The 57671-nt window shown below is 71.1% G+C and carries 42 protein-coding genes (1 of these 42 running past the window's edge); 30 read left to right on the forward strand and 12 right to left on the reverse strand.

Going from position 1 to position 57671, the window contains the following annotated elements:
* Nucleotides 1-290 precede the first annotated feature (290 nt).
* From ACWCWD_RS16885 to ACWCWD_RS16895, 3 genes are all read left to right on the forward strand, one after another.
* Complete coding sequence (locus ACWCWD_RS16885) at nt 291-1703, forward strand: family 2B encapsulin nanocompartment shell protein (RefSeq protein WP_450773574.1); 1413 nt, start codon at nt 291-293, stop codon at nt 1701-1703.
* Between the two features lie 136 nt (nt 1704-1839).
* Nucleotides 1840-3273 (forward strand): family 2 encapsulin nanocompartment cargo protein terpene cyclase, encoded by a 1434-nt coding sequence (locus tag ACWCWD_RS16890; RefSeq protein WP_450773575.1) that lies wholly within the window; start codon nt 1840-1842, stop codon nt 3271-3273.
* Nucleotides 3274-3288: 15 nt separating this feature from the next.
* Nucleotides 3289-4185, forward strand: coding sequence for a geranyl diphosphate 2-C-methyltransferase (locus ACWCWD_RS16895; protein ID WP_450773576.1), 897 nt, complete (start codon nt 3289-3291; stop codon nt 4183-4185).
* A gap of 150 nt (nt 4186-4335) precedes the next feature.
* Here ACWCWD_RS16895 and ACWCWD_RS16900 read toward each other — a convergent pair whose 3' ends face one another.
* Nucleotides 4336-4620 (reverse strand): DUF7336 domain-containing protein, encoded by a 285-nt coding sequence (locus ACWCWD_RS16900; RefSeq protein WP_450773577.1) that lies wholly within the window; start codon nt 4618-4620, stop codon nt 4336-4338.
* 378 nt (nt 4621-4998) lie between these two features.
* Here ACWCWD_RS16900 and ACWCWD_RS16905 point away from each other — a divergent pair, with 378 nt between their 5' ends.
* The 12 genes from ACWCWD_RS16905 (at nt 4999) to ACWCWD_RS16960 (ending at nt 22151) form a co-directional block, all read left to right on the forward strand.
* Nucleotides 4999-5745 carry a hypothetical protein gene (locus tag ACWCWD_RS16905; protein WP_450773578.1) on the forward strand — a complete coding sequence of 249 codons (747 nt, stop codon included), beginning with the start codon at nt 4999-5001 and terminating at the stop codon, nt 5743-5745.
* 644 nt (nt 5746-6389) lie between these two features.
* The gene (locus ACWCWD_RS16910; protein ID WP_450773579.1) at nt 6390-9056 is read left to right on the forward strand and encodes a M14 family zinc carboxypeptidase; all 2667 of its coding nucleotides are present in this window, start codon (nt 6390-6392) and stop codon (nt 9054-9056) included.
* Nucleotides 9057-9129: 73 nt separating this feature from the next.
* Complete coding sequence (locus ACWCWD_RS16915) at nt 9130-10422, forward strand: threonine synthase (RefSeq protein ID WP_450773580.1); 1293 nt, start codon at nt 9130-9132, stop codon at nt 10420-10422.
* Nucleotides 10419-11243, forward strand: a complete 825-nt coding sequence (locus ACWCWD_RS16920; RefSeq protein ID WP_450773581.1) for an amino acid ABC transporter ATP-binding protein — start codon at nt 10419-10421, stop codon at nt 11241-11243. The genes ACWCWD_RS16915 and ACWCWD_RS16920 overlap by 4 nt, the downstream gene beginning before the upstream one ends.
* On the forward strand, nt 11240-12166 hold the full coding sequence (locus tag ACWCWD_RS16925; protein WP_450773582.1) for a transporter substrate-binding domain-containing protein: 927 nt from the start codon (nt 11240-11242) through the stop codon (nt 12164-12166). The genes ACWCWD_RS16920 and ACWCWD_RS16925 overlap by 4 nt, the downstream gene beginning before the upstream one ends.
* Nucleotides 12167-12168: 2 nt before the next feature.
* Entirely contained in the window at nt 12169-12849 is a 681-nt protein-coding gene (locus ACWCWD_RS16930; RefSeq protein ID WP_450773583.1) for an amino acid ABC transporter permease, read from the forward strand.
* Nucleotides 12849-13505 carry an amino acid ABC transporter permease gene (locus tag ACWCWD_RS16935; RefSeq protein WP_450773584.1) on the forward strand — a complete coding sequence of 219 codons (657 nt, stop codon included), beginning with the start codon at nt 12849-12851 and terminating at the stop codon, nt 13503-13505. Before ACWCWD_RS16930 ends, ACWCWD_RS16935 begins: the two co-directional genes overlap by 1 nt.
* 76 nt (nt 13506-13581) lie before the next feature.
* Nucleotides 13582-14268: a GntR family transcriptional regulator gene (locus tag ACWCWD_RS16940; protein ID WP_450773585.1), complete on the forward strand. Its 687-nt coding sequence runs from the start codon at nt 13582-13584 to the stop codon at nt 14266-14268.
* 773 nt (nt 14269-15041) lie between these two features.
* Nucleotides 15042-15995: a hypothetical protein gene (locus ACWCWD_RS16945; protein ID WP_450773586.1), complete on the forward strand. Its 954-nt coding sequence runs from the start codon at nt 15042-15044 to the stop codon at nt 15993-15995.
* Between the two features lie 276 nt (nt 15996-16271).
* Nucleotides 16272-17243: a sugar phosphate isomerase/epimerase family protein gene (locus ACWCWD_RS16950; RefSeq protein WP_450773587.1), complete on the forward strand. Its 972-nt coding sequence runs from the start codon at nt 16272-16274 to the stop codon at nt 17241-17243.
* Nucleotides 17244-17325: 82 nt separating this feature from the next.
* Nucleotides 17326-20625 carry a PQQ-dependent sugar dehydrogenase gene (locus ACWCWD_RS16955; RefSeq protein ID WP_450773588.1) on the forward strand — a complete coding sequence of 1100 codons (3300 nt, stop codon included), beginning with the start codon at nt 17326-17328 and terminating at the stop codon, nt 20623-20625.
* Between the two features lie 329 nt (nt 20626-20954).
* A complete protein-coding gene (locus ACWCWD_RS16960) occupies nt 20955-22151 on the forward strand; it encodes an ROK family transcriptional regulator (protein WP_450773589.1) in 1197 nt (398 codons plus the stop codon).
* On the opposite strand, the gene ACWCWD_RS16965 is transcribed toward ACWCWD_RS16960, so the two are convergent.
* A complete protein-coding gene (locus ACWCWD_RS16965) occupies nt 22103-22801 on the reverse strand; it encodes a helix-turn-helix domain-containing protein (protein ID WP_450773590.1) in 699 nt (232 codons plus the stop codon). The two genes, ACWCWD_RS16960 and ACWCWD_RS16965, sit on opposite strands and share 49 nt — an antisense overlap.
* A 277-nt stretch (nt 22802-23078) precedes the next feature.
* Here ACWCWD_RS16965 and ACWCWD_RS16970 point away from each other — a divergent pair, with 277 nt between their 5' ends.
* Nucleotides 23079-23801: an alpha/beta fold hydrolase gene (locus tag ACWCWD_RS16970; protein WP_450773591.1), complete on the forward strand. Its 723-nt coding sequence runs from the start codon at nt 23079-23081 to the stop codon at nt 23799-23801.
* A 103-nt stretch (nt 23802-23904) separates the two neighbouring features.
* Here ACWCWD_RS16970 and ACWCWD_RS16975 read toward each other — a convergent pair whose 3' ends face one another.
* From ACWCWD_RS16975 to ACWCWD_RS16995, 5 genes are all read right to left on the reverse strand, one after another.
* Nucleotides 23905-25899, reverse strand: coding sequence for an acyl-CoA dehydrogenase family protein (locus tag ACWCWD_RS16975; protein WP_450773592.1), 1995 nt, complete (start codon nt 25897-25899; stop codon nt 23905-23907).
* A gap of 159 nt (nt 25900-26058) precedes the next feature.
* Nucleotides 26059-27741, reverse strand: a complete 1683-nt coding sequence (locus tag ACWCWD_RS16980; RefSeq protein ID WP_450773593.1) for a hypothetical protein — start codon at nt 27739-27741, stop codon at nt 26059-26061.
* Between the two features lie 147 nt (nt 27742-27888).
* Nucleotides 27889-29172, reverse strand: coding sequence for a hypothetical protein (locus ACWCWD_RS16985; protein ID WP_450773594.1), 1284 nt, complete (start codon nt 29170-29172; stop codon nt 27889-27891).
* Between the two features lie 471 nt (nt 29173-29643).
* Nucleotides 29644-29964 carry a hypothetical protein gene (locus ACWCWD_RS16990; RefSeq protein WP_450773595.1) on the reverse strand — a complete coding sequence of 107 codons (321 nt, stop codon included), beginning with the start codon at nt 29962-29964 and terminating at the stop codon, nt 29644-29646.
* Nucleotides 29964-30281, reverse strand: coding sequence for a hypothetical protein (locus ACWCWD_RS16995; protein ID WP_450773596.1), 318 nt, complete (start codon nt 30279-30281; stop codon nt 29964-29966). The genes ACWCWD_RS16990 and ACWCWD_RS16995 overlap by 1 nt, the downstream gene beginning before the upstream one ends.
* A gap of 222 nt (nt 30282-30503) precedes the next feature.
* Between ACWCWD_RS16995 and ACWCWD_RS17000 the strand changes: the two genes are divergently transcribed.
* From ACWCWD_RS17000 to ACWCWD_RS17010, 3 genes are read left to right on the forward strand one after another with little or no spacing between them, the layout of a single operon-like run.
* Complete coding sequence (locus tag ACWCWD_RS17000) at nt 30504-31394, forward strand: alkaline phosphatase family protein (protein WP_450773597.1); 891 nt, start codon at nt 30504-30506, stop codon at nt 31392-31394.
* A 1-nt stretch (nt 31395) separates the two neighbouring features.
* Nucleotides 31396-32748, forward strand: coding sequence for an MFS transporter (locus ACWCWD_RS17005; RefSeq protein WP_450773598.1), 1353 nt, complete (start codon nt 31396-31398; stop codon nt 32746-32748).
* A complete protein-coding gene (locus ACWCWD_RS17010; protein WP_450773599.1) occupies nt 32745-33764 on the forward strand; it encodes a TolB family protein in 1020 nt (339 codons plus the stop codon). Before ACWCWD_RS17005 ends, ACWCWD_RS17010 begins: the two co-directional genes overlap by 4 nt.
* A gap of 101 nt (nt 33765-33865) precedes the next feature.
* Here ACWCWD_RS17010 and ACWCWD_RS17015 read toward each other — a convergent pair whose 3' ends face one another.
* Complete coding sequence (locus tag ACWCWD_RS17015; protein ID WP_450773600.1) at nt 33866-35737, reverse strand: CocE/NonD family hydrolase; 1872 nt, start codon at nt 35735-35737, stop codon at nt 33866-33868.
* A gap of 455 nt (nt 35738-36192) precedes the next feature.
* On the reverse strand, nt 36193-38031 hold the full coding sequence (locus tag ACWCWD_RS17020; RefSeq protein ID WP_450773601.1) for an adenylyl cyclase: 1839 nt from the start codon (nt 38029-38031) through the stop codon (nt 36193-36195).
* A 495-nt stretch (nt 38032-38526) separates the two neighbouring features.
* On the opposite strand from ACWCWD_RS17020, the gene ACWCWD_RS17025 reads away from it, so the two are divergent.
* The 5 genes from ACWCWD_RS17025 to ACWCWD_RS17045 are packed head-to-tail and all read left to right on the forward strand — an operon-like array spanning nt 38527 to nt 43550.
* Nucleotides 38527-40065: a type I-E CRISPR-associated protein Cse1/CasA gene (locus tag ACWCWD_RS17025; RefSeq protein WP_450773602.1), complete on the forward strand. Its 1539-nt coding sequence runs from the start codon at nt 38527-38529 to the stop codon at nt 40063-40065.
* Nucleotides 40062-40643: a type I-E CRISPR-associated protein Cse2/CasB gene (casB, locus tag ACWCWD_RS17030; RefSeq protein ID WP_450773603.1), complete on the forward strand. Its 582-nt coding sequence runs from the start codon at nt 40062-40064 to the stop codon at nt 40641-40643. The genes ACWCWD_RS17025 and casB overlap by 4 nt, the downstream gene beginning before the upstream one ends.
* A complete protein-coding gene (locus ACWCWD_RS17035) occupies nt 40640-41986 on the forward strand; it encodes a type I-E CRISPR-associated protein Cas7/Cse4/CasC (RefSeq protein ID WP_450773604.1) in 1347 nt (448 codons plus the stop codon). The genes casB and ACWCWD_RS17035 overlap by 4 nt, the downstream gene beginning before the upstream one ends.
* On the forward strand, nt 41983-42831 hold the full coding sequence (gene cas5e / locus ACWCWD_RS17040) for a type I-E CRISPR-associated protein Cas5/CasD (protein WP_450773605.1): 849 nt from the start codon (nt 41983-41985) through the stop codon (nt 42829-42831). Before ACWCWD_RS17035 ends, cas5e begins: the two co-directional genes overlap by 4 nt.
* Entirely contained in the window at nt 42828-43550 is a 723-nt protein-coding gene (locus tag ACWCWD_RS17045; RefSeq protein WP_450773606.1) for a type I-E CRISPR-associated protein Cas6/Cse3/CasE, read from the forward strand. Before cas5e ends, ACWCWD_RS17045 begins: the two co-directional genes overlap by 4 nt.
* Nucleotides 43551-43774: 224 nt before the next feature.
* Here ACWCWD_RS17045 and ACWCWD_RS17050 read toward each other — a convergent pair whose 3' ends face one another.
* Nucleotides 43775-43966 (reverse strand): hypothetical protein, encoded by a 192-nt coding sequence (locus tag ACWCWD_RS17050; protein ID WP_450773607.1) that lies wholly within the window; start codon nt 43964-43966, stop codon nt 43775-43777.
* Between the two features lie 200 nt (nt 43967-44166).
* Between ACWCWD_RS17050 and ACWCWD_RS17055 the strand changes: the two genes are divergently transcribed.
* The 3 genes from ACWCWD_RS17055 (at nt 44167) to ACWCWD_RS17065 (ending at nt 50341) form a co-directional block, all read left to right on the forward strand.
* Nucleotides 44167-47976, forward strand: a complete 3810-nt coding sequence (locus tag ACWCWD_RS17055; RefSeq protein ID WP_450773608.1) for a hypothetical protein — start codon at nt 44167-44169, stop codon at nt 47974-47976.
* Between the two features lie 51 nt (nt 47977-48027).
* Nucleotides 48028-48921 carry a hypothetical protein gene (locus ACWCWD_RS17060; RefSeq protein ID WP_450773609.1) on the forward strand — a complete coding sequence of 298 codons (894 nt, stop codon included), beginning with the start codon at nt 48028-48030 and terminating at the stop codon, nt 48919-48921.
* Between the two features lie 211 nt (nt 48922-49132).
* A complete protein-coding gene (locus tag ACWCWD_RS17065; protein ID WP_450773610.1) occupies nt 49133-50341 on the forward strand; it encodes a metallophosphoesterase in 1209 nt (402 codons plus the stop codon).
* Between the two features lie 32 nt (nt 50342-50373).
* Here ACWCWD_RS17065 and ACWCWD_RS17070 read toward each other — a convergent pair whose 3' ends face one another.
* Nucleotides 50374-50784: a Fur family transcriptional regulator gene (locus ACWCWD_RS17070; protein ID WP_450773611.1), complete on the reverse strand. Its 411-nt coding sequence runs from the start codon at nt 50782-50784 to the stop codon at nt 50374-50376.
* A gap of 381 nt (nt 50785-51165) precedes the next feature.
* Between ACWCWD_RS17070 and katG the strand changes: the two genes are divergently transcribed.
* On the forward strand, nt 51166-53421 hold the full coding sequence (gene katG / locus ACWCWD_RS17075) for a catalase/peroxidase HPI (RefSeq protein ID WP_450773612.1): 2256 nt from the start codon (nt 51166-51168) through the stop codon (nt 53419-53421).
* A gap of 136 nt (nt 53422-53557) precedes the next feature.
* Here katG and ACWCWD_RS17080 read toward each other — a convergent pair whose 3' ends face one another.
* Nucleotides 53558-54034: a DUF6924 domain-containing protein gene (locus ACWCWD_RS17080; protein ID WP_450773613.1), complete on the reverse strand. Its 477-nt coding sequence runs from the start codon at nt 54032-54034 to the stop codon at nt 53558-53560.
* A gap of 378 nt (nt 54035-54412) precedes the next feature.
* Between ACWCWD_RS17080 and ACWCWD_RS17085 the strand changes: the two genes are divergently transcribed.
* A complete protein-coding gene (locus ACWCWD_RS17085; RefSeq protein ID WP_450773614.1) occupies nt 54413-55912 on the forward strand; it encodes an aminotransferase class V-fold PLP-dependent enzyme in 1500 nt (499 codons plus the stop codon).
* Between the two features lie 123 nt (nt 55913-56035).
* On the forward strand, nt 56036-57671 hold the 5' portion of the coding sequence (locus tag ACWCWD_RS17090; RefSeq protein ID WP_450773615.1) for a benzoate-CoA ligase family protein. 131 nt of this gene lie beyond the right edge of the window; only the first 1636 of its 1767 coding nucleotides appear in the window; its start codon is at nt 56036-56038; its stop codon lies beyond the right edge, outside the window.

Raw genomic sequence — 57671 nt, forward strand, 5'->3', positions numbered from 1 at the left:
TAGAAGTAACGCGAGGCCGCAGCCGCGAGGTTGCGGCCTCGCCGTGCGTGTACGGCAGTCGCACCACGGCCCATCGCGGACGAATCGCCTCTGCGCCCGTGCAAACATCCTGCGGCCCGCGATCATCGTATCGAGTTAATGTCGACGGCTTCCCTTGGTCCGGGAGGCGGAGCGGCCGTTAGTGTCCTCGGCGTCTGGACGGGTTTCCGTTCACATAACCCCTTTTCCTCCAGTTGCCCGGTGGCGTCCGTATGTCCGCGTCACCGCCCTGACCACGGAGAGCGTGCACGATGACTGTTGACTCCAGCCCGGACGAGCAACTGGAGCTGCCCCGGCAGTCCAGTCTGGGCACGGCCGCCGCCCGCAACCTCGCCCACACGGCCAAGTCCGCCCCGCAGATGCAGGAGATCACCTCCCGGTGGCTGCTGCGCATGCTCCCCTGGGTGGAGACCCAGGGCGGCGCGTACCGGGTGAACCGTCGTCTGTCCTACACCGTCGGCGACGGGACCATCGAGTTCGTCCAGGACGGCGCCGATGTCCGGGTGATCCCCAGGGAGCTCGGTGAACTGGCGCTGCTGCGGGGCTTCGACGACGTGGAGGTGCTGACCGCTCTCGCCGACCGCTGCGAACAGCGCGACTTCCGTGCCGGTGAGACGCTGGTCGAGCGCGGGGCGCCGGCGGACCGGATCCACCTGATCGCCCACGGCCGCGTCAGCCAGACCTCCGTGGGCAGCTACGGCGACGAGGTGGATCTCGACGTCCTCGCCGACGGCGACCGGTTCGGGGAGGACGCCCTGCTCGACGAGGACGCCCGGTGGGAGCAGACCGCCACCGCCGAGACCTCGGGCACGCTGCTCACCCTGTCGCGCGCCGACTTCGCGCATGTGCTCTCCGGGGCGCCGAGTCTCCGCGCCCACGTCGAGGCGTTCTCGTCGCTCTCGGGCCGGCAGCAGAACCACCGCGGCGAGGCGGAGATCGCGATGTCCGCCGGTCACGTCGGCGAGCAGGAGCTGCCCGGCGCCTTCGTGGACTACGAGTTGAAGCCGCGCGAGTACGAACTCTCGGTCGCCCAGACCATTCTGCGGGTCCACACCAGGGTCGCCGATCTCTACAACGGCCCGATGAATCAGACCAAGGAACAACTCCGGCTGACCATCGAGGCATTGAGAGAGCGTCAGGAACACGAGCTGATCAACAACCGGGAGTTCGGCCTGCTCCACAACGCCGACTTCAAGCAGCGCCTTCAGCCGCACGCCGGCCCGCCGACCCCGGACGACCTGGACGAACTGCTCTGCCGTCGCCGCGGTTCCAAGTTCTTCCTCGCACACCCCCGGACGATCGCGGCGATCGGGCGCGGGTTCAACGCGCGAGGTATCTACCCGGACCACGTCGACCTCGGCGGCCAGCAGGTGCCTGCCTGGCGCGGAGTCCCGATCCTGCCCTGCAACAAGATCCCGGTCACGCCGGAGAAGACCAGCTCGATCCTCTGCATGCGTACCGGTGAGGCGAACCAGGGCGTCATCGGCCTGCACCAGACCGGGCTGCCGGACGAGTACGAGCCGGGCCTGTCGGTGCGCTTCATGGGGCTCGACGAGAAGGCGATCACCTCCTACCTCGTCAGTACGTACTACTCCGCCGCGATCCTCGTGCCGGACGCGGTCGGCGTGCTGGAGAACGTGCAGATCGCCCACTGGCCCAGGTAGGGGCTGTCCCGTAGCGGGCCGCCCGGGAAGAAGAGGGGGCGGCCCGGCGCGACGACGTGCCCTGTGACCCTCCGGGGCGGCCGCGTGTGCCCCGGAGGGCTTTCGGAGAGCCTCCCATCCCATCAAGGAGCCATGGATGCCAGCGCCCGAGCTGCCACCACCACGGTCGAGCCTGCCAGAGGCCGCCGCCCACTTCGGGGCGCACGTACTCGCCGCCGCCGCGGCCCGCGCCCACGACATCACGGCCGCCACCGGCGGCCCGCCCGACGCGGTCTCCGTACCCGAGCCGCCCGCGGCGGTCCCCGCTCCCGCCCCGCCTGCGGTTCTCGCGCCCGACCACCCGCCCGCGATCGCCGTACCCGCCCCGACCACCGACCTCGGCGCCGTGGAGGCCAAGGCGCCGACGCAGGACGCGGGTCTGGAGCGCCTCCTGCGCGGCCCCAGCGGCCTGGGCACGGCGGGGCTCCGCCTGGTCCTGCGGGAAGCACCGCCGACGCCGCTGCCGCCGCCCTCATCTCTGCCGGCGCCCGTGCCCTCACCCCTGCGTTCGCCTGCAGAAACGTTGGCGGAGGCGGCTGTGGACTCGGCGGAGGGCACGCCCGTACCGGGGCTCTACTACCACCCGGTGCCCGAGCCCGATCCGGTACGGGTGGAGGAGGTCAGCCGGCGGATCAAGGACTGGGCGGTCGACGAGGTCAGCCTGTTTCCCGACGACTGGGAGGAGGAGTTCGACGGATTCTCCGTGGGCCGTTACATGGTCGCCTGCCATCCGGACGCGCCCACCGTCGACCACCTGATGCTGGCCACCCGCCTGATGGTGGCCGAGAACGCGGTGGACGACTGCTACTGCGAGGACCACGGCGGCTCGCCCATCGGTCTCGGAGAACGCCTTCTACTGGCGCACACCGCCCTCGATCCCCTGTACACGACCGCGGAGTACCAGCCGCAGTGGGCCGAGTCGCTCCGTGCGGACGCGCCGCGGCGCGCGTACCACTCCGCCATGGAGTACTTCGCACGGGCGGCCGGCGCGTCCCAGGCGGACCGGCTCCGGCACGACATGGCCCGGCTGCACCTGGGGTACCTCGCCGAAGCGGCCTGGTCGCAGGAAGGCCGCGTACCGGAGGTGTGGGAGTACCTGGCGATGCGCCAGTTCAACAACTTCCGCCCCTGTCCGACGATCACCGACACCGTCGGCGGCTACGAACTTCCGGCGGACCTGCACGCCCGGGCCGACATGCAGAAGGTCATCGCGCTCGCCGGGAACGCGACGACCATCGTGAACGACCTGTACTCCTACATGAAGGAACTCGACTCCCCCGGCCTGCACTTGAACCTGCCGGTGGTGATCGCCGAACGCGAGGGCCTCTCCGAGCGGGACGCCTATCTGAAGGCGGTCGAGGTTCACAACGACCTCATGCACGACTTCGAGGCGGAGGCCGCGGCCCTGGCCGAGGCCTGTCCCGCTCCCCAAGTCCAGCGCTTCCTGCGGGGCGTGGCCGCTTGGGTCGACGGCAACCACTACTGGCACCGGTCCAACACCTTCCGCTACCGCCTGCCCGATTTCTGGTAAAGAACGGATTCATCAGTGACCCACACCGAACTCACCGCCGCCCCCGCCTCCCTGCGCATCCCCCGGCCGGCGACGGCCGGTCCGGCGACGCCCTACCAGGGGGACATCGCCCGCTACTGGGACGGGGAGGCCAGGCCCGTGAACCTGCGCCTCGGCGATGTCGACGGCCTGTACCACCACCACTACGGCATCGGCGACGTGGACCACGCGGCCCTCGGCAGCCCCGAGGACAGCGAGAGCGAGAAGAAGCTCATCGCCGAACTCCACCGCCTGGAGTCGGCGCAGGCCGAGTACCTCCTGGGGCACCTCGGCGACATCGGACGGGACGACACCCTGGTGGACGCGGGCTGCGGCCGGGGCGGCTCGATGGTGATGGCGCACCAGCGCTTCGGCTGCACGGTCGAAGGCGTCACGCTCTCGGCGAAGCAGGCGGAGTTCGCCAACGGCCGGGCCGGTGAACTCGGCATCCAGGACCATGTCCGCGCCCGTGTCTGCAACATGCTCGCCACCCCCTTCGAGACCGGGTCGGCCGCGGGCTCGTGGAACAACGAGTCGAGCATGTACGTGGACCTCGAGGACCTCTTCGCCGAGCACTCCCGCGTCCTCAAGGTCGGCGGCCGGTACGTGACCATCACCGGCTGCTGGAACCCGCGGTACGGCCAGCCCTCGAAGTGGGTCTCGCAGATCAACGCGCACTTCGAGTGCAACATCCACTCGCGCCGCGAGTACCTGCGCGCCATGGCCGACAACCGCCTCGTGCCCACGGCCGTCGTCGACCTCACCCCCGACACGCTGCCCTACTGGGAACTGCGGGCCACGTCCTCGCTGGTCACGGGGATCGAGGAGGCGTTCATCAACTCGTACAAGGACGGCTCGTTCCAGTACCTGCTGATCGCGGCGGACCGCGTCTGACCGCCTTCAACCGCACGACCGGGAGGGCCCGTTCGGAGGAACGGGCCCTCCCGCGCCGCTCGGCGCGGCCGTGCGGCGCGGCCGTGCGGCGCGGCCGTGCGGCGCGGCCGCGCCGAGCGGCTGCGGCCGCAGCCGGATCCTCCCCAGGGCCTACTCGCCCGGCGGGATTCGTACGAAGCCCTCCGCCCAACCGTCCTCGTCGAGCTCGCAGGGGCCGAAGTAGAAGCACTCCGGTTCATCACGGAAGCCCGGAAGCAGTCGAGCCCGGCGCACGCGCTCCTCCGCCCGTTCGAGGGTCGAGTAGATACCGAGCAGCTTGACGTCGTCGCCGTCCGACTCGTCGCAGAACACGCCACTCTCATCGACGTGCACGGTCGAGCCGTCGTCGCCGGCTTCGTTCTGGTGGCCGACATGCCACAGCGGATATACGATCACGGGCACGAAGCTAGCAGCACTTGATTCGGCGGACGTTCGGCGTCCCTCGCCTCCTGGGCTCCCACGATCGCCGGCCGGACACTGCACGAGTCCGCCGGGGCCCATGCCGAGGGAAGACAGTCCGCACGGCATCGGCATCCCGCCTTCCAGCAGGCCGGTGAAGTCGTGGCAGGCGATCCGCGATGCGCGCTGTTCCGCCACGAGCGCGGATTCGCTTCGGGACGGACTCTGTTCCTATTTCCGCATGTTCCACGCCAAATGCCCTGAACCACGCGCGCCGCACAATACGTCGAGGGAGAAGGTGAGTTGACGTGCCTCCACACTCCCCGCTATTGGTTTCGTCGACGGCAGTGCCGTGGTGCGGCGAAGGGGGAGCACGTGAGCGTCTTGTGGTGGGTGGTCGCGCCGGTGGTTCTGGTCGCGGCCGGGACGGCCTGGCGGCTCCTTCGCTACCCGGGCCGGTGGGCGCACGCGTTTCACGAGGCGTACCGGAAGGAGCGGCGAGCCCTGGACGACGCCCGCGGTGCCGTACGCACGTTGCGGAGCGCCGCTCGTCGTGAGACGTGGCGGGCGTGGACCAGGGTGAAGCGGGCGGAGGCCGCCCATCGGCGGCGGGTGCACCAGGCCGAGGCCGAACTGGAACAGCGGCGCGCACCGGACCGCGGTGACCGGGTCCATCAGCTGGGCCCGATCACGCTGTACGAGCACTCGGTCGTCGTCTCCGAGGACGAGCTGCCGCTGGCCGGCCTGCACGTCGGGTTCGAGCTCGCCCGCGCCGAGCACGTGTCCTACGTCTATCTCACGCACCCGGACGGACAGAAGCGCATGGAGCGCTACGAGGGCGAGGAGTTTCCGGAGGACACGGTGCGCGAGTTCAGCGTGCGACTCCACAACGCCGCTGTGGCGGCGCACCGTTCGCGCGAGACGCGCGACAGTGACATCGCCGCCCTCGAAGCCGCGCTGCGCGAGGCCCAGGAGGCGACCGGTCCGGTGGAGGCGGCGCGGGAGCGGCTGGAGGAGACGCGCGCCCGCCACCGCGCCGATCCCAGGCTCCCGCGTGCCCGCGCCGCGCTCGACGACGCCCGGACGCAGTGGCAGGAGCTCACCGGCCGGCGCCCGCTGTAGGCACCGCCCGGGACGTCCGCGCGGGGAAGTGAGCCTCGACCTCGAACGGTGCCGCCGCACCGGCGTGTTGGCGTGCCGCCGCGCCGCTCTGCCGCCGCGCGGGCCTCCCGGGTCACCCCTCGGGACGCGGAACTCCGGCCGGCCGCGGGACTCCCGCGTGTCGTGTTTCGCATCGACGCAGGCGCAACTCTCCGCCGCGCCCTGCGACCGTCACCCGACTCTCATCTGCGCATCTCCTCAACTGACACTCGACGTCGCCCAGTTGCTCACGTCAAGCCCACACCGCCACCACCACGGCCAAGTGTTTCAGCATTGTTCTTTTGATATTAAATCCAGTATTGAATCGTTGCCCCGGCCCGACGCCGGCTGGCACATTGCGTGGGCACGACAACGCAAGGCAAGAGCATGACAAGGCACTCACGCCCGGAGTCGGGGCCCACGCGGATCACGTGGGCCTGCCCGACAGCAGCGCACGGCACCACAGCAGCGCACAGCACCCGGGTGTGGTGACAGCCGTCGAGGCGCCGCACTCCCCCGCGGCGTTGCACGTCACCCCCGCAGAGAGCAGCGGAGTCGCCCCACCGCGGCTTCGCGACGAACAGCGGTCCGGCCCCCTGCCGGACCGTGAAAGGCGATGTCGGTAGATGACCAGCAGTGAAGGCTCAAGACTGTCCCGCCGAGCGCTCCTCCGGGGCACCGCGGCAGCCGGCGCCACCGCGGCCCTGATCCACCCGGGCACCGCCTCCGCGGCGCCCGCGACCGGTGGCGGCCATGACCGGCCGTCCGCCGGGACGCAGAAGAAGGGGCCGATCCCGACCCCGGAGGAGTACTTCGGAACGGCGATCGGAACCGAGGGCTACCTGGCCCAATGGGACAGGATGGTCCCGTACTTCGAGCTCATCGGGGCCCGCAGCGACCGGGTGCGCTTCGAGGAGATCGGCAAGACGACCCGGGGCTACCCGTACGTCCTGCTGACCATCAGCTCGCCGAAGAACCTCGACCGGCTCGACGAACTGGTCGCCGCCAACGCCCGGCTGGCCGACCCCCGGGGACTGTCCGAGGACGAGGCGAAGAAACTCGCCACCGAGAGCAAGCCGTTCTACTTCGTGCAGGCGGGCATCCACTCGACCGAGGTCGGCAACTCCCAGGCCGCCATCGAATGGGCCCACCGGCTGGCCACCGAGGAGTCCGACTACATCGAGAGGATCCTCGACAACCTCGTCATCCTGCTGCAGCCGTGCCAGAACCCGGACGGCATCGTCCTCGTCAACGACTACTTCGCCGAGACGGCCGGCACCGCCTACGCGCGCACCTACCCCGACCTCTACAACAAGTACACCGGCCACGACGACAACCGTGACTGGATCATGCTGACCCAGGTCGAGAGCAGGCACAACGTCTCGATCCTGAACAAGTACCGGCCCCATGTCTTCCAGGACTCGCACGGCGCCGGAGCCGGTGCTCCGCGGCTGTTCACGCCGCCGTACCTGTCCCCGTACGACCCCAACATCGACCCCATCCTGGTCCAGCAGACCAACACGGTGGGCCTGGCGATGCAGCGGGGCATGACCGTCGCCGGCATGAAGGGCAACGGCTGGGGATCGACGTACGACTACTGGTCCCCGTCCCGGCAGTACTGCGTCTACCACGGCTCGGCGCGCATCCTCACCGAGGCGGCGGCCGCCTCCAACCTCGCCTACCCCCAGGTGGGCAAGGGGCCGCTCGGCCAGCAGACCACCGACATCAACTTCATCGAGCCGTACGACTCCGACACCTGGACGCTGCGCAACATCATCGACTGGGTCTCCCAGGCCTTCTACTCGGGCCTGGAGGCGGTCGCGTACGACACCTACAACTGGCTGTACAACTCCTACCGTGTCGGCCTCAAGGCGGTGACCGGGACCAGTCCGTACGCCTACGTGATCCCGGCCGGGCAGCGCGACCCGCAGGCGGTCCTCGACGCGCTGGAGATCTTCCACCTCGGCGCGGTGGAGATCCACCAGGCGCGGGCCGCCTTCACCGCCGACGGCAAGCGGTACCCCGCCGGGTCCTACGTCATCCACCTGCAACAGCCGTACGCCGGGTTCGCCAAGACGCTGCTGGAGGTGCAGGAGTACCCGCAACTGCTCCAGTACCCCGGCGGCCCGCCGCAGCGGCCGTACGACACCACCGCGCAGACCCTGCCCATGCTGCTCGGCTTCGAGGCCGATCTGATCACCGCGGAGTTCTCCGCCGACACCAGGCTGCTGAGCGCGGTCAAGCCCCCGGTGGTCACCGCGCCGTCCAGGCCGCCGGCCACCGGGGCGTACGCGATCGGTCCGGAGTCCTACGGGGTGTTCCGGATCGTCTCCGAGCTGCAGAAGCAGGACATCCCCACCTTCCGCGCCGCCTCCGGGTTCACCGACGGCGGTCGCGCCTACCCCGCCGGGACCTTCCTCGTCCCGCCGTCCGAGCGGGCCCGGAAGATCCTGGACTCCGGTTCGAAGAGCACCGGCATCCCGGTGTCCACCCTCGGCGAGGTGCCGTCCGTGGCCGGCTTCCGGCTGAAGCCGGGGACGAAGATCGGCCTGCTCAAGCCCCCGGACAACATGCCGTCCGGCTGGCTGATGTGGGTGTTCGACCAGTACGGGGTGAACTACTCCGTCGTGGAGGCGGACGACTACGCCGACCTCGCCGGCAGGTTCGACGCCATCGTCATGCCGGACGGAGTCAGCAAGAACTCCATCGTCAACGGCCTCAGCTCCACGAAGTACCCGCCGGAGTGGGCGTGGGCGTTCGGCGTGGGCACGACCGGCTGGAGCCAGTTGCACGACTTCGTGACCGGCGGCGGCACGCTGGTCAGCTTCGGGAGCGGCACCGCCACCGCGAAGTCGCTCTTCGACCTGCCCATCTCCTCGGCCCTGCCCGGCGGTTCCTCCTCGGACTTCTACTGCCCGGGGGCGCTGCTGAGCCAGGAGTTCGACACGGAGAACCCGGCCGCCTGGGGCGTGCCGGAGAAGAACCCGGTGTGGTTCGTGTCCAACGACGCGTACCGGCTGACCAGCACCAGCACCTACCCGGTCGAGGTGGTCGCCAAGTACCCCGACAGCGGTGAGCAGTTGCAGAGCGGCTGGCTGATCGGCGGGGAGCACCTGGACGCGGCGGTCAACGGGCTGTCCTGGACGATCGGCGACGGCTACCTCGTCACCTTCGGCAACGAGATCGGGTTCCGCACCTGGAACAGGTCCGAGCAGCGGATGCTCTTCAACGCCGCTTACCACGGGCCGTCCACGGAGCTCACCGCCGACCAGTTCCGGCGCCTCGGAAAGTAGACCGCCCCGGTGGGGGCGGGTTCCGCCCTCCCCCACCGGCGATCGTCCCCATCGGACGGAGAGGAAGACACGGTTGCGTCCCGACGACGGAACATGGACCAGCGCCCTGACCCACCTGGAGTGCGGGCGGTGCGCCGAACGGTACGACGCGGACGTTCCGCAGAACGTGTGCCGGTGCGGTGCGCCGCTGCTCGTACGCTACGACCTGGACCGGGTGCGGGCCTCGGTCCGGCCCGAGGACATCGCGTCGCGCGACACGGACCTGTGGCGGTACCGGGAGCTGCTGCCGGTACGCGATCGCGCCCATGTGGTCGCCCTCGGCGAGGGCTGGACACCGATCGTGCCGCTCGCCGGATACGGCCGGGCGATCGGTGTGCCGGGTCTGCTGGCCAAGGACGAGGGAGCGCTGCCGACCGGCAGTTTCAAGGCGCGCGGCGCCGCGGTCGGTGTCTCCCGGGCGCGTGAACTGGGCCTGCGGCGGCTCGCTCTGCCGACCAACGGCAACGCCGGCGCGGCCTGGGCCACCTATGCCGCGCGGGCCGGCATGGAGTGTCTGGTGGTGATGCCGGAGGACGCCCCGGAGGTCACCCGCAAGGAGTCCCTGGCGGCCGGAGCCCGGGTGTACGTCGTGGACGGCCTGATCGGGGACGCCGGCCGCATCGCCGGACAGGCGGTACGGGACGGCTGGTTCAACGCCGCGACGCTGCGGGAGCCGTACCGCATCGAGGGCAAGAAGACGATGGGCCTGGAGATCGCCGAGCAGTTCGGCTGGCGGGTACCGGACGTCGTGGTCTACCCGACCGGCGGCGGCGTCGGCCTGATCGGTATCCGCAAGGCGCTCGACGAACTGACCGCGCTGGGCTGGATCACCGGACGGCTGCCCCGGTTCGTGGCCGTGCAGTCCAGCGGCTGCGCCCCGATCGTGCGGGCCTTCGAGTCGGGGGCCGAGACCGCCGAACCCTGGCCGTCGGACCAGGCGCGCACCGCCGCGTTCGGCATCAACGTCGCGAGCGCGCTGGGCGACTTCCTCATCCTGTCCGCGCTCCGGGACAGCAACGGCACGGCGATCGCCGTCGACGACGAGGACATCCTCCGGGAACAGGCCGCCTGCGCCGTCTCCGACGGTCTTCTGATGTGCCCGGAGGGTGCGGCGACGCTGGCGGCGGTGCGGCGGCTGCGCGCCGACAAGTGGCTCGACGGCGACGAGGAGGTCCTGGTCCTCAACACCGGCAGTGCGCTGAAGTACCCCGGCACCCTGCGCGTCGGTGAGCCGCCCCGGCTGGCGCGCGACGCGGACCTCCCGCCGGAGGCGTCCGCCCCGTCCGGCGCGGACGGCACGCCCTGGGCCCCCGGGGCAGCGCGATGACGGAGTCCCCGGGCAGCCACGGCCCACTCGCCCCGGCCCCCACCGGTACGCCGCGGCCGATGGTGGAGCTGCGCGGGGTGCACAAGGCGTACGGCGACGTCGAGGTGCTCAAGGGCGTCGACCTGACGGTGGCCCGCGGCGAGGTGGTCGCCGTCATCGGTCCCTCCGGCGGGGGCAAGAGCACCCTGTTGCGCTGCGTCAACCTGCTGGAGCCGGTGACCTCCGGTCAGGTGCTGCTGGAGGGCGAGGACCTGACCGGTCCCGGCGTCGACCTGAATGTGGTGCGCCGGCGCATCGGCATGGTGTTCCAGCAGTTCAACCTCTTCCCGCACCTGTCCGTCGTCGACAACCTCACCCTGGCGCCGCGCAGGCTGCTGCGGATGCCGAAGGACGAGGCGCGGGAACGGGCCGAGGCGTTGCTGGCCCGCGTCGGGCTGGAGGCCAAGGCCGGTGCGTACCCGAGGAAGCTGTCGGGTGGCCAGCAGCAACGGGTGGCCATCGCCCGCGCGTTGATGATGGACCCGCACGTGATGTTGTTCGACGAGGTGACCTCCGCACTCGACCCGGAGCTGGTCAGCGAGGTCCTCGACGTGATGCGCGATCTCGCCCGCTCAGGGATGACGATGCTCTGCGTCACCCATGAGATGGGCTTCGCCCGTGAACTCGGTCACCGTCTGGTGTTCGTCGACGGCGGCGTGATCGCGGAGCAGGGCCGCCCGGCCGATGTGCTGGACCGGCCCCGGAACGAACGTACCCGCCAATTCCTGCGCAAGGTTCTCGGACAGCCCGCCCGAGCGGGCATGAAGGAAGTTGGATCATGAGATCGACAATCGGCACGGCCCTCGGTACGGCGATGGTCCTGGCCCTCGCCGTCGGCTGCTCCTCCTCGTCCGAGGGGTCGGACACGCCCGGTGGTTCGGGCGGTTCGGGGGCAGCCGCCGGCAAGCCCGTGGACGTGGGGGCGCCCTTGCCCGCCGAGGTGAAGAGCAGGGGGAAGCTGACCGTCGGCGTCAAGTGCGACTACCCGCCGTTCGGATACATCGACGAGTCGTCGAAGAACGCGGGCTTCGAGATCGAGATCGCCCATCAGCTGGCCTCCTACGCGTTCGGCGACCGCGACGCGCTCAGCCTGACCTGCGTGACCGGGTCCAACCGGGTGTCGTTCCTGACCTCCAAGCGCATCGACCTGATCGAAGCGACGATGAACTACACCGAGGAACGCGCACAGACCATCGACTTCTCCTCGCCCTACTTCCAGAGCGGTGTGAAGCTGCTGGTGCCCAAGGACTCCCCGATCACCTCCTTCGACCAGCTGGCCGGGAAGCCGGTCATCTCCACCACCGGTGCCACCGCGAGCCTCTGGCTGACCCAGTGCGAGAAGGACGCCAAGCAGACCCTGTTCACCCAGACCAGCCAGGCGCTGACCGCGCTCAACCAGAAGCGCGGCGTGGCGTTCGCCCAGGACGACGCCCTGCTGCTCGACCTCGCGGCGAAGAATCCGAAGCTCAAGGTCGTCGGCGACGCCAAGGCGGGCAGCCCCTGGGGCATGGGCGTCCGCAAGGGCGACGCCGGGATGCTGGCCTGGATCAACGGCGCGCTGGCACACATGCAGGAGACCGACTTCCTCTGGACCGAGTTCCGGAAGACCGTCACCGACCCCTCGGTGCAGAAGCAGTTCGCGGCGTACGTGCCCCGGCCGGGCAGCAACCTGACCTACCCGACCGGCTCCACCCTGACGTGCTGAGCATGCCCGACGCATCCGGTTACCACTTCGATCCGAACTTCCTCCTCCACCACCTCGACGATCTCGGCCTCGGCCTGCTGCGGACGCTGGCGATCAGCTCCATCGGCATGGCCGGCTCCCTGGTCGTCGGGGTGCTGTTCGGCGCGGTCAGCGCGCTGCGCGTGCCGGTGGCCCGACAACTGATCACGGTCTACGTGGAGTTGTTCCGCAACACGCCCCTGCTGGTGCAGATCTTCTTCCTCTACTTCGCACTGCCCGAAACAGGGCTCCAGCTCGACGGGTTCACCGTCGGCTGGCTGTCCCTGCTGTTGTGGGGCGGCGCCTACAACGTGGAGAACTTCCGCGCCGGCTTCGAGGCCGTCGAAGGCGGCTACGTCGAGGCGTGCCGGGCCCTCGGCTTCTCCCGCCCGGCCGCCTTCCGCCACGTCAGCCTCCCTCTCGGTTCCCGCACCGCGCTCCCCTCCGTCACCAACACTCTCGTCTCGGTCTTCAAGAACTCGTCGTTCATGGTCGCGATCAGCTACCCGGAGCTCACCCAGACCGCCGTCAACCAAGTCGCCGTCACCTTCCGGGTGTTCGAGATGTTCCTCGCCATCGGCGTCATCTACCTGGGACTGGTCTGGCTCATGTCACTGGGCGCCGGGGCCGTCGAGCGCCGCTTCGCCGTATCAGGAGGACACTGATGCCCCCGTGGGTCGGGCCCGTGGCCGACTACCTCGCCGAAGGCCTGCGCGAAACCGCCCTGCTGGCCCTGGTCTGCGTGGTCGCCGGCCTGCTGGCCGGCGTGCCGCTCGGGGCCGCTCTCACCCTGCCCGTCAGGCCGGTGCGCGCCGTGGTCCGGGCCTACGTCGAAATATGGCGGGGCCTGCCGATCATCATCATCCTGTACTTCATCTTCTTCGTCCTGCCCATCATCGGTGTACGGGTGGACACCTTCGCCGCCGCCGCCATCGGCCTGTCCTTGTGGGGCAGCGCCAACATGGCTGAAATCGTGCGCGGAGCCGTCCAGTCGGTGCCCCACGGGCAGGCCGAGGCGGCGGCGGCGCTCGGCTTCCCCTGGCCCGGGCGCATGCGCCACGTCCTGCTGCCCCAGGCGGCCCGGCGAGCGATTCCCCCAACGATCGGTCTCGTCGTCAACCTCGTCCAGCAGACCTCGCTGGCCGCCGTCATCGGCCTGCTCGACATCCTCGAAGCGTCCCAGCGCTCCATCGAACGCCTCACACTCTCCGGGGGGTCGTCCCACGCCGTACCGATCCTCGGCTCCGTACTTGCCGTCTTCTTCGTCATCTGCCTTCCGCTGACGGTACTGTCCCGCTGGTACGAGCGCAGACTCCACTGACGCGCCGCAACCACCTCGGGCACGGACAGCGCCGTCGGTGCCGACGCCTTCACGGAGAAAAGGGGGCCCCGCGACCATGACCGTCCCGCGCCACACCCTGCTGAACGCCGCCTACGACCATCTGCGGGCCGCGATCCTCGACGGTTCCCTCACCCCGGGCTCCCGCGTCACCGTCCGCCCGCTGACCGAGCAACTCGGCCTCAGCCCCACCCCCATCAAGGCAGCCCTCGCCGCGCTCGAACGCGAGGGCTTCCTCGTCGCCGTCCCGCACCGCGGCTACTTCGTTCCCGAGGCCAGCACCGACGACCTGCTGGAGCTGTACGAACTGCGGGAAGCCGTCGACGGGATCGCCGCGCGCAGGGCGGCCTCCTCGCACGACCACGAGCTGGTCGCCTCGGAGCTGGACCGGTTGCTGGCCGAGCAGCGCGAGGCCGTCGACGCCGAAGACCTCCAGGAGTACGGGGAGTTGGACCTCGCGTTCCACCGCCTGATCTGGGAGGGATCGGGCAGTCGGCGGCTGATCCCCATCGCGGAGAACCTCGTCGCCCAGGTGCGCCTGGGCAACCGCCTCTCCGCCCAGGCCCCGGGCCGGCTGCCGGTCGCCCTCGACGAGCACCGGGCGATCGTGGAAGCGATCAGGAAGGGCGACCCGGCCGCCGCGGAACGGCACATACGGGGTCATGTGCGTGAGGCGGGCCAGGCGCTGCGGCGCTACATCGAGGGGCAGGGGACCGCGGAGCAGCCGGGCGGCGGCCGCCCGTAGGCGGTGTCCGTACGGACGTACCGGGTACCGGTCCCGGTTACCGGTCCCGTGTGTCCGTACGGACGTACCGGGTACCGCCCCCCGGCGATCTTCGCCGTTGCTACCGGGCAACCTCACCGTGTCGCCCGTACCGGGCCGCGGGGCGGGCCGGTCTTCGGGTTCCACCGCGGAGTGTGCCGCTGCGCCCAGCCCCCGTCGGGGCTGGGCGCAGCGGCATGCAGGCGCCCGAATCACGGCCTCCGCCGGGTCACCGCCGATACGGGGGCACACGGCAGCGGCCGGCCGGGCGGCTCCCGCCGCCGCACGGAGCCCGCCGCCCCCGACCCGGAGCTGAGCACCTTCGCGAGCGCGAACGAGCGGGCCTCCGATCCGTCACCGGCCCCCGGCACCCCTGATGCCCCTGGGACAGCTGGTGCCGTCACGACCTTTTCTCGGTCCTCTCCCAGCTTTTGATGAATCTGCAGAAAGTTCAGCAGATTCGTACCGAACCTCTGGACAGTCCTCCGCGCCGCGTCCTAGTCTCTCGGCCCATCGAACAGGTTTCGTCCCTGTAACGCCGCAGCCAGTCGGCGTCACTCCGAAGCCGTCTTCTCACTCACGAGCCGTTCCACGTCTCTCCCCCCATGGCCGGGCCACCGCCGCCCGTCACGAGGCACCGCGCCGCGCGACCGCTGCTTCGGCAGCCGCTCGCGAACCGTCTCAGCACACCGTCGAAGCACGGCACACCGGCCGGGTCACCGACTCTGCCGTGAACGCAGCGGAAGGGAAGCGACATGAAGATTCGTACGTTCATCGCCACGGCCTCTCTGGTGGCATCCGGAAGCCTGGTGGCTTTCGCCGGCTCCGCCCAGGCAGCGCTCTACACCACCTGTGTCGGTGACGGCGGCGCCGTGACCGTCACCAACGACCTGGTCGTTCCGGCCGGGAAGTCCTGCACCCTCACCGGCACGAAGGTCAAGGGCACGGTGACGGTCGAGGCCGGGGCCGACCTCGTGGCCGCGGGTGCCACCTTCAACAGCACGGTCACCGTGGGGGAGAACGCCTATCTCGACCTCACGAACACCACCGTCAAGGGTGCGCTGACCGCCAGTTCCGCCTTCGGCACGCACCTGGAGAACGCCAACGTCAAGGCGGTGACCGCGACCGGGGGATTCGTGTACGCGGTGGACTCCACCCTCGGCGGGAACGTCTCCACCAACGCGGGCGAGCTGTACGTGTCCGGCAGTACCCTGTCCGCCGCGCTGACCGGTGACGGCAACCAGTACAGCGACGTGTACGACTCCACCGTCAAGGGCGCGCTCACCGTGAACGGGAACACCCTCGGCGGTGTGTTCTGCGCGAGCGAGGTGTACGGGGCCGCGAAGTACACGGGCAACGCCGACGCCCTGCAGCTCGGGGGTGAGGGGCTGCTCGGATCGTGCGCCGGAGCCTCGTACTTCGGCGGCGACCTGGCGGTCACCGACAACACCGCGACCGCGGTCCTCGACAACGCGATCGTGCGCGGCGGTCTCACCGCGACGGGCAACAACCCGGTCCTCGTGGTGGGCGAGCTGGCGCGCGTGCGCGGCACCGTCACCGGGGAGACCGGGGCCGCGGCCCCGTCGTTCTCCCGCTCGGCCAGGGAGGCCGCGCCCGAGGACCGGGCCGCCTCTCTCTCCGAGAAGGCCGCCGCCCGTGCCGCGGCCGCGCGGGCGGACGCCCACGAAGCGGGCAAGTCCTCCCTCTGACGCCGAGGAGCACCGTCGGCGGCTCGCCCGCCGACGCCCGGCCAATGACGACGGACCATCCCCCCGTCGCCGCACTTCTCAGCATCGCGTGGCGGCTCCCGTCGCCGTACCTCCCCGCATCGCGCGACGGCTCCCGTCGCGTTCGCCGGCCCCCCTCCGGAGCGCGTTCCACCGGTTCCGGAGTCCGCGGATCAGCCGTCGTGGTGCGCACCGCCGCCCTGCTGCCCGGCCGTGCGCCCGATCCGTATTCTCCTCTCCTCATTCACAGGAGTGAACGTGAGTCATCTTCACAAGTCCTTCGACCGCCGGGATTTCCTGCGCGCCACCGTCGGCACCACCGTGGCCCTCGCCGCCGCCTCCGTCACCGGGGCCGCCACCGCCACCTCCGCCGCCGCCGCGACGAGCACGCTGCCCATCCCCAAGGACCGCATCGGGGTCCAGCTCTACAGCGTCCGCGACAAGGTGAGCTCGCTCGGCTTCGCCGTCGTCCTCGCCGAGCTGGCGCGGATCGGCTACAAGGAGATCGAGTTCGCCGGGTACACCCAGTCCACGTCCATCCTGGGCAGACAGATCACCCTCCCGGAGATCCGGACCATTCTCGACGACCACGGACTGCGCGCCGTCGGCAGCCATGTCGGCATCGGCAACCTGCGCTCCAACATCCAGGCCGAGCTGGACGCCGCGGAGATCCTCGGCATGCCGCACGTGGGTACCGCCAACGCTCCCTCGAACACCAACACCGTCGCGGCCTACCGCGCCGCCGCCGACGAGTTCAACGTCTGGGGCGCCGCGGCGACCGCCCGCGGCCTGAAGCTGTACCAGCACAACCACTCGGGCGAGTTCGCGTTCGCGACCGACCAGCCGTCGGTCCGGCTGTACGACGTGTTCCTCAAGAACACCGACCCGCGCCACGTCTATCTGGAGCTGGACATCTACTGGGCGTACGTGGGCCAGTACCGCTGGCCCGGATTCGACCCCGCCGCCTACGTGCGCGACCAGCCCTACCGCTACCCGCTGTTCCACATGAAGGACGGGGACGCGAACGCGTCGAGCGCCAACGGCTACGACATCGTCGAGTTCGGCGCCGGTGACCTCCCGTACCAGAAGTTCGTCCGCGACATCGGGGCGCGCAACGCGCACCTCGGCATCTGGGAGCAGGACACCGCCCCCAACACCCTTCCCGCGACGCCGGGTTCGTTCGGTGCGGCGGAGCGCAGCTTCTCGGCGCTCAAGACGCTCCTCGGCTGACAAGCGCCACACGAAGGAGGCGTCCCCGTGCGGGGCGCCTCCGTGCCCGCTCCTTACCGCCAGCGATCAAGGAGACATCACCGTGCACCGCACCCTGAGGCGCCTGATCACGGGGGCCCTGCTCGTGGCCATGCCCGCACTGGGCTGTGTGGCCCTGGCGCCCGCCGCCCAGGCCCACCCGGACCACGAACACGCCCTGGACTGGTCGAACTACGAGAAGGCCACCCTGACCAAGGAGGTCGGCGAGCCGATCGACCTCGCCGTACTCCCCGACAGCCGGGTCCTGCACACCGCCCGCAACGGCGATCTGCGGCTCACCGACCCCGGCACCGGTGTCACGAAGGTCGTCAACCACGTCGACGTGTACCAGAACTCCGAGATGGGGTTGCAGACGGTCACGCTCGACCCGGACTTCGCCACCAACAAGTGGGTGTACCTGTACTACTCGCCGCCGCTGAACACCCCGGCCGGCTCCGCACCGCTCCAGCTGACCGCCGGTCAGGACGACTCGTACTGGAAGCAGTGGGAGGGGTACGACACCCTGACCCGCTTCAAGTGGACCGGCGACAGCCTCGACCTCTCCTCCGCGCAGGAGATCATCCGGGTCGACACCAACCGCGGCCAGTGCTGCCACGTCGCCGGTGACGTGGACTTCGACGGCGACGGGAACCTCTACCTCTCGACCGGCGGCAACACTCCGGCGTCGGGCCCGAACGTCAACGGCTACAACCCGATCAACGACGCGGCCGGCTACAACCCGGGGCTCGACGAGCGCCGCGGCTCGGGCAACACCAACGACCTGCGGGGCAAGATCCTGCGCATCCACGTCCAGGAGGACGGGAGTTACACCGTTCCGGAGGGGAACCTCTTCCCGCCGGGTACGGCCAAGACCCGCCCCGAGATCTTCGTGATGGGCCTGCGCAACCCCTACCGCCTCGCGGTGGACCCCGAGACGAACGCCGTGATGTGGGGCGACTACGGCCCCGACGCCGGAACCGCCGACCCGAACCGCGGGCCGATGGGGTACGTCGAGTGGCAGACCACGACCAAGGCGATGAACAGCGGGTGGCCGTACTGCACGGGTGACAACACCAAGCCGTACCGGGACTTCGACTACGCCACCCTCACGCCCGGTGCCGCCTTCGACTGCTCGGCGCCGGTCAACGACTCCCGCTGGAACACCGGTCTGACCACGCTGCCCGCGGCCACGCCGGCCACGCTCTGGTACGGCGACAAGGACACCGACCAGCCGTGGCCCGAGCTGACCGCCTTCCGCGGTCCGGGCGGCCCCGGCGGCCAGGCCCCGATGGGCGGTCCGGTCTACCACTACGACGCGGACAACCCCGCGCCGGGCAAGTTCCCGGAGTACTGGGACGGCAAGGCGTTCTTCGGCGAGTTCTCCCAGGACTACGTCGCCGCCCTCACACTCGACGGGCCGGACGGCCCCGTGAGCGCTCTGGAGAACTTCCTTCCCAACAGCGAGCGTTCACAGAACGGCATCCCGCCGTGGGACAACCCGATGGACCTGGAGTTCGGCCCGGACGGGGCCCTCTACGTCCTCGACTACGGTGACGGCTTCTTCCGGCAGAATCCCGACGCGGGCCTCTACCGGATCGACTACGCCGAGGGCAACAAGGCGCCCACCGCGGTGATCAAGGCCGACCGCACGTCCGGTCAGGCTCCGCTGGCGGTCACCTTCGACGCCACCGGCTCCAGCGACCCGGAGAGCGGTGGGCTCACCTACCAGTGGGACCTCGACGGCGACGGCACCTTCGACGCCACCGGGCCCACCGCGAGCCGCACGTATCCCGACAACGGGCAGTTCGAGGCCCGGCTGAGGGTCACCGACCCGCAGGGCAAGTCGGGGCTGACGAGCCGTCAGATCACGGTGGGCAACACGGCGCCGACCCTGCGGATCACCTCCCCGGCCAACGGCGGGTTCTTCAACTGGGGCGACTCCGTGCCGTACGGCATCGCCGTCGAGGACCCGGAGGACGGGTCCACGCCGGACTGCGCCAAGGCTGCCTGGACCTTCGGTCTCGGGCACAACCAGCACGGTCACCCGGTCAACAGCGGCACCGGCTGCTCGGGCGGTGTCGTGACCCCGACCGACGCGGGCCACGGAGACACCGAGAACGTCTTCGGCGTCCTCGGGATCACCTACACGGACAAGGGCGCGGGCGGCGTACCGGCGGCCACGACCGACGCCCAGGTGGTGCTCAACCCGGCCCTCATGCAGGCCGAGCACTACGACTCCTCGGAGGGCGTCACGGTCACGGACGACACCACGGCGTCCGGGCAGCGCAAGCTGACCTCCTTCGACGCGGGTGACTGGATCGCCTACGACCCGGTGTCGTTCGCCGGGATCACCGGGGTGCAGACCCGTGCCAGTGGTGCCGGCACCCTGGCGCTGCGCTGGGGCGCGGCCGACGCCGAACCGTTCGCCACCGTGTCCGTACCGGCCGGTGAGGGGTGGCAGACCGTCACCACCTCACTGGCCAACGCCCCTTCGGGGTCCGGCGAGGTCTTCGTCACCAGCTCCGGCGGTGTCGAACTGGACTCGCTGACCTTCCAGGGCTCCGGTGTCGCGGACAAGACCGCTCCCGCGGTCACCGCCACGCTCAACCCGCCCCGCCCCAACGGTGACGAGGGCTGGTACACCGGCAACGTGTCGCTCACCGTCTCGGCGACCGACAACGGGACGGTCGCGAGCCGTCAGTACTCGGTCGACGGCGGAACCACCTGGCTGGCGGCGAACTCGGCCGTCACCCTCTCCACCGAGGGCGCCACGACCGTCCGTTACCGGGCGACCGACAACGGCGGCAACGTGTCGGCGGTGGGCTCGCTCACCGTACGGATCGACCGCACCGGCCCGACGGTCGCGGTGAGCGGTGCCGACGCCAACGGCGCCTACGGCGACTCCGGTCGCCTGACTCCGGTCTTCTCGGCGACGGACACGGTGTCCGGCGGGGCGACCGCGACGGCATCGCTGGACGGTACGCCCGTCACCTCCGGGCAGACCCTGGACCTGTGGCGGCTGCCGCTCGGCAGCCACGAGCTGACGGTCAGGGGCCGGGACCGGGCCGGCAACACCACCACGAGGACCGTGTCGTTCACGACGCGCACCTCCTACGCGGACGTCCGCACGCTCATCACCCGGCTGCGGGCCGACGGTCTGATCACGGCGAAGGGTGAGCAGCGGCTCTCCGTACGGCTCACCCAGGCCGAGGCACACGCCGACGCGGGCCGCACCGCCCAGGCCGCGGCCGTGCTGGAGTCGTTCGCGGAATCCGCGTCCGACACCACCCTGGTGCCGAACGGCGCTGCGGGCACGGCCCTGGCACGGGACGCCCGGGCGCTGAAGGGAGGCGCCACCGGCTGAGGCCGGACGGAGGACCGGAACTGCCCCGCTGCTGTGCCACCGGCGGGGCAGTTCCGCGTCTGCACACGGGAGTTCCACCGTGAGGGTTCCGCCGCGTTCCGGGAGCCGCCCATCCGGCCCGTCACTGTGCGATCTCCGTCATGTAAGTTCCGTCCCAGAAGTTCCGTCAACGCTGCGACAACTTTCGGTGTTCTGTGAAAAAGTTGCCGGAAGCCGACCGCGCCCTGGACTCCGTACACACGTGTCCTGCCGGGCGATACGGTGTCCGGCCCCGTGAGTCCCCGCGGCAACTCCCCGAGCTGTCCCGGGCGTCCAGAGGAAGTGAATCCGTGACCATCCAGTACCGCGTGCTGAGTCTTCTGCGCGACAACGGCCCGCTGTCCCGCGCCCAACTCGCGGACCGGCTGGAGGTTCCGCGCCCGCGGCTGCTCGGCGAACTCGACCGCATGGTCGCCGCCGGGCGGGTCCGCGAGGCGGGCCCGGCCGCGTCGCGCGGCGGGCGCCGCTCCACCCTCGTCCAGCTCGATCCCGGCGTACGGTTCGCCGCCGTCGATCTCGGCGCCAGCTCCATCGACATCGAGATCACCGACGGCGCGCTCGCCCCGGTGGCCTCCTGCTCGGAGCCGGCGGACATCCGCTCGGGACCGCAGGCCGTGCTCGGGCGCGTCAGCGAACTCCTGTACGCGCTGGCCGACCAGGGGCACTACACCCGGCTCGACGCCATCGGCATCGGCCTGCCGGGACCGGTCAGCTTCCGCGAGGGGGTGCCCGTGTCCCCGCCGATCATGGTGGGCTGGAACCGCTTTCCGGTGCGCGACACCCTCGCCCGCGCGCACTCCTGCCCCGTCGTCGTCGACAACGACGTGAACGTGATGTCCCTCGGGGAGCAGCACAGCGGGGTCGCGAGAGCCGTCGAGCATCTGCTCTTCGTGAAGATCGGCAGTGGTATCGGCTCGGGGATGCATCACCACGGCCGGATCTACCGGGGCGCGGAGGGGTGCGCAGGCGACATCGGACACGTCCAGCTCGAAGCGGACGGGCCACTCTGCTCCTGCGGCAACACCGGTTGCCTGGAGGCGTACTTCGGTGGCGTGGCGCTGAGCAGGGACGCCACCGAGGCCGCGACGTCCGGCCGGTCACCCGCCCTCGCCGAACGGCTCGCCGAGCGTGGCGTCCTGACCCCGGTGGACGTCGCGGAGTGCGCGAACGGCGGGGACGGTACGAGCGTCGGCCTGATCCGGGCCGGCGGTCACCGCGTCGGGCAGGTCCTCGCGACCCTGGTCAGCTTCATGAACCCGTCGATGATCGTGATCGGCGGCGGTCTGGCCGGACTCGGCTATCCCCTGCTCGCCGAGATCCGCAGCGTCGTGTACAAACGCTCGCTTCCCCTCGCCACCGGCAATCTACCGATCGTCATGTCCGGACTCGGCCCCCGCGCGGGGGTCGTGGGTGCGGCGCTGCTGGCGAGCGAACTCGCCTACGGTGAGGCGTCGGTGACCGGGGACGCGGACCCGCGGGTCCGGTAGCGGCCCGGGGTCGTTCCGACGACTCCGGTGAACGCCGCGATGAAGCCGCTGGGGTTCGCCCACCCGCAGGCGTGGGCGGTCCGCACGGTGTCATGGCCCTCGGCGAGGAGCACGAGCGCGTGCTGGACGCGGAGTTGGGTGCGCCACTCGTAGAACGTCATGCCGAGTTCGCCGCGGAAGAGCCGGCTGAGGGTTCGGCTGCCGGCGCCGACCGTCCTCCCGAGTTCGGCCAGCGTGGCGTTGCTCCCCGGCGACTCGTACAGCAGCCGGGCGACGGCTCGTAGCCGGTCGTCCCGCGGCTCCGGCAGGTGCAGGGGCTGTTCGCGCGCTTCGCGGAGGTCGTCGACGAGGACGCGGAGGAGGCGGGAGCGCGCGGAGGGGCTGTAGCCGGGCGTGGCGTCGTCGTGGTCGCGGGGGCCGGTCAGGGCGAGGAGGACCTCGCGCGCGAGGCCGGAGACCAGGAACACGGCGGGACCGTCCGGCAGGCTCCGGGCGAGGGACGGTGCGAGAAAGACGATCCGCATGTCGGTGTCGCCGTGGGCGCGGTGGTGGTGCGTGAATCCGGCGGGGGTCCAGGCGACCCGGTTGGCGGGGACGATCGAGGTGCCGCGCTCGGTGTGGACCGACAGGATGCCCCCGGCCGCGTACACCAGGTGTCCGCGCGCGTGCGTCCGCGCAGCACTCGTCGCGCCGGACGGCCAGAGGTGGCGGCCGCCGGACGGCCACACATGTGACGTCGTACCGGCGGTTGTCCGGGGTTGGCGGCGAAGGGGCATCGGTTGGCATCGTAACGGTGGCACGCCACGCCGTGCCCCCGTGAGACTTTCCCCGTACGGAGCCGGGCCCGCCCTGCGCGGGGAGCCCGGCCGCCCCCGGTCCTCGGGCAGCGCGCGCCCCGGTGGAGCGGCCCCGACGAAGGAGAAGAGCATGGCGACGTTCGTCCTGGTGCCCGGTGGCTGGCACGGCTCCTGGTCGTTCGAGGCGGTGGTTCCGCTGCTGGAGCGTGCCGGTCACGCCGTTCACGCCCTGACCCTGACCGGCCTCCGCCCGGACGACGACATCGCCACGGTCGCGTCCGCCAATCTCGACACGCACGCCGACGACGTACTGCGGCTCCTCGACCGCACCCACGCGCGCGCGGCGACGCTGGTCGGCCACAGCTACGGCGGGATGGTGATCGCCGCCGCCGCGGACCGCGCCGACGGCCGGGTCTCGCGTCTCGTGCATCTCGACGCCTACGTACCGCGCGAGGGTGAGTCGTGCTGGTCCTCGACGACCGAGCGCTACCGGGCGGCATTCGCCGCCGGGGCCGCCGACACCGGCTACGCCGTCCGGCCGCCGGCCGGGGGCGATCCCCGCCGCCGCCCCCACCCCCTGGCCTCCTTCCTGCAGGCATTCCGACCCCTCACCGGCGCGCCGGCCCGGGTGCCGCGGCGGGAATTCGTCCACTGCTCGGGGTGGGAGGACCGGACGCCGTTCGCCGGACTCCGCGACCGGCTCCTGGCCGACCCCGAGTGGCAGGTGCACACCCTCGCGACCGGACACGACGCGATGCACGAGGATCCGGACGCGGTCGCCGCGCTGCTGCTCGACGACGGCGTCACGGCCGCGCCGGCGCACGGAGGGCATCCGCGGGACGGGCGAGGGTGAGGGCGTACGGGGGCCCGGTCCGGGATCGCGATGCCGAACCGGGCCTCCGCCGCCGTCCGCCGTGGGCGTCCGGCGCGGGCGTCCGCCGTGACCCGCCTCCGGTTCAGCCCACCAGATCCGGTGCGCGCAGCAACTCGGGCGGGATCCCCCAGGCGTCGACGAGGTCCACCGCGAGAGGGCGGACCCTGCGGCAGAGCTCGTTCACCTCGCGGCTGATCGCCTTGGAGCGCTGGACGGTCAGCCGGCCGTGCTCCATGAACCAGGCGCGGTCCGCCTCGATGGTGGACAGGGCGTGCAGATCGCACAGGAGCCCCAGGGCTGCCTTGTTGCCGCTCTCGGGCAGCGTGCGCACCCGGTCGACGAACGCCTCCAGGACCAGCCGTTCGACATGGGCGCGGGCGAGTGCGATCACATGGTCCTGGACCCGCGAGAAGACGGCGCCGGGGTTGTGCTTCTGGTCGATGCCGCGCTTGAGCCTGCGCGCAACTCCGGCGAGCATGTGCTCCTCGCGGTAGCGGACCATGGCGAGCTGATACTCCGGGTCGAGGAGGCCCGCCTCCTGGTCCCACTCGTCGCCACCGGGCAGCAGGTCGCGTACGCGTTCGAGCAGCTTGTGGGCGGACGTCTTCTCCAGCACCGTCTCGACGGCGAGGCCGGTCACGTGACGGACCAGGCCGAGCTGGTCCAGGTCCTCGAACTCGCTCGCGTAATGGGTGAGCAGGCCCTTGGCCACGAGCTGCAGCAGGACGTGGTTGTCGCCCTCGAACGTGGTGAAGACGTCGCTGTCGCTCTTGAGGGCGGCGAACCGGTTGACGGCGAGGTACCCGGCGCCGCCGCACGCCTCGCGGCACTCCTGGATGACCCGGGTGGCGTGCCAGGTGCCGAGGGCCTTGGTCCCGGCGGCGCGGGATTCGAGCAGGCGCCGCGCGTGGGGGTCGCCCTCGGTGCCGGAGAACACCTCGTGCAGCTGTGTCCGTACGACGTCCTGCGCGAAGTGCAGCGCGTACGTGCGCGCGAGGAGCGGCAGCAGGCGGCGCTGGTGCAGACCGTAGTCGAGGAGGAGCTGCTCCTCCCCCGGGCCCGCCTCGGGGGACGCGCCCGAGGGGGCGTCCGTGGACGCCTCGAACTGCCGTCGCCGCACGGCGTACTTGACGGCGATCGCGAGGGCGACCTTGGCGGCGCTGATGCCGGCGCCGCCGACGCTGACCCGGCCCTGCACCAGGGTGCCGAGCATGGTGAAGAAGCGCCGGCCGGGGCTCTCGATCGCGCTCTCGTAGACACCGTCGGCGGTGACGTCGGCGAACCGGTTGAGCAGCGCCTCGCGCGGTACCCGCACGCCGTCGAACCAAATGCGGCCGTTGTCCACGCCGTTGAGGCCCATCTTGCGGCCGTCGTCCTCGATCCGGACGCCGGGCGCGACCTCGCCGCCGCGCCGGATCGGCACGACGAACGCGTGCACGCCCTCGGACTTCCCGCCCACTTCCAACTGGGCGAAAACGACGGCCAGTTCCGCGTGGCGGGCCGCGTTGCCGATGTAGTCCTTGCGTGCCCCGTCGCCCGGGGTGGTGATGACGAACTCCCGCGCTGCGGGGTCGTATCTCGCGAGGGTGCCGAGTGCCTGGACGTTGGAGCCGTGGCCGCTCTCGGTCATCGCGAAGCAGCCCATCAGCCGTCCGGTGATGAGGCCGGGCAGATAGGCGTCGTGATGGCGTGCGGTGCCCAGCTGCAGAATCGCGCCGCCGAAGAGCCCGAACTGGACACCGACCTTCACCAGCACCGACAGGTCGCCGAAGGCGAGCGTCTCGAACGCGGCGATCGAGGCGCCGAGGTCGCCGCCCCCGCCGTACTCGCCGGGGAAGCCCATACCGGTCTGGCCGGTCGCGGCCATCTCGACGACGCGTTCACGCACCCGCTCGCGGAACGCGTCGATGCCGAGCTCCTCGGCCTCGTCGAGGACGGAGGCATGGGTCACCAGGTTGGTCCGGACGAGATCGCGGATCTCGGCGTACTCGCCGTCGAGCAGCCCGGTCAGTGCCGGGACGTCGACCTCGGGCGGCACGTGACCGGTGGCGGGGGTGGATGCGTTGTCGGTGGTCATGGCATCTCGCTACCCCGGCTTCGGACGGTCAAGCGGTCGGCGCTCCCGGTGTCCTGGACGCTCCGGGCACGGCCGGTCCGGCGGCTCCCCCGCGCGCGGCCGGGATCGTCCGGCCGGCCGCGCGCGCGGTGGCCCGCTCGGGGCTCGTCCGGCACTCGTTCAGTGCCGTCCGCCCGTCCCGGTCGCGGTCACCGTGACGGCGGCGAACTTCGCCTTCCCGGTGTGGGTGCTGGTCTGCAGGCCGACGTAACTGGTGGCGGGGACGAGCGTGGGGTCGACGACGGAGAGCACGAGGCGGTCGTCGTCGTACAGGTCCAGCCGCGAGCCGGTGAGCGCGAACCGCAGTCGGTACGTCCGGCCCACCGCGATGTCGGAGGCGTCGCCGGTACCGACGAGTTCGGTGTTCACCCCGCCCTCCATCACGCCGATGGCGTACTTGTTCCCCCAGGACGCGATCCCGGCGTAGTAGTAGGTGTCACGGCCGGTCGCGCGGGCGAGGAGAACGTTGTCACGGTCGCCGAGGGCTTCGCTGAGCGGGGTGACCGATGCCGACACCGCGTAGTCCGGGGCGTCGATGAGCTGGTTGCCCTGGAGCGTCTGGGGCTGTCCGGACGGGGCGTTGCCCAGGGACACCGCTCCCCCGTCGCGTACCTCGAACGACGCGCCGTTCGGTACGGACCATGCCTGGGTCATGGACCATTTGGCCGGGTCGACGATCTCCAGCCGCTTCTTCCACACGGCCAGGTTGATGGTCTCGTTCCATCCGGGGCGGTTGTTCTTGGCGTTGTAGTACATGTACGGGGTGGATCGGTGGTCCACCACGAACTGGCGGTAGATCATGCCGTCTTCGGGGCCGCCCGCGACCCCGAGGTCGATCTCCATGGCGCTGCGGTCCAGCTGCCAGGTGATGCCGTCGCGGGAGGTGAGCCTGCCGCCGCGGGACGGGTAGTCGGCCTGCCAGCCGACGACCCGGGTCTCGTACCGTCCGTCCGCCAGTCTGCGCACGTTGGGACCGCCGACGCCGAGGGAGGCCCAGCCGCCGTCGCCCATCGGGCGCATGATCGGGTTGGCCGGGTGCTTCGTCCAGGGACCGGCGGGGTGCGCCGCGGTCGCGTAGCAGATGTACTGGGGTTCGCCGCCCGCCGAGGCGATCTTCCCCGCCGTGTACCACATCTTCCATATGCGGTCCGAAGCGTCGTACATCAGCGAGGAGTTGTAGATGTAGCGGTCCTCCCACGGCATGGTCGAGGTGAGCACGACGCCGTGCTTCGTCCAGGGCCCTCCCGGGGCGCTCGCACTGGCGTAGTGGATCTGGCCGTTGCCGTCGTCGGCGACGCCGAAGTAGGTCATGTGCCAGACCCCGCCCTGGAGGACGACGCTCGGCTGGTTGAGCGCGACGGTCTCGGAGGGCAGGGTCGGGGTCAGCACGGGATCGGCGGCCTTGGTCCAGTGGAGGCCGTCGTCGCTGGTGGCGTAGCCCACCGCGTGCAGGGAGCCGTACCAGAGCTTGAAGAGCGGGCCGCCGCCCTGGCCGTACACCAGACACGGGTCCTGCAGCAGCGAACTCTCCCAGGGCAGAGACTGGTTCATCACCACGCCCTGGCGCTGCCAGCCCGCGATGGGCGCGAAGTCGTCACTCAGCAGTACGGTCCCGGGGGCGGGCGCGTGCGCTCCGGCGCCGGTGCGCGCCGCCCCTTCCTCGCCGGAGCGCTCTGCCGCCTCCGCCCCCGTGGCGGGCAGCACGCCCAGCAGCGCGCCGCCCGCCACGGCGCCCGCGCCCCGGGTGAGAAACCCGCGTCTGCCGACGCCACTGCTGCCGGTGCTTCCGGTGCGGACCGTCATCTCGCTCTCCTGACATCGTTGTCGGTGCTCAGAACTGCACGTACCGAGGTGATCAAGTCCTCAGCATGGCACGGCGGTCACCGATGGTCGATGGTCAGGAACGTTGCGTTGTCGACGAGTTGATGCGGGCGACGCCTCCGCACCGGGTCAGCCGACGGCGATCAGGTCACCCGCCGCGGCCCGGATCGCCGTGTACGCCTGCTCCAGCACCTCGGGCGAGGTGGTCACCCGGGGCAGGTCGTCCGGGGTGTGGAACTGGCGGAAGTTCCCGGCGAGGGAGAGCAACGGGACCTCAGGTCCCAGGAGTTGGTTCCAGACCGCGCCCTCACCGGGGAACCCGGCGAGCCGGCCGAACCGTGCGGCGGCGAGGTCGGCGGCGAGGCCGGGAACCGTGTCGAAGCCGGGGTTGCTGGCCGCGCCCCGGGGCGTGAGCGCGAGGCGTCCGTCGGGACCGGGAGCGGCAGCGGCGAGGGCGGAGCCCAGGTGGAAGACCGCACGGGGCCGGAGGTCGAACTCGCCTGCCAGGTAGGCGCGCACGCCGTAGTTGCTCAGCTCGTGGCCGGTGTTGCCGAGGAAGAAGACCGGGTGCTCGCGCGAGAGCTCGACGGCGAGGGCCAGGGCCAGCGCGAGGCCGGTACCGCGCTCGGCCGCGCAGGTGAACCATCCGCTGAGGGGGGTGGTGACGACGATCGGGTCGGCGACCGGCTTCCGGGTGCCGAACCAGCCGGTCAGGCAGTACGTGCGCCCCGCGACGGTCCGGGCCCGGAAGTCGACGTCGGCTCCGTACCGCTGGATGCGGTCGGCGAACCGTCCGGGGACGAGGAGCGTCGGGACGCCCGTCTTCGGGGCGCCGGGGTCGCTGTTGTAGGCCACCAGGCCGTCGTACGCCGGGTAGTTGGCCGTGGTGCTGGTCGTGGGCAGGACCGCGACCGAGGCTCCGGCCGCGGCGGCGTCGGCCACCGCCGCGAGCACGGCGGGGTCGTTGCCGTCCTTGCTGGTGGTCACGGGCCGTACGAAGTCGGCGCGGCCCTTCCGCCGGCCGACGCCTTCGTAATACAGCGGAACGGTGGGGACGTTGACGCCTCCGGCCCGGACTTGCGCCTTCCACGCGTAGTGCGGGTAGTCGTAGTACCAGCGGCCGGTGGTCGCGCCCAGGTCCCGCAACTGCCCCTCCAGCCACCGGAGGGCGGCGGCCTCGTCGCTGCTCCCGGTGCGGTGCTGCCACCTGCTGTACCCCTCGACCAGGGAGTAGAGCGAGGCGCCCGACCCGAGAGCGCGGCGGCCGGCTCCGGCCGACCGGTGGGCGGACCGGGCGTGGGCGGACTGGGCGTGGGCGGGGGCGGCGCCGAAAGCCGCGAGACCGGCCGCGGCGGCTCCAGCGGTGAGCACGGCGCGACGGGACGGGCCGTTCTGGAAGTTCGGTCGGTTCATAGTCGTTTCTGCTCCAGAGAGGGATGCGTGGTCGCGCCCCTCCGTCCGGACGGAGGGGCGCGGACGGAAGAAGGGCTGCTCGGTACGCGGGAGTTCGGGGACGCCGACCTCGGGGCGGTTCCGTCCTTCCACGCCGGGGGCCGACGGAGCCGTCATCGCCGCAGCGGCACAGCCGGTCGGATCAGCATGTTCGTCATTCGATCATGCGAGTGACACGCGTTCCACGGAACGGAGACACGTGAAACGTGAATGACACACTGCCCGACGCGACCCCCCTCCGGCGGCCCGGCCGGCACCCCGGGGACGGCTCACCGGGCGCGCCGCGTGGCGGAATGGCGTCGGCCGACGCGGGACGGCACCGGGTCCGGCCGCCGGGACCGCGCGGACGGCGGCGCGAACGGCGGCGCGAACGGCGGCGCGTACGGCGCGGTCAGCGGCAGGGCCGCGAGGTCAACGGCAGGGAAGCCGCGGTCAGCAGAACCAGCCGTTCTGGACCCAGCCCCGGCGGTTGATGTCGCCGTAGGCGAAGCCGTAGACCCATGTTCCGCCGGCTTCCTCCACCAGGAAGGTCTGCCCCCGGTACAGGGTGCCCATCCAGGCCCCGTTGGGGGCCGTGACCCGGACGAAGAGATCCTCGGCGCAGACGGTTTCGCGCTGCCCGGCGGTGCCGTTGGCAGCTGCGGCGGGGCCTGCGGCCAGAGCCCCGGCCACGGCGGCGACGGCCAGGACGAGGGCTGCGCGCCTGCCTCTACGGGGCACGGGGCGCCCTCCGGGGGTGCGGGTCGCGGGCATCACCATGATCCGTAACCCCCCAGGCACTCCTGCCTGACGAAACCCCAGTCATTGGGGCCAAAGTCGAAGGTGGCCGCCCATCCGTTGTAGACGGGGTGGGCGCCGCGCGTGTGTCCGACCTTGTCGCCCCGCGCGAGGACCCGCTTCAGTCCGGCCGGTCCGGAGGAGCTGTCGTAATTGGCGTAGAAGCTGGCGCTGTCGCAGACGATGACGGCGTGGTCCGGAACGGTCGGCTCGGCCTGCGCCGATCCGGCGGCGATCAGGGCGAGGGCGGCGGCCAGGGGGAGCACCAGACCCTGCAATCGTGTCGAGGTCATGTCAATCATGATGGGCCGCCACCACCTTCCTGTCGAGAGGGCCCCGCACCGCGGCCGGGACGGGCGACGCCCGCGCCCAGGGACCGGGCGCACCGGAACGCACAGTTCACCCGCTCTTCATGACTCCACCGGCGCGGAACGCCCCAGATGATTCTTGGCGTGAGCATGCTCTGGCCTGCACCGCCGCCCTGACCACTCCCGACTCCCCCACCGGAGGCCCCCGTGCTCGGCAGATCCGTGTTCCGCCGCAGTCGCACCGCCCTCACCTGTGCCTTTGCCCTCACCGCCGTGGCCGCCGTCGGTCTGTGGACCGGCATCGGCGGCTCCTCGTCCGCGCAGGCCGCGGCCAGTGTGCCCACCCCCGACCACGTGATCGTCGTCGTCTTCGAGAATCACGGTTACAGCCAGGTCATCGGCTCGTCGAGCGCCCCGTACATCAACTCGCTGAAGACCGGCGGCGCCAACCTCACCGCCTCGTACGCCGAGACGCACCCCAGCCAGCCCAACTACTTCGCCCTGTTCTCCGGTTCCACCCAGGGCATCACGGACGACAGCTGCTACACCGCCGGTTTCTCCGGCAACGCCAACCTCGCGTCCGAGCTGATCGCGGCCGGCAAGACCTGGGCGAGCTACAACGAGACGCTGCCGAGCCAGGGTTCGACCACGTGCAGCAGCGGCAACTACGCCCGCAAGCACAACCCGTGGTTCGGGTTCAGCAACGTCCCCACCTCGTCCGCCTACACGTTCTCGCAGTTCCCCACCGACTACACGAAGCTGCCGCAGGTCTCCTTCGTCGTCCCGAACCTGTGCAGCGACATGCACGACTGCTCGGTGTCCAGCGGTGACACCTGGCTGAAGAACAACCTCGGCGCGTACGCGACCTGGGCCAAGACCCACAACAGCCTGCTCGTCGTCACCTTCGACGAGGACAACCGGCTCAGCGGCAACCGCATCCCGACGGTCTTCTACGGGCAGCAGGTGACCGCGGGCGCCACCTCCGCCACCACCTACAACCACTACGACCTCCTGCGCACGCTGGAGGACATGCACGGCCTCGGGCACGCGGGGAACGCCGCGACCGCCAAGGACATCACCGGGATCTGGACGTCCTGACATGTATGTAGCGGACAGCCGCGCCACCCGTGCGGGGTCCGCCGAACGCGCCGCCGGGCCGGTCGAGGAGCCGGCCTGGCGGCGCGTGGCGGTCGCCCCCACCGTGCTGGCGCTGGGCACGGTCAGTCTGATCACCGACATGTCCTCCGAGATGGTGACCGCGGTGCTGCCGCTCTACCTGGTGGCGGGACTCGGCCTCAGCCCCCTCGGCTTCGGGCTCCTCGACGGCGTCTACAACGGGTTTTCCGCCCTGGTGCGGCTGGTCGGCGGCCACTTCGCCGACCGGGGAGGCGGGCGCCACAAGCTCGTCGCGGTCTTCGGTTACGGCGTCTCGGCGCTCTGCAAGCCGCTCCTTCTGATGGTCCACACCCTCACGCCCATCGGTCTCGTGCTGGCGGCCGACCGCACCGGCAAGGGTCTGCGCACCGCGCCCCGGGACGCGATGATCTCCCTGTCCTCGCCACCGGAGGCCCGCGGCCGTGCCTTCGGGGTGCACCGCGCGATGGACACCGCGGGCGCCCTGCTCGGGCCGTTCGCCGCGTTCCTGATCCTGCGCGCCACGGTCGACGGCTACGACGCGGTGTTCACCGTGAGCTTCTGCGTCGCGGTGGCGGGCGTCCTGGTGCTGGTGCTGTTCGTACCCTCCAAGCCCCTTGCCACCTCCGGGACCCTTGCCCCCTCCAAGACGTCTGCCCCCTCCCCGACTTCCGCGCCTTCCGGGACCGGCACCCCGCGCGCCGTGAAGACGGCCGAGCGCCCCCGCCCCACCCTGCGCGCGGCCGTCGCGCTGCTGCGTCACCGCAGAATCCGGCGGATCGCCGTCTGCGCGCTGCTGCTGGGGCTCGCGACCGTGAGCGACTCGTTCGTCTACCTGCTGCTCCAGCACCGCCTCGGGGTACCGGACCGCTGGTTCGCCCTGATGCCGGTCGGGACAGCCGCCGCGTTCCTGCTGCTCGCCCTGCCGCTGGGGCGGCTCGCGGACCGGGTCGGTGCGTGGCAGGTGTTCCTCGCCGGGCACGTCGCGCTGCTCGGGGCGTACGGTCTGCTGCTCTCGTCGTGGCACGGGGCGGCGCTCCCGTACGTGGTCCTCGTCCTCCACGGCGCCTTCTACGCGGCCACGGACGGGGTCCTGATGGCGGCGGCCTCGCAGAGCGTGCCCGAGGAGCTGCGCTCCTCCGGACTCGCCCTGATCCAGACCGGACAGGCCTTCGCCCGGTTCGCCTGCTCGCTGGCCTTCGGCGCGGCCTGGACCGCGTGGGGCGACCGCACCGCGCTGCTCGCGGCGGCCGTCGCGCTCGCCGTGTGCGCCGCGTTCTCCCTCCGTATCGGCCCGACCGTGAAGGTTCCCGCATGACGCGCCTGCGCACCAGACTGCTCGTCCTCCTCTGCGCGGTCACCGTGCTGGCGGTCGTCGCCGCCGCCTCCGTGCTGCACGCCGCGGCGCGGTCGGACCGGCTCGACGTGGCGAAGCCCGGCGGGCCGGCCGTCGCGGCAGGCCGGGTCACGCTCGCGGACCGGCACCGGATCGTCTTCCGGAACATGGCGTGGGGGCCGCACCGTGACGAGCTGACGACCGTCCCGGTCGCGGCGCCCACCGGTGCCCGTACCGCCTCGGGCGTCAAGTGCCTCCGCTTCTTCGCCGCTTCGGGCACCGGAGTCTGCCTCCAGGCGGTGCACGGAGCGCTGCAGGACACCTACCGGGCCACGATCCTCGACCGGAGTCTGAAGGAGAAGGCGCACTACCCGGTCCCCGGCATCCCGTCCCGCGCCCGCGTCTCCCCCAGCGGCCGGCTGGCCACCTGGACGGCCTTCGTGGGCGGCGACAGCTACGCGGGGACGAACTTCTCCACCCGCGCCGCGATCCTCGACACCCGGACCGGCGAACTGGTCCCGAGCCTTGAGGAGTTCGCGGTCCGCAAGGACGGCCGGGCCTACCGTGCCGCGGACGTCAACTTCTGGGGCGTCACCTTCGCCGCGGACGACCGGCACTTCTACGCGACCCTCGCGACGAAGGGGGTCACGTACCTGGTCCGGGGCGACCTCCAGGAACGTACGCTCACGACCCTCCGGACCAATGTGGAGTGCCCCTCGCTCTCCCCCGACGGCACCCGCATCGCCTACAAGAGCCGGGACGCGGGGCTGCCCGCCGACGCCCCCTGGCGCCTGCACGTCCTCGACCTGAGCACGCTCGCCGACCACCCGCTCGCCGAGACCCGCAGCGTGGACGACCAGGCGGTGTGGAAGGACGACACCACCGTGACCTACGCGCTGCCGGGCGACTTCGGCGCCGATCTGTACGAGGTGCCGGCCGACGGCTCGGGCCGCCCGCACCCCGTACTGACCGCGGCGGTGTCCCCGGCCTACCTGTGACATGAGCCGGTACGGCAGCGCGGTGCGGCGGGCGGGGGCCTCGGACCGGGCCCCCGCCCGCCGTCCCGGCCGAGTGGAGACCCGGCCCGGTGGGACGTGGCTCAGCGCCCCGACTTCAGCCGGAACGAGCCCTCCGCCGAGGGGAGTTGCACCGTGTACTGGCGCAGGTAGGTGTCGAGGAACGGCGAGCGGGCGCCGGCCGTCGCGATGTCGTCCGCCGGGTCGTCCAGGGCCAGGGCGAGGCGGGCGCCCGTCACCTCGATCGTCTCGCCGGAGGGGGTGTCCCGCCACGAGCCGGTCTGGATGGAGCCGATCTCCACGGCCAGGACGTGTCCGGCCGCCAGCGTCCAGTCGGTGGCCTTGAGGTCGACGGTCAGCCGGCCCGTGTCCACCAGGGACACCTGCTCGTCGAACATGACCGCCTTCCCGTCCGGGGCGACGTCGTAGAGCTTCACCATGACGTTGCCCTCACCCTTCGCGGTCAGCGAGAGCTTCGGGGTGGAGGTGAGGCGTACGGGCTTCGCGACCGGTTCGGAACGGACGAAGAAGCTGGAGGTCACCTCGCCCGCGGCCTGGAGTCCGGCCGCTTCGGCGGCCAGTGTCTTCGGTGCCGCCGGGTCCAGGGAGGGGGCGTTCTCCAGGTCCCACCGGCCGGACGGTTGCGCGGCGGACCGCAGCGCCGGGCCGCCGTCCAGGGCCGCCGCCCCGCGCGCCGACGCGCCGCCGTCGTCCACGTACGCGCCGCTGCCGAGAGCGATGTTCACCGTCCTGGACGCACCGGGCCAGGTGCGCTGGGCGCGCCAGGCGCCCGTGGAGTCCTCCACGGAGTAGGCCGGGTACGAGACCGTGGGCCGCTTGCCCTTGAGGTACTGGTCGTAGAAGGAGAGGGTCTCGTCGTACCACCCTTCGCGCCCCATGGAGAGGCGGCCGTCGGCGGTGCGGTCGCCGCCGCGGACGTGCTCCCACTGGCCGAGCCAGCCCCTCTCGGGGCCCTTGTGGTTGTCGAGGTACTCCTCGATCTCCTCGGGCTTGGTGTTGTTCTCGATGAAGCCCTGAGTGACGAAGAGCGGGGTGTCGGTGCCCTTGGCCTTCTTCGCGAGGTCGCGGGCGGTCCAGTAGCTGCCGTGCTGATCGGTCGTCAGATAGCCCGCGGAGTTCTGGGTGAGGCACTCCGGGTGGGCCTGCTCGTAGGCCGCGTTGGCCCGGTAGTGGGCGTCGTCGTCCGCCAACGCGTCAAGGGTGGCTATGGAGTTGTAGGCGTTGGCGGTACCGGTGACGTTGGGCCGGGGCACCCCGTTGGAGTAGATGTACTGGTACATGTCCCAGACCGGTTCCTGCGCGACGACCGCCTTCAGCGCGCGCTGGTCGAGGTCGTTGCCGATGAGGCCGGTGGCCGCGTCGTAGGACTTGCCGTACATGCCCACGGAGCCGGTGGACCACGGCTGGCCGGCCGCCCAGTCGATGGCGGCGCGGACGTCGGCCTGTTCGCCGGGGCCCGCCCAGTCGAGGCAGCCGGTGGAGCCGCCGAAGCCGCGCAGATCCACCATGACGAAGGCGTAGCCGTGGGCGAACAGGTCCGTGCCTTCGATGAAGTCCTGGAAGCGGGACGAGGGGCCGGTGTGGCTCCAGCCCTCGGGGTCGGTCTGCCCGGAGTGCCCGAAGTAGGGGCCGACGGACAGGATGACGGGGACGTGCGCGCCCTTCGGCAGCCCCTCGGGCAGCAGGACGTCCGCGTGGAGTTCGGTGCCGGAGTGGTCCGACGAGGGGAAGTACCGCTGTGTCCAGACGGCACCTTCGGGGACGCGGTCGTTCTCCTCGTGGGTGACGCCTGCGTTCGCGGTGGTGGGGGCGCCGGCGGCCGAGGCCGGCGCGGCCGCGGCGGCGAGGGTGACGGGACCGGCGAAGGCGCCGGTCAGGGCGAGGGTGGTGACGAGGACCGAGGCTGCCAGGACTGACGCTCGACGTGCTCTCACATGCTCCTCCGGTGGGGTGGTGAGCCATGATGCAGGTGGTGCCGATCGCTGTCGGCCCCGTCCCCCCTCCCGGGGCGCGCCACAGTGCGCGGCACACACCTCAGACGGTCGCGAACATGTCAAAGAACCGACGGCGACCGAGCCTATGATCATCCCGTACGAGGATCAACGCCTTGGTGTGTACATCTTGTTACCGATACACGGAAGTGAACGGCCCCCGACGACGCGCGCACCGCAGAGCCGTTGCCCGTCTAGGCGCGCACACGGCCGATGAACCGCCCCGGCCGCACGCGGGCACCTACGGACCGCCCCGGACCCACGTGAGCACCGACGGACCGCCCCGACACACGCGGGTGGCGCGGCGGTCCGTTCGACCGCCGCGCCACCCGCCCTGCCTCACCCGCTCACGGCCGACGCGGCTCCCGCCGGAGCCCGCCATCGCCGCGCACCTGGCGTCAGACGCTCGCGACCCCGTTGGAGTACGACTTCATGAAGTACGTACCGAAGCCGTTCTGGACCGGGTCGCCGGCCTTGTCGATGCAGTGCAGGATGCCGCCGCCGGCCGCATCGTTGAGGCAGACCGTCATCAGGTCGGTGAAGACGACGCCGGGGGTGTTCGGGACCTCGTAGGCGGCGTCGGTGTAGATGTTCGCGCCGAGGTTGAAGAAGCAGTAACTGCCCAGGCCCCAGGCGTGGTGCTCGCGCACGCCGTCGCCGACCTTGTAGGCGGCGTAGCCGAGGGTGGAGCCGTGCCGCCAGGCCGACTGGGTGGGCACGTCGTACGGGTGCTCGTTCTGGAAGAAGTAGGTGCGGCCGTGTTCGCCCTGCCACAGCACCTCGTACTTCTGGTAGTGCTCGACGAAGAGCCCGTACGTGGTGACGTGGTCACCGTTCACCACGATGCCGGTGTCGGCGGGGTTGACCGTCCAGCCGACGGTCCCGTCGAGGCCGTGGTCGGCGCGCCAGAGCCAGAGGTGGTCGCAGATCACGTCGTTGCTGTCGATCTGGACACTGATCCCCGCACCGCCGGCCACCGCGCCGCCGATCCGGGCGACGGTGTCGAACAGCACCGTCGGGTCGGCGCTGTGCCGCTGCCGGCTCCGGCCGTGGCCGACGCGCAGCAGCACCGGGGTGTGCTTGGAGGCCGCCTCGAACAGCAGCCCGGCGAGGGTGACGCCGGCGACGTCCGCGACCTCGATCAGGGTGTTGCCACGGGTGGAGCGCAGGGTGGCCAGGCCGAGGCCGAGGACCACGGTTCCGGCGCGGTTGACGCGCAGCGGGGCGGAGATGTCGTAGATGCCCGGGGTGAACAGGAGGTGCTTGCCGTGGGCGAGGGCCTGGTTGATCTCGGCGGCCGAGTCGCCCGGCCGGGCCACGTGGAACTGCGCCAGCGGTATGTTCCGCCCCCGGGCCTGGCCGTGCTCCCAGGTCGTGCCGGTGCTGTTGGTACGCAGCGCGGGCACGAAGACCTGGTAGGCGCCGTGGCGGTCCACGGTGAGGAACGGCTTCTCGCGCACCACGGGGGTGCGGTCGACGGTGGTCATGGGCGGGGCCGGGAAGGACTGGGCGGGGGCGCCCCCGGTGCCGACGAACACCATGTTCCAGTTGGATCCGGTCCAGCTGCCGAAGGTGTCGTTGCGCGACAGCCACTGCTGCTGGGAGCCGGAGTCGACCTGTCCGTCCACCTTGCTGTCGGCCAGGAAGCCGCCGCTGGACCACTGGTTGCCGGGCGGGCTCGGCATCAGGGTCATGTTCCCCTTGATGTGAACGCGGCGCATCGGGGCTGCCTGGGAGACCGCCCAGCGCTCAAGTCCGTCCGGCGGCACGATGGTGAGGTTCTCGGCGGCCCGCCAGAAGTTCTGGGTGCCGTTTCCGTCGAACCACTGGGCGTCGACGGTGACATGACCGTTGATCACCACGTCGGAGGGGCTCGCGCCGAGGCCCAGCACGTGCGTGTAGAAGCCGACGTTGATGTCGACGTTGTAGGTGCCCGGCTTGAAGGCCAGGGCGAAGCGCTCGTCGCCGAACTGGTTCGACTCCTGGACGGCGAACACGGCGTCGACCTGGGCCTGGATCGAGGCGTCGCCCATGGACGGGTCGAAGACCAGGACGTTCGGGCCGAGCGCGGAGGAGGCGTGGCCGGTTCCGTGCTTGCCGGAGTCATGGCCGGTCCCGTGCTTGCCGGATGCGGCGCCCGACGCGAACGCCGGTCCTGAACAGACTCCGCCGATCAGCGGCACCGAGGCAGCGGCTGCCCCGCGCAGCACACTACGACGAGAGGGAATGATGGTCACGGCTCTCCCTGCATGGGGTGAAATGGCGTGAATGAGTGGGGCCTCCTGCCGGCCCCTGAACTCTGAGAGCGCTCTCTCAGCCACGAAGTGAATCACCGTCGATGTGGAGCGTCAATGCACGTGCAGGGAGGGTGATTTGAGGGCTCACGCCTCAATCGGGCGAAGCCGCGGGAAGTGCCTGATTCCGCCCCCGGCCCCGACCGGGCCGGTCGGCTCCGACCGGGCACCGCTCGTTCCGCGGCCGGTACCACGGCGTGCGGCGGCGACGCGTCCGTGGCGGCAAGCACCCGGCAACTGCACCCATATACAGCATTTTTGGGGATTCGACGAATCCATCTTTTCCGGGATTTCGGACTGCTAGCGTCCTGTCCCGTTCAAGCAGGCAACCCTTATGAGCAGAGGAACAAAGAAGGGCAGAGCGTGACTGGATTACGCACCTTGCCCATCGGGGGCCCGCGCCCCCGGTGGGATCCCCGGGAGTCACCCTGCGTCCGGGTGCTGACCCTCGACGACCGGCTGGTCGAGCTGAGCCTGGTGGAGTTGCTCCACGACGCCGACGGCGTGCGGAGCGTGGAGGGCGGCACGCCGGGAGAGCGGGTCGCGGTCGTCGAATTCCTGCTGGCCATCTGCTACGCCTCCGGTACGTATCCGGAGTCGGCCGCGCAGTGGCCTGCCTGGGTTGACCGGAAGGACGCGCTCAGACCCGCCGCCGACTGGCTCGCCCACCGCCCCGAGGGCGAGGTCTGGGACCTCTTCCATCCCGTGGAGCCCCTCGGGCAGAACTCCCTGCTCGCGCCGTTTCTCGATGAACACGGTTCCGGACCTGCACAGTTGGTGATCGAGCGGGTCGGGGACTACAACCAGTTCTTCGACCATCACCACCTGGAGCATCCCGACCCGCTCCCCGTCGCCCAGGCTTTCCGGGCCATGCTCACCCAGCACGTGTACGCTCCGGCCGGACGCGCCAGGATCTCCGGCAAGGAGACGCTCGGCGCCGCCGTCACCAACCTCGCCGCCACCCGCCTCGGCACCAGGATCAGGGTCCTCGCGCTGGGGGCCACTCTCGGCGAGACACTCCGCCTCAACCTGGCGCCGGTCCCCGGTCCGCCGGGGAACCTGAACCGCACCTGGACCGCCGGCCAGGAGCGTCGGGGGTTCAAGGCCAAACCGAACGGCCGCCCGGTCACCGGCCCGGCCGACCTGCACAGCTATCTGGGCCGGTCGGTCCTGCTCCGTCCGACCCGTACGGGGAATCACGTGGACCGGGTGCTGCTCGGCGCGGGCGAGCTGCTCGCGCTGTCGGACGAGCACCTCCAGGACGCGGTGTACGCCAAGAAGGCCGACGGCACCACCAAGCCGCTGTGGGCATCGGCGACCCGGGCCGTCTGGCGGCAGGCGCACGGCCTCTACGCAGCCGTGGCCGAGGCGCGTTCCGAGGCGGGCAGGAACGACGGAGACACTCTGTACCGGAGGCTCGCTCTCTTCCCCGCCGAGGACGTCGCTCCGGAGCCCGGGCAGCAGCCCGCTCGACGCATCGAACTGTGGACGGTCGGGCTCGTGTCCAAGCAGACCACGGCCGTCGCATGGGTCGACGGGACCTTTCCGTTCGCTCCCGGCCTGGAGGCCAGGCTGTACCTGGCCTCCTACCGCGGCTCCGACATCGCGGAGTTCGTGGCCGCCGCCCTGTCCCGGGCGGCGTACACGGCTTGGACGGCGGCGTACCCGAACCCCAAACCGACCGACAAGGCGGCCCAGATCGCACGCTTCGACGCCCGTGGCCGGCACTGGGCGGCGACGCGGGAGGCGTTCGATCTGCTGATGGAGGAAACCACCCTGGGAGAGGACGTCCAGGACTCCCTTCGGGAGTACACGGTCACGATCGCCACCGCCGCCCGCGGATTCCTCACCGAATGCCTCGACCCGCTGCCGATGAACTCACAGGGGGCGAAGACCCGTGCAGCCGCCCTGAGACGGTTCGACGACGAGCTGGCCTCGCCGAAGTCCCCGGCCGAACTCCGAGGGGAGACCTCATGACGACCACCGCCACGGACCCCGGCGTCAGCGAGAACAGCGCCGCGCTCACCGCCTGGCTCGCCGGCCTCGTCCACAACAACGACTACGCGAGCCTCGCCGAACTCCGGCGGCCCCGCGTCCACCGGAAAACCCACTTCCGGGCCCTGTGGTACAGCCCGACCGAGGCTCAGCACGAGGTCTACGGCCAGGTCGCCTTCCTCTTCGCGGTCTATCACCAGGGGCGGTCGAAACCCGCCTTCGGGTACGGCAGTCTCGGCGAGGCCGCCCGTCGCATCGGCGGCGGAACCGGGCGCGGACCAGACGATCCGGGCGCGGCTCGACTGGTCGACCGCATCGTGTCCAGCCGCCGCATTCCGTGGCGGCATCTGCAGCACGCCGTCGCACGGCTGCGGGCCTGCGAACAGCAGCCGCCGTCGTGGGCCCGGCTCGTCGACGACCTGAACCACTGGCACGACCGCAAGGCCCGCGTTCCGTACGAATGGGGTGCGGCCTTCCACCTGCCTCCCGCCCGGTCGGCCTCCACCCGGCCCGCGCCGTCGACCGCCGCCGCCATTCTCCCGAAGGACTCCACCACGTGACCAGCAACGTCCCGACCACCGGCAACCAGTTCCTCTCCCTGCACCTCCTGGAGACCCTGGTGGCCGTCCTCCCCGTGCGCGACGAGAACGGAGCGCCCAAGTCGATCGTCTACGGGGGCACCGAACGGCACATGATCACCAGTCAGGCGCGGCGCAGGGCCGAGCGCGTCCACACCCGGAACCGCGCCAACGCGGGCATCGGCGCCCTGGCCGGCCGCAGCACCGGGATCCGGACCCGTGAATGGGCGCTGACCACCTCCCGCGCACTCACCTCACGGCACGGCTGGGAGGCGGACGAAGCCATCCGCACCGCACGAGCCGTCATCGAGGCCACCGGCCTGAAGTTCGGGGACCCCGCCAAGAAGACCGTCGCGAACCTGACGAAGGTACTGCTGTTCGCCCCCGCGGACGCCGGCGTACGCATCGCCGCCCACATCGCCGAGCAGGCCGAGACCCTCCGGCCCTGGACCGAGGAGTACGTGGCAGCGCAGTCGACGGCAGCAGCCGCGGCCAAGGCGAAGAAGGGCTCCCGCAGAGGCGTCGCACCGGAGGAGCCGGTCACGGACGAGGCCGCCGAGACCAAACTCCCCGCGGTTCCGGGCGCGACCCGGGCTGCGGTCCTCACCGCGCTCGCCCCGCGCGACGCCATCGACATCGCCCTCTACGGACGCTTCCTCGCCGAGATCGCGGACTCCCCGAACGTCGACGGCGCCGTCCAGAGCAGCCACGCCTTCACGGTGCACGAGGCAGAGCAGGTCGACGACTTCTACGCCGCCGCCGACGACGCGAAGCTCGACCGCAAGGCCAACGCGCTGGACTTCCTCGACGCGGCGGACGACGTGGGCGCCGGTATGACCGGATACCAGTCCCTGATCACCGGTACCTTCTACCGGCACGCGGTCCTGGACCGCGTGAAGCTGCGCAGGAACCTCCAGGCGGCCGGGATGACCGCCCAGGAGGCCGAGGAGGCGTCCGTCGCGGCCGAGGCGGAATTCGTCACCGCCTTCGTCGACGCCTTCCCCGAAGCGAAGAAGAACTCGACCGCCTCCACCGGTTCGCTCCCTGCCCTGGTCCTCGCCTTCGAGGGCGAGCGCCCGTACAACTACGCGGCCGCCTTCCAGACCCCCATCGACGAGAACCCTCTGGACAAGGACGGCGAGGGCCCCGCCGGTCCGGCCGCGGTCAAGCGGCTGCTGAAGCACCACGCGTTCGTCAGCCGGCGCCGCCCCGACATCAAGGCCGCGCACGTCCTCACCTACGACCCGGGGATCGACGAGCTCCTCGGCACCCTGGAGGACATCGGAGCCGTGGTCGTGGACTCCTCCGAGGAGCTGACGGCGTGACCACGCACGTGCTGCTCGTGCGGCTCGCCGCCCCCTTGCAGTCCTGGGGGGTGGCGTCCCGGTTCGCCCACCGCGACACACACGCCCGCCCGACCAAGTCGGCGGTCGTGGGCCTGTGCGCGGCGGCCCTCGGCCGGGAGCGTACGGACCCCGTGGACGACCTCGCCGAGGTCGTCTTCGGCGTCCGCGCCGACCACCCGGGCACCCCCGTGCGCGACTACCACACGGTCGGCGCCGGCCGGTTCCCCCTGCGCCCCCGGGACGTCATCACCGACCACAGGCGTGCCGCGGCCGTCGCCTCCAGTATGGAAGCGGCCGAAGGGCCGGGCTTTGGACACCACGAGCTGGCCGGCTGGTACGGCGCACCGAAGAAGATCACGGCCGACCCCGTCTCCGGGACTCTCGTCTCGGCCGAGCTGTCGCGCATGGCGATGATCACCGAGCGCTGGTACCTGTCGGACGCGGCGTTCGTCGTCGGACTCGAACACCGGGACCGGGCGCTGCTGGAGGAGGTCTCGTACGCCTTGGAGCACCCGAAGCGACTGCTGTGGCTCGGCCGGAAGTCCTGCCCGCCCTCCGGCACCCTGGCCGCGGAAATCGTGCCCGGCACGATCGCCTCCGCGTTCGCCGCCAAGCTCCTGCTCCCCGGTCCGGACGGCCCCGAGGACTCGGGCCGGCGCCCCTGGGCGTGGATCCAGGCGCCGTCGGGCGCTCGCGGTGCCTTGCAGGTGAACGACCAGCCGGTCACCTTCGATCCGGCGCACCGGGCTCACATCACGCGCTGGGAGACCCGTACGCGCGTCACCATCGCGCCGACCGCAACCGGATGGGACATCATCCCGTGAACAGCACCCGGGCCTCGACGGCCCGCTTCGTCGCCACCCACTCCGTCCTCTCGCTGAACGCCCGTCACCCTCTGGTAGCCAAATCCCTGGCCGACGCCCAGGAGATGCACCGCACCGTCATGAGCGGTTTCCGCGGCTGGGTCGAGGACGGTGATCTCCAGGCCCGCGCGCAGATGGGCGTCCTGTCAACATGGTCGGTCGACTTCAAGGCGGCGGCACTCGTCCTGGTCGTGCAGTCCAGGATCCCGGGCGACTGGACCCGTTTGCCTCGCGAAGCCTTCATCGCCGCCCCGCATCTCATCACCGTCGACCGGACCTTCAAGGCGGGCGAGGTCTTCGGTTTCCGCACGGTCGTCAACCCGACCCGCAGCAGGCCCTCGGGCAGACCCGCCTCGGAGAAGGCCCGGGGAGCGCGTACCGTGCACACCACGCCGGAGCACGTGAAGGGCTGGTTCGCGCGTCGTCTCCAGGCCGACGGGGAGCCGGCGAACGCCGAGGACGGCCTCGCCCGCATCGGTGCCACCGCCGACCCCGGCACCCTGGGGATCCGCATGCTGCCGACCGTGTCGAGCGCCCACCGGAACAAGCCGGTCCGGATCGGCCGCGCCGAGATCCGCGGCTCCCTCACCGTCACCGACCCGGAAACCCTCGTGGGAGTCCTCTCGAACGGCCTCGGCCACGCCCGCGCCTACAGCTGCGGACTGGTCCTCGCCCGCTGAGGGGCCTCGGCGGCAGCCGAACGTCGAGTGCGCGCCGAGCGTCGAGTGGGGACGGGATCAGATCCGGCCCCACTCGACGGTGCGAACGACACGTCCGGCGTCACCACCACCGGTCGTCGTTCCGGGTGAGCCGCGCCGGTGAACCACATCCCCGCACGCGGGAAACCCCAACAGTGGCCGAGAGTAGGCCCTGCGGCCACGCCCGGACCAGGCCGGGGGCGGTATCACCGCTTCCCGTGACGCCTCATCAGGATCGCCAGCGTCGTCCGGGCGTCGCGCCGGCGCTGCGGGTCACGGAAGAGGACGGAGGAGGCCGCGACCGTCACCACGGCCCCGGCGTAGGCGAGGCCGGTGGCGGCGGAAAGCGTGGCGGCCTCCTGGAACACGGACTCCAGGACATTCGACAGAACGGACACGGGGATCCCCTCGGTTCTCCGCCCGGTGGTCTTCTCCGCCGGGCGCGGTTCCACAGGTATCCGGCTTCGGAGCCCCGTCCGGCGATGTCCGAAGCAGCGGATCAACGATATATGTGCAGGTCAGAGGGGAAATGAAGATGTGTCCGGAGAAGTCTTCCGCAGACGGCGAACGAGACGGTGTCGGAGAGGTTCCGACGTTCATGAGCGACCTGAAGGCGTTGTACGAATCCGCGGGCGGTCACGCGGAGTTGGGGTACGGACGCCTGGTACTCCACGCCGAGCGGCACGGTTTCCAGGTGACCAAGCAGACTCTCAGCGACTGGTTCCTCAAGAGGCCGCCGCAGCAGCAACGCCACGTCGAGTACGTCATGCGGGTGCTGATCCCGTACTTGGAGGACCGCGCGTCGATTCGTTCGCCGGTCCACCTCGGGGTGTCCGAGGGCGCTTGGGGCCGTCGATTGAGCGCGGCGCAGGCGGTCAGCAAGGACGCCCAAGGCGGCCGTGGTTCTCGCATCGGCGCGGCCTCCAGGGGACGTCTGCTGGGCGGGCCGTCCCGGGCACTCCTCGATGTCGTCCCACGCGAGTTCGTGGGACGGGAGACGGAGGCCGCCGACCTGGCAGCCTTCGTGAAGGCTCCCGACGGTGCCCCCGACTACGTGTGGTGGCAGGCGGGGCACTGGGCAGGGAAGACCGCCCTGATGGCCTGGTTCGTCGTTCGGGAGCTGCCCGCCGGGGTGGATGTCGCGCATTACGTCGTCTCTGGGCGCCTGGGCACCGACCGGCGTGATGATTTCGTACGGGCGGTTGCGAAGCAGCTGGCCGCCGCGGTGGGGGGCAGACTCCCCGCGGTGGACCGGGACAAGCAGGATCTCGGCCCGCTGTATGCGGCCGCGGCTGGTGCGTGCGAGGGGCGTGATCGGCGCCTGGTGCTGATCGTCGACGGGCTCGACGAGGACGCGGACGTCGGCCCGAAGGATTCGGGCATCGCCGGGCTGTTGCCGAAGGTCCCCCCGAACGGCATGCGGATCATTGTCGCCGGACGCCCCAACCCGCGCCTTCCGGAAGGGTTGGTGTCCGACCACCCGCTGCGGGACCCCGCCATCGTCCGGCGGCTGACCTCCTCTCCCGCGGCACGGCACACCCGGGACACCGCCACGGCAGAACTGCGCCTCCTGCTCGACGATCGGGGTATCGGCCACCGACTGCTGGGGCTGCTCGTGGCGGCGCGAGGCGGCCTCACCGGCGCGGACCTGGGCGAACTTCTCGGCATTGAGCCACACGTCGTTCACGACAGGCTCCGCACCGTGGCCGGGCGCTCCTTCACCCCCACCCGCACCGGCCTCCTTCCCCTGGACGTACGGGCGGAGTTGGAGGCGGAGGCCGCGCGGCAGACGTTCGTACTGGCCCACGACACGCTCCTGGTCACCGCGCGCGCGGAACTGGGAGAACCCTTCATCAAGGAACGCGCCCTCGACCTGCACCGCTGGGCCAGGAAGTACCGGGCCGAAGGCTGGCCCGAGAACACCCCGAACTACCTCCTCACCGGCTACGCCCGTCTCCTGCGCGACAGCGGGGAGGTGGAGCGGCTCACGGCCCTGATCCTCGACCCCCAGCGCCAACTCCGCCTCGTGCAACGCTCCGGGCCCGACGTCGCGCTCGCCGAACTCGACATGATCGCTCCATCCGTCACGGACCCGTGGCCCGAACTGGGCCGGGCCACGGCAGCCGCAGCGGCCGCTTCCCGGGAAATGCTGTCGCCGCACGTGCGGCCACTGCCCGCCCCCGTGGCGCAGACCATCGCCCGACTCGGCGACACGCCCCGGGCCCGTGCTCTGGCGGGGGCGTCGGGGAGCGCCGTCGACAAGGCGTCGAACCTGGCCGGCGTGGCTCGCGTACTGCTGGCCATGGGCGACGAACAGGCCGCTGCCACGGCCCGCGATGCGGGCGAGTGGGCACGAGCGGCGCTGCGGGAGGCGGACCGGCTCGGCCACGCCACCGACGAAGCGGAGGCAGCAGCGGTGGAGGCTGCCCTCGTCCTGCTGGAGGCGTCCCGGGTGCCGGCCTCACCCCGGGCCCAGGATGCCACCGCCTCCGTCCGGCGGAGCGCCGCCGCGTACGACCGGCCCGCTTCCGAGTTCCCAGGCGTCCGGAGCCGGTACGAGGACGGTCTCACCCTGCTCCATTCCACGAAGGGCACGAGTTCGGCCCGTAACGAGGCATGGGCGCGGGCTGCCCTCCTGCTGGCACCGGACCGCCCGGAGGAAGCGGCTGAGCTTCTGGACGAGTTGGAGGAGCAGGCCGAGACGCTCGCCGCCGAAGACCCGGCCGAAGGCGCCGCCGCTGCCGGCGCCATCCAGCTCTGGCAGACGGTGGCATCCACGGCCCCCGACCGCACCGACCGCCTCCACCACCGCGTCCTGGCGCACGCGACGGAGGTGTGGGAGGCCTGTCCCGCACTGGAGAAGGTCGCCGTCGTCGCGGCCGCCGCCTCTATGGTGGCGGGGTCCCGACCGGAGCAGGCCGAGCGACTCGTAGCCTCGGCATGCCGGTACATCGAGCACGTGCTGCGGGCGAATGCCGCACCGCTTTCGACGACGGATGCGTTCCATGTCGAGTTCGGCTTCCGGCATACGCTCACCGTGTTCTCCCAGGCCCTCGCCGATGTCGGCACTTCACCGGAAGAAGCCGACCGCGTGCTGGAGCTCGGGCAAGGCGCCCTCCCCCCGGAACCGCCGGACCGACCGGGACGCCCCTCCCTCGGCGAGGACGAGGACCGCGCCCTCGCCGAGGCCACCGGAATCGCCGGCCACGCCCTCCGTTTGGCCGAACAGGGCGCCGACAACGAGGCGGAACACCAGCTGGCGCAAGCCCTGGCGCTCCTGCCCGTGGTCGGCTCCGCCGAGGGGCGCAGTCCCGTGTGGCTGCCGGACCTGGCGGCCGCAGTCGTCCGTTCCGGCCGTTCCACAGAGGTCGCGTCGCTGCTCGGCCTCGTGCGAGACCCGGCCGACCGGGTGCGCGTACACGCAGCCATGGCCCTGGCCGGTAGGGGCTCGCCCCAGTCGGCCGAGGCGCGCCGTCATGCGCGGGCGGCATCCCGTGCGGCAGCCGAGCCGTCCGCTTCCGACGCGAACTGGCCGTACGCCGCACAGGCGTTGGCCTCCGCAGGTGAGGTGGAGTCGGCCTTGGACCTCATCGCGCGACACGGGAAACCTGAGAGCGCCGACAGGCGGGCCGCCTGGCGCAAGACCGACCGGACCGTGCGCATCGCTGTCGCCGCAGAGCTCGCGGAGTTCGCTCCCGAAGCGGCGGGCGAACTGATCCTGCCCCTGCTGAAGCGACTGGTCGCCTCTCTGCGCACTCCCCGAAGCCAGGGACTGCTGACCTCGCTGGCGGAACTGCTCCCCGCCACCGTCCACCTGCCGCCCGAACACCGGACGTCCTTCGATGCGATCATGGAGGAGGCGCGCGAGCAGGCGTCACGGAGCAGCCCGCACTCCTGGGTTCCCGAAGAAGTACTCGTGCACGCCTTCCTGCGCATCGAGTCGGGAGAGGTCCCCGGTCGTCAACTGGACTGGCTGACAGGTGACATGTCCAATCGCGGAACCCGGCACTTCCCCACCGCCGCACTGGCCCTACTCCACGCGGCCCTGCACGACACCGCGACAGCCCAGCGGGTGGCGGCGCTGCCTGCCGCCCCGCACCAGCGAGCGGCGGCACTGAGCGCGGTGGCGTCACACCTCGCCCGCGTCCTCTCCCCTCCCTGCCCGGTCCCCGACCCGATCGGAACGGACTTCTTCACCCGCACCATCCAGCACCTGGCCCTGAAGGCGACCTCGACGATCCCTCCCGCCAACGCTGCGGCCATGGAGCCCCTCCACCAGGCCCTCACCACCCCCGGCTGGCATTTCGCGCTTCCCGCCCTGGCCCGGCTCGCCCCCGAAGCGGTCGCCGCCGTCTGCGACATCACCGTGGTCCACCTACGGGTGCCGCCGAACCTCCTCATCCGATGACCCGATCGTGTACTCCCCTGACCGGTCGGGGCCCGCGCCTACGATCGTGACGTGACGATGGAGCCGAAGGCGGACGACCTACTGGTCTGGCTGCACACCGAGGCCAAGGGGATCATCGGGCGAGAGCTCGACCCCCTCGGCACCCCTGGGTGGAGCTACCTGAGGGAGGAGGAACTCCACACGCTCGTCAGGTGGTTGGAGAGGCAGGGGTACGTGAAGGTGTTCGGGGAGGCGGACACCCGAACCAGCTCGGCGCTCACGGTCCGGGGCATCGACCGGGCCGAGGAGCTCATCCGACGGAGCAGCGGCCCTGTAGCCCGTACGAACGCCGCGATGAACGGTCTGGTCGCTGCCGCCATGGACGACTTCCCGGTATGCCGCGTCAGTGTCGCCGCCTTCGCGCTCTCCCCGCGAGCCGCCCTGGACGACAGCCGCCTTGACATCACCGAGATCGAACGCGCGGCGGAATACCTCGTCAAGGCCGGTCTCGCCGTCCGGCGCCACATCGGTTCGGCACCACGGGGTGCGGTCAAGGACCCCACCTTCGAGCTCACCGTTCTCGGTATGCGATGCGGCGAGCGCAGCCCCCTCGACGTCAGGAACTTCGTGTCCGAGCAACACGCACAGCAGGTGACCTTCACCTTCAACGGGCCCACGCAGGTCGGTAATCACAACACGCAGCACAACACGTTCGGCCATGACCACGGCGAGCTCGCGCGGTTCGCCCGTGAGCTTCTTTCCGTCGCGAACAGCGCCGACATCACCGACACGGCGCGCGCCCGCATCACGGACAGCGTCGAGGCCCTTGAGCGCGAGCTCACGTCCACGGTGCCGGAGCCGGGCAGGCTGCGCCAGTTCTTCGACGAAGCGAGGCGGGCCGCGCTCCAAAACCTGCCCACGCTCACCCTGCAGGCCTTGTTCGCGGCTATGGGTATCCCGGCGTGACCGCTTCCCGGACCTCCGACGCCGGCCCCTTTCTGCGACTGCGGAGAATGGGTTCTCCACGGGGCTCCGGCGGTTGAGGCCGGAGCACGGAATCAGACGTGGGCGGCGGGATCATGTGGGGCCGGGGCGGATGGGTACGGCGACCGCGCCGTGGCCACCACCCGGCTCCGCCACGGCGCGATCCGCCGGACAGGACCTCAGGAGGAGAAGCATGACCGAGACGAGCGACACCCGATCCGCCGCCGCAGGTGCGGCGCAGGGGCCACCACGGAGCCGCCTGCAACGCGTGATGCGCTACGTGCCCCTGATCGCCCCCGTCCTGCTGTGGGCCGTGCCGTGCTGGGTTCTCCTGTACACCGGTCAGCACTGGCCGCGCCCCGTCACATTGACCGGCACCGCGCTCTTCGTCCTCGGCCTGGTCACCATGTCGCTCGCGATGGTGCACGGCCACGGCCGGCGCCGGCGGGACGGGGCGGCGATCGTCGGTGACTCGCTGCTGGGCGGCGTCTGGATCCTGTTCACCTGGTCCGTGCTGCTCGGGGTCCTGCTGCGGCTCGTGCTGGCCCTGGCAGGCGTCGGCGAGGGGCAGGACCGCGCGCGCGTCGTCACCTGGGCCGTCCTCGGCACGACCGCCGTGCTGCTCGTCTGGGGGTACGCCGAGGCCCGCCGCGTTCCGCGCATACGCCGGCTCGACGTGGAACTCCCGCGCCTGGGAGCCGGGCTGGACGGGACCCGGGTCGCCCTGATCACCGACACCCACTACGGACCCCTCGACCGCGCCCGCTGGTCGGCACGGGTCTGCGAGACGGTGAACTCCCTGGAGGCCGACCTGGTCTGCCACACCGGCGACATCGCGGACGGCACGGCCGAACAGCGTCGCGCCCAGGCCGCCCCGCTGGGCACGGTGCGGGCGACGCGGGCCCGTGTCTACGTCACCGGAAACCACGAGTACTACAGCGAGGCCCAGGGCTGGGTCGACCTGATGGACGAGCTGGGCTGGGAGCCGCTGCGCAACCGTCATCTGCTGCTCGAACGCGGCGGTGACACCCTCGTGGTCGCCGGCGTCGACGACGTCACCGCCGAGTCCTCAGGGCTGGCGGGCCACCGCGCCCACCTCGCCGGAGCCCTCGACGGCGCCGACCCCGACCTCCCCGTCCTCCTCCTCGCCCACCAGCCCAAGTTCATCGACCGGGCGGCAGCCCACGGCGTCGACCTCCAGCTCTCCGGCCACACCCACGGCGGCCAGATCTGGCCCTTCCACCACTTGGTCCGCCTCGACCAGCCGGCCCTCGCCGGTCTCTCCCGCCACGGCACCCGCACCCTCCTCTACACCAGCCGCGGCACCGGCTTCTGGGGCCCGCCGTTCCGCGTCTTCGCCCCCAGCGAGATCACCCTGCTCGTGCTGCGTTCCCCGCGGTAGTCCGCCTCGTCCCGGCGGGGATCCCGCCGCGGTCAGGCGCAGACCGGGCACAGCCCCCGGTAGGTGATCTCGGCCGAGCCGACGACGAACCCGAACCGCTCGGCCTCGGGCAGGTCGCCGAGGGCATCACCGCCGGGGTGGACGTCGCGGACCGTGCCGCAGCCGGAGCACACCAGGTGCTGATGGGGGCGGTGCGCGTTCGGGTCGTAGCGCTTGGCCCGGCCCACGGTGGACACCTCCAGCACCTCGCCGAGCGCGACGAGCTCCCCGAGCGTGTTGTAGACCGTCGCGCGGGAGATCTCGGGCAGCCACGCGGCCGCCCGCAGATGCACCTCGTCCGCCGTCAGGTGTACGTGGTCGCCGTCGAGAACCTCCGCGACGACGCGCCGCTGCGAGGTCAGCCGCCAGCCACGGTCCCGCAGCCGTTGGAGTAGGTCGCTCATCCCGTCTCACCTGCTCCGCTTCGCGGGGGCGCACGGGTTCCGGAAGGATCCGACGACGCCACGCCCCGGCCATTGTGGTTTTAGCTCACTTCTTGACTTGGACGAAGTCCATCGTAGGATCGATCCCGGCGACATCCAAGAGACAGGAAGAATCCGGTACGGCAGCAGAGACACGTGGCTGGACACATCCGCCGGCCGAGCGCGCAGCGCCGGCCGGGCAACCGCCCTCGTCGCACCGCCCGGGACCGTCGGTCCGGTGGTCCGTGAGGCATCCGGGCGGCCCGCGGAGAAACCCCGGCACACCACGTTCCCCTTCTGTACGGCCCGATTCCTCCTCCCCGTTCAGCGCCCCCACGACCCGCCGGGTCCGGAAGGATTGCCATGACCGAGAATCACGAGTCGCATGTCTTCGATCCCGTCACCCCGGACTCGCCCGAGACGGCCATCCCCGAGGTGCCCGGGGCACAGGCGGGCGGCTGCCCCGTCGCCCACGGCCGCGCGCCGCACCCCACCCAGGGCGGCGGGAACCGCCAGTGGTGGCCGGACCGCCTCAACCTGAAGATCCTGGCCAAGAACCCCGCCGTGGCGAACCCGCTCGGTGCGGACTTCGACTACGCGGCCGCGTTCCAGGCGCTCGACCTGCCCGCGGTGAAGCGGGACATCGCCGAGGTCCTCACCACCTCGCAGGACTGGTGGCCGGCCGACTTCGGCAACTACGGACCGCTGATGATCCGGATGGCCTGGCACAGCGCCGGCACATACCGCATCAGCGACGGCCGCGGTGGCGCGGGCGCCGGTCAGCAGCGCTTCGCCCCGCTGAACAGCTGGCCGGACAACGGCAACCTGGACAAGGCCCGCCGTCTGCTCTGGCCGGTCAAGAAGAAGTACGGCCAGGCGCTGTCCTGGGCCGACCTGCTGATCCTCACCGGCAACGTCGCCCTGGAGACCATGGGCTTCGAGACCTTCGGCTTCGCCGGTGGCCGCGAGGACGTCTGGGAGTCGGAGGAGGACGTCTACTGGGGCCCGGAGACCACCTGGCTCGACGACGAGCGCTACACCGGCGACCGTGAGCTGGAGAACCCGCTCGGCGCGGTCCAGATGGGCCTCATCTACGTCAACCCCGAGGGCCCCAACGGCAACCCGGACCCGATCGCGGCCGCCCGCGACATCCGCGAGACCTTCCGCCGGATGGCGATGAACGACGAGGAGACCGTCGCCCTCATCGCCGGTGGCCACACCTTCGGCAAGACGCACGGCGCGGGCCCGGCCGAGAGCGTCGGCGCGGACCCCGAGGGCGCCCCGCTGGAGGAGCAGGGCCTCGGCTGGCGCAGCACCTACAAGACGGGCAAGGGCGGGGACGCCATCACCAGCGGTCTGGAGGTGACCTGGACCAGCACCCCGACGCAGTGGGGCAACGAGTTCTTCCACAACCTCTTCGCGTACGAGTACGAGCTGACCAAGTCCCCGGCCGGCGCGCACCAGTGGATCGCCAAGGACGCCGAGGCGACCATCCCGCACGCGCACGACGCGTCGAAGAAGCAGAAGCCGCAGATGCTCACCACCGACCTGTCGCTGCGCCTCGACCCGGCCTACGAGCAGATCTCGCGCCGCTTCCACGAGAACCCGGAGGAGTTCGCGGACGCCTTCGCGCGCGCCTGGTACAAGCTGACGCACCGTGACATGGGGCCGATCCAGCGCTACTTGGGCCCGGAGGTTCCCTCCGAGGTGCTGCTGTGGCAGGACCCGCTGCCCGCGCGCACCGGTGAGCTGCTGGACGCCGCGGACGTCGCCTCGCTCAAGGAGCAGGTACTCGCCACGGATCTGACGGTGGCCCAGCTGGTCTCGGCCGCCTGGGCGTCGGCCGCGTCCTTCCGCGGCAGCGACAAGCGCGGCGGCGCCAACGGCGCCCGGGTCCGTCTGGAGCCGCAGCGCGGCTGGGAGGCGAACGACCCGGACGAGCTGGCTCAGGTCCTGCGCGTCCTGGAGGGCGTACAGGCGTCCCACAACGCCAAGGGCGGCAACCAGGTCTCGCTGGCCGACCTGATCGTCCTCGCGGGCGGTGCGGCCGTCGAGCAGGCGGCCAAGGACGCCGGCGTCGAGGTGGAGGTGCCGTTCACCGCGGGCCGGGTCGACGCCGCGCAGGACCAGACGGACATCGAGTCCTTCGCCGCCCTGGAGCCCGCGTACGACGGCTTCCGCAACTACACCGGCAAGGGCAGCCGCCTGCCCGCGGAGTACCTGCTCCTCGACCGGGCCAACCTGCTGACGCTGAGCGCCCCGGAGACCACCGTTCTCGTCGGCGGTCTGCGTGTGCTGGGCGCCAACTCCGGCGGCTCGAAGCACGGCGTCCTCACCGACCGCCCGGGCACGCTGACCAACGACTTCTTCGTGAACCTGCTCGACCTGGGCACCACCTGGAAGTCGACGTCGTCGGCGCAGGACGAGTTCGAGGCCCGGGACGCGAGCGGCCAGGTCAAGTGGACCGGCACCCGCGCCGACCTGGTCTTCGGCTCCAACTCCGAACTCCGTGCCCTCGCGGAGGTCTACGCGAGCGACGACGCGCGGCAGAAGTTCGTGACGGACTTCGTCGCCGCCTGGACCAAGGTCATGAACCTCGACCGGTTCGATCTGGTCTGACCCGGTAGCCGGCACACTCCGGCGTGGTGACTGTGGGGCCGATGCGTACGCGCACCGGCCCCACAGCACGTCCGCGGACGGCACCGGACGGCGCGCCCCGCGACAGCGGGTGCGCGAGGACGGCGAGCCGGTCGGCTCAGACGGCGAACCCGCGGAAGACGCCCTGGGGGTCCTCTTCGGCCGCTTCCTTGAAGTCGCCGAAGGACAGATTGGCGATCATCAGGTTCGCGTGTATCTCGTGGACACCGGCGGGTACGGTACGGAACTCGCCCCCGTCCGCCTCGAACTCCTCGTCGCTGCCACACTCTTCTCTGGTCAGCACGGCCAGGGCCAACAACGTGACGGGTCCGCCGCGCATGGAGTCGCGGTCGGCGAGAAACACCACGCTCAGCTCCTCGTCCTCGGTCGCCTCGGAGAGAAGCTGAGCCGAGGTGCGGTCCGCCCACTCCGGAGCGTCGGCGACGTGGACGTACGGCTCGAAGTCTCCGTCGCCCCAGTCCCTCGTCAGCTCCGCCCTCACCGCAGCCCATGCCTGGTCGTCGCGGTAGTCGGTCCTGATGACCAGCGCCTCGTTCCGGTCGCGCCCCGCCGGCCACTCCGTACGGTCACTCACACCGTCACCCCCGTCCGCGCGGATCACCCGCGCCCGCGCACTCCCCGTGAACGGTATGCGACACCACTGACATCGACCGTGGGGGGTGGGTCCGGACGGTCGTGGCTCTGCCACTGACCGACACCGCTTCGTCCGGTCTCCGCACGCAGGGTCGTCCGGAGGGCGAGGCACTTCTCAACCGCCCTGATTTCCCGCGGAATTCTTGATCTTCCGGACGCACCATTAGTAATACAATATGAAGACTTCTGGTGCGCCGAAATACACCCCATCGAGAGGAGAACTCTCCCGGGTACCACCTTCCCCTCCACGACCGACGGTCGGAACATGCTCGAAGAGAGAACATGTTTTCGCATCCGCTCGGAGTGAGGGAGAGGTCCGGTGACCGACGAGTTCCGCCGGCAGATCGCGAGGGAATTCCCCGCCCTGAAGGGCATGTCCTACCTGGACACGGCATGCATGGGAATCGCTCCACGCCGGGCGGTTCGCGCCGTGTCGGACTTCGCTCACCGCACTCAGTTCTGTCCGGCCGATTCCGGGACGGCTCAGCACGGCCGTCTCAACGAGGACAGGGCGGCGACCCGGCCACTCGCCGCGAGGCTCATCGGCGCCGCACCCGAGGACATCGCCCTGGTGGAAAGCACCACCCACGGCCTGTCCGTGGCCGCCCAGGCGCTGCCCCTGCAGGCCGGCGACCACGTCCTCATGTGCGATCTTGAGTTCATCCAGATGGGGGCGGTCTGGAGCCAGTTGGAGAAGGCCGGGGTCGGGCTGCGCATCATCCCCCACCGGGCGGGGACGATCACCGCGGACACCGTACGCGCGCACCTGTCCCCCGAGGTCCGGGTACTCGCCGTCAGCTCGGTGCAGTGGACCAACGGTTTCCGGGCCGATCTCGAATCCCTTTCGGAGTTGTGCCGCGAGCGGAACATCTGGCTGGTCGTCGATGCGGCTCAGCACGTGGGGGCCTTGCCGCTGAACGTCAGGGAGACGCCCGTGGACGTCCTCGCCTGCGGCGGCCACAAGTGGCTCAACTCGCCTTTCGGTACAGGAATTCTCTACCTCTCGCCGAAGACCCGAGCCAGGATGAGGCGGCCCGTCGCTGGATTCTTCGCCGCCCAGCCACCTGCCCGCACCTGGGGCGAATCGTTCCTGCAACCCGAACTCGCGGCGGTTCCTGAGTTCGAGTTCACGGGTGAGGCCCGAGCGTGGGAGATCGGAGGCACCGGCAACTACGTCGGCGCCATCGGGCTCGCCGCCGGTCTCTCGCTCGTCCTGGAGCTCGGGCAGCACCGGATCGCCGAGCACATAGGCGGTCTGACGGATCAGCTCGTCGAGGGACTGGACCGCCGGGGGATACAGGTCGTCTCCCCCCGGGACCACCGCCACCGGTCGGGCATCGTGACCTTCACCGTGGGGCAAGGGCCGCCGGACATCGCCGTCATGCGTCATCTCCTGTCCCAGGACGTGGCCGTGGGGGTCCGCTACATCTCCGGGGTGGGCGGTGTGCGCGTCTCCTGCCACAGCTTCAACGACGAGCAGGACATCGGGCGGTTGCTCGACTCCCTGGACGACTGGGCTCAGCGGCGTTCCCACGGGAAGCCGGACCAGGACGGCCGGTCCCGCGCCGCTCGCCGGGCGAGCGCGCAGATCACGCGGCAGCGCCGCCTCATCGACGCGCTGGACGACGAACTCATCGGGCTGGTCGCCACGCGCGGTGATGTCTCACGCGGCATCCGGCTCTCCGGCCTGGAGGGCTCCCTGCCCCGCACCGACCTCGCCCGCGAGCGGGAGGTCGTCGAGCGCTTCCACAACCGGCTCGGCCCTGCGGGAACCCGCATCGCACTGGAGCTCCTGCGGCTCTGCCGCGGACACACCTGATTTCGTGCACCCGTCGCTCCCCGGCAGTCCGGCGGAGCGGCCCACATGAGGAAGACGCGCCATGAAAGTCACCCCCGCCACCACACGCACCCCGCAGACGCCTCTCCACGTCGGCAGGAAGTCATGACACACGACGTTTTCAACGCCGCGGCCCACCTGGTGGACCGCCAGGTCGGGCGCGGGCTCGGCGGCCGCCCGGCCGTCATCGGCCCGAGCGGTCCGGTCCGTTACGCCGAACTCGGCCGAAGGGTCGCCGAGTCGGCCGCCGGATGGCGCGCCGCCGGTCTGCGGCCCGAGGAACGGGTCATGCTCATGGCCGCCGACGGGCCGGATCTGCTCACCGCCCTGCTGTCGGTCATCCGTGCCGGAGCCGTCGCCGTGCCGTTCCCCGTCATGAGCACCGGGGACGAGCTCGCGGCGGCGCTCCGGGACTCCCGGGCGCGCTTCCTTCTCGTGGGTCCGGAATGCGCCCGGGCCGCACAGCAGGCCCTGACGCTCCTGCCCCCCTCCCCGGATCTCACCGCGGTCGTGGTGCTGAGCGATGCTCCCGTCGAGCCTCCCGGAGGCGTGGCCCGGCTGCGCTGGGAGCACCTGCTGGCCGCCGGGGCCTCGGGCTCGCCCGCCGACGGCGCCGCCGACCGCACCACCGAGGACTCCCCCGCCCTCTGGCTGTACACATCGGGCACCGCCGGTACCCCCAAGGCCGCGATGCACCGGCACGGCAGCCTTCGTCACGTCGGGGAGTCGTTCGGGCAGCGGGTGCTCGGCATCGGCCCGGAGGACCGCTGCTTCTCGGTGGCCAAGCTCTTCTTCGCGTACGGCCTCGGCAACTCTTGTCTCCTCCCGCTGGCTGCCGGAGCCGCTGCCGTCCTCAGCCCGGACAGGCCCACGCCGACGAGCATCCTGCGGCGTCTGCGGGAGGACGAACCGAGCGTCTTCTTCGGCGTTCCCACGGCCTACGCGGCTCTGCTGCGCGCCGAGGACGTACCCGATGACGCGTTCGCCTCCGTACGGCTCGCGGTCTCGGCGGGTGAACCGCTTCCCTCCGCTCTGCACCGGCGCTTCCAGGATCGTTTCGGTGTGGAGCTGATCGACGGCCTGGGGTCCACCGAAGCGCTGCACGTCTATCTCTCCAACCGTCCCGGCGCCGTGCGGCGGGGCTCCGTGGGCACCCCCGTCCCCGGCTACCGGATGCGTGTCCTCGCCGAGGACGGTGGCCCGGCGAGCCCGGGCCAGGCAGGGCTGCTGGAGGTGAACGCCCCCTCGGCCGCCACCGGTTACCGGGCGCGTTCGGAGCTGAGCCGCGCGGTCTTCCGGGGCGAGTGGCTCGCCACCGGGGACGTCTTCACCCGTGCCGAGGACGGCTCCTACCGGTACCTGGGCCGCGCGGACGACATGATCAAGAGCAGTGGGATCTGGGTGTCGCCCACCGAGGTCGAGGAACACCTGCTCCAGCACCCCTCCGTCCACCAGGCGGCCGCCGTGGCGATACCGGACGGTGACGGCCTGGACCGGCCGGTGGCCTGCGTGGTGGCCGCCCCGGGCCAGGTCGTCCGTACGGACGAACTCCTCGACTTCTGCCGCGCCCGCCTCGCCTCCCACAAGTGCCCCCGCCGCGTGATCGTCTTCGATTCGCTGCCGGCCACCGGCACCGGCAAGATCCAGCGGGGCCGGGTCCGGGAGCAGGCGCTGCGGCGGCTGGGTGACGACACGGGGCGCGACCGCACCCCCGCCCCGCAGCCCCCGTCCCCTCTCCCGT

The organism is Streptomyces sp. NPDC001493 (assembly GCF_053597235.1).

Bases quoted from the DNA above. Each gene is read 5' to 3' on its own strand.
- ACWCWD_RS16885 (WP_450773574.1), top strand. From the start codon at position 291: ATGACTGTTGACTCCAGCCCGGACGAGCAACTGGAGCTGCCCCGGCAG.
- ACWCWD_RS16890 (WP_450773575.1), top strand. From the start codon at position 1,840: ATGCCAGCGCCCGAGCTGCCACCACCACGGTCGAGCCTGCCAGAGGCC.
- ACWCWD_RS16910 (WP_450773579.1), top strand. From the start codon at position 6,390: ATGACCAGCAGTGAAGGCTCAAGACTGTCCCGCCGAGCGCTCCTCCGG.
- ACWCWD_RS16920 (WP_450773581.1), top strand. From the start codon at position 10,419: ATGACGGAGTCCCCGGGCAGCCACGGCCCACTCGCCCCGGCCCCCACC.
- ACWCWD_RS16925 (WP_450773582.1), top strand. From the start codon at position 11,240: ATGAGATCGACAATCGGCACGGCCCTCGGTACGGCGATGGTCCTGGCC.
- ACWCWD_RS16930 (WP_450773583.1), top strand. From the start codon at position 12,169: ATGCCCGACGCATCCGGTTACCACTTCGATCCGAACTTCCTCCTCCAC.
- ACWCWD_RS16935 (WP_450773584.1), top strand. From the start codon at position 12,849: ATGCCCCCGTGGGTCGGGCCCGTGGCCGACTACCTCGCCGAAGGCCTG.
- ACWCWD_RS16940 (WP_450773585.1), top strand. From the start codon at position 13,582: ATGACCGTCCCGCGCCACACCCTGCTGAACGCCGCCTACGACCATCTG.
- ACWCWD_RS16945 (WP_450773586.1), top strand. From the start codon at position 15,042: ATGAAGATTCGTACGTTCATCGCCACGGCCTCTCTGGTGGCATCCGGA.
- ACWCWD_RS16970 (WP_450773591.1), top strand. From the start codon at position 23,079: ATGGCGACGTTCGTCCTGGTGCCCGGTGGCTGGCACGGCTCCTGGTCG.
- ACWCWD_RS16975 (WP_450773592.1), bottom strand. From the start codon at position 25,899: ATGACCACCGACAACGCATCCACCCCCGCCACCGGTCACGTGCCGCCC.
- ACWCWD_RS16980 (WP_450773593.1), bottom strand. From the start codon at position 27,741: ATGACGGTCCGCACCGGAAGCACCGGCAGCAGTGGCGTCGGCAGACGC.
- ACWCWD_RS16985 (WP_450773594.1), bottom strand. From the start codon at position 29,172: ATGAACCGACCGAACTTCCAGAACGGCCCGTCCCGTCGCGCCGTGCTC.
- ACWCWD_RS16990 (WP_450773595.1), bottom strand. From the start codon at position 29,964: ATGCCCGCGACCCGCACCCCCGGAGGGCGCCCCGTGCCCCGTAGAGGC.
- ACWCWD_RS16995 (WP_450773596.1), bottom strand. From the start codon at position 30,281: ATGACCTCGACACGATTGCAGGGTCTGGTGCTCCCCCTGGCCGCCGCC.
- ACWCWD_RS17005 (WP_450773598.1), top strand. From the start codon at position 31,396: ATGTATGTAGCGGACAGCCGCGCCACCCGTGCGGGGTCCGCCGAACGC.
- ACWCWD_RS17010 (WP_450773599.1), top strand. From the start codon at position 32,745: ATGACGCGCCTGCGCACCAGACTGCTCGTCCTCCTCTGCGCGGTCACC.
- casB (WP_450773603.1), top strand. From the start codon at position 40,062: ATGACGACCACCGCCACGGACCCCGGCGTCAGCGAGAACAGCGCCGCG.
- ACWCWD_RS17055 (WP_450773608.1), top strand. From the start codon at position 44,167: ATGAGCGACCTGAAGGCGTTGTACGAATCCGCGGGCGGTCACGCGGAG.
- ACWCWD_RS17065 (WP_450773610.1), top strand. From the start codon at position 49,133: ATGACCGAGACGAGCGACACCCGATCCGCCGCCGCAGGTGCGGCGCAG.
- ACWCWD_RS17070 (WP_450773611.1), bottom strand. From the start codon at position 50,784: ATGAGCGACCTACTCCAACGGCTGCGGGACCGTGGCTGGCGGCTGACC.
- katG (WP_450773612.1), top strand. From the start codon at position 51,166: ATGACCGAGAATCACGAGTCGCATGTCTTCGATCCCGTCACCCCGGAC.